Here is a 57671-nt window from a genome sequence, read left to right as displayed (position 1 = left end):
CTGTTAGCGATCGCTACTACCCTTGCCGGTGCGAGAAATTTACGGCGGTTAATTGATAACCAGGAAGATGTACCGATTTTAACTGAGTTAGTCGCCGAGTTGCGGACTTACCCAGAATTAGAGCAAGAAATTCACCGTTGTATTGATGAACGAGCGCAAGTGACAGATCGCGCTAGTCAGAAATTAGGGGAAATTAGGGAAGATTTACGCAGGTTACGCAGTCAAATTACCCAAAAACTGCAAAATATCATCCAAGTTAAATCAAATGCCCTGCAAGAGTTAATTATCACCCAAAGGGGCGATCGCTATGTTCTTCCTGTAAAAGCTCCGCAAAAAGACGCGATCCCAGGTATTGTTCACGACACATCCACCAGTGGCGCAACTTTGTATATTGAGCCTAACAGCATTGTGCAAATGGGCAACCAATTACGCCAAGCTGTGAAAAGAGAACAGGTAGAAGAAGAAGCCATACGCAGAAATTTAACTACACAAGTTGCAGAAGTTAAAACTGATTTAGAAAAGTTATTAGCCATTGTTACAACTCTGGATTTAGCTACAGCTAAGGCTAGATATAGTTTCTGGTTGGGTGCAAATCCCCCCAGGTTTATTAATCCCCAAGAGCAAGAAATAATCACCCTGCGGCAATTACGGCATCCTTTGTTAGTTTGGCAACAACAACATGAACAAGGACATCCTGTAATTCCCGTTGATTTGTTGATTAGTCCTCATATTAAAGTAGTCACAATTACTGGACCTAATACGGGTGGTAAAACAGTAACTTTAAAAACTTTGGGGTTAGCGGCTTTAATGTCCAAGGTGGGTTTATTTGTTCCCGCCCGTGAACCAGTGGAAATTCCTTGGTTTAGTCAGATTTTAGCCGATATTGGGGATGAACAATCATTACAACAAAGCTTATCGACATTTTCCGGGCATATTCGCCGCATTAGTCGAATTTTGAATGCTATTAGTGAGGGAACAGGGAACAGGGAACAGGGAACAGGGGAAGAAGCAGGGGAGCAGGAAGAGGCAGAGGAGCAGGGTGCAGGGTGCAGGGGAGAAGACTTTTTCCCAATCACCAATCACCAATCATCAGTCACCAGTCACCAATCCCTAGTTTTACTTGATGAAGTGGGAGCAGGTACAGATCCGGTGGAAGGAAGTGCATTAGCGATCGCTCTCCTTAAATATTTGGCGGATCATGCTCAGTTAACCATTGCTACTACTCACTTTGGAGAATTAAAAGCTTTAAAATATGACGATGTTCGGTTTGAAAACGCCTCAGTTGAATTTAACGAAGCCACCCTGTCACCTACATACCGCTTACTTTGGGGTATTCCTGGACGTTCCAACGCCTTAACCATTGCTTTGCGCTTAGGCTTAAAACCAGAAGTCATAGAAGCTGCAAAAAGTCAAGTGGGAGAAACAACGGACGAAGTTAACCAAGTAATAGCAGGGTTAGAAGCTCAAAGGCGCAGTCAAGAAACCAAAGCAGCAGAAGCACAAGAAATATTAAAGCAAGCTGAGAAATTATACAAAGAAGTTTCCCAAAAGGCCGCAGCTTTACAGGAGAGGGAAAAGGACTTGCGAGCCTCCCAAGAAATAGCCGTACAAAAAGCAATTCAAGAAGCAAAAGGAGAAATTGCCCAAGTCATTCGTCGGTTACAACAGGGTCAACCAACAGCTCAGGATGCACAAAGAGCAACAAAAGTATTAAGTGATATTTCGGAAAAATATCAACCAGCACCAGCGCCCAAACCCAAACCCGGTTTTATGCCTAAAGTGGGCGATCGCATTCGTATACCCAAACTAGGGCAAACCGCCGAAGTCATAACCGCCCCGGATGCAGATGGAGAGTTCAGTGTGCGCTTTGGCATCATGAAAATGACAGTGAAATTACAAGACGTAGAATCTTTAGATGGGCAGAAACCAGAACCCATAGTCAAACCCAAACCAGCACCAAGCGTTACCCCAGCACCAACACCAACTGTAGCCATTCGCACATCTAAAAATACCATTGATTTGCGCGGAAAAAGGGTGGCTGATGCCGAATATATATTAGATAAAGCAATTTCTGAAGCTGTTGGACAAATATGGATTATTCACGGACACGGAACTGGTAAACTAAAGCAAGGAGTTCACGCATTCTTGCAGCAACACCCCAGAGTTAGCCATTATGAACCAGCAGAACAAGCAGATGGTGGTACTGGTGTCACTATTGCTCATGTAAATTAGGGCATTGGGCATTGGGAAAAACTATTACCCAATTACCAATTACCAATTACCAATTACCAATTACCAATCACCAGTCTTAACCAAAGCATCATGAACTTCTCATATTTAAACAAGAAATTTTCATATAAAGTAAAACCAAAACAAGAGCTGTTTACTAAACTTATTTACAGCTACATGACGAGAAACCAATTTTCATACTTGATGGTCTGTTTCAAAAAGGGTAACAGCAACAGCCTTTATTCGCCTGATCAACTATGCTAAAAGTTATGCAATCGGCCGCCAATTCAGCAACACCGAATTCCCAGTGGGAGGAACTAAGCCAATTTCCAACCCCCAATACCGTTCAATGGGACAATATTAAAACCCAGTTAGATTTGGTGTTATTAGCACTAGAAACTTTAACTGGCATTGGTTCTGATGCTATGCTATCTGCGGCGATTAATCTCCAGTTAGAGTCAAAAGTACCAGATAGGGTGGCCTTGTGGCGACTGCGCCAATCTAACCCCATCCGCAAAGGTCAAGGAGGGCGGAAAAAACTAGATGTAGATGAAGCGCGATCGCTGGTTCTGATTACTTGCTATCTTGCCAAACAACACCAAGAATTAATTCGGCGTGCTGTTGGGTTATTAGAAACAATAGCTGCCAAAAATCAAGAACCTCATCAAAATGCTTTATTGGGAGATTATATAGATGCTTTCTGTAACACCTACCAAGAACGGATGGAAGAGGATGAACAAATCTCCACAGATTTGCTAACCAACTTAGCAATAAAACTCCTGGTAGATTTACTATTTTATAGCGCCCCTACTGGACACCGCCGCCTGTGGTTAACATTGTTGGATCGATCCACAAAACAAGTTTAGAGTTTAGAGTTTAGATTTTAGAGTTTAGATTTTAGAGTTTAGATTTTAGAGTTTAGAGTTTAGATTTTAGATTTGAAATCACTGATCCAAAATCGAAAATTCTCTTTTGTCCCCATTGCCATTTTTGCTATGCCTGGATCAAATTCTGTCATTCGTCGCTACACTCCCCCCACTTGTACACTGGAAATCTTGGCGCAAAGCTCACCTTTATCTCGTTTGATAGGGCAAACAGTCCTGAATCAACTTCGTTTTCAACTGCACTTTGATGATCCAACACTACCAGAAGAACTGAGAGTACCTATTCAGGGCGATCGTGATCAACTAGAAGCCTTGTTTAATGCTGTTACTAACTACGTTCAGGCACTTCTACAAAAATCAGCAGATAACTTTTGTTTAACTTCCTTAGAATCGCAACCATCAAGTAATACATCTGATCAACCAGAAGTACAAGATGTTACCCCATCCTCATCATCGTCGCCTAAAACCCCAAATCCCTCTAGTATGGGAATTTTAGAGGCGACAATTTATTTAGAATCTAGTGACAATTTAACTCATAAACTATATCTCGGTTCTCTTGCTAGTCAAACGTCAGGACCCGTAATTCAACTTACTCTATTACAACTATTTGACTTGTCCACGGCCTTAGAAGAATATTCCACTGATGTCATCACACTACCAAATCTCAACACTGAGAAATCAATAATTCCCAGTTTGCCTACTTGGACACCTATAGCGGCAGTCATAGCACTAGCTTTGGGTTTAGCTCCCTTAACCTGGCAATATGCCAGCAGCATCAGGCAAAATCAGCAGACAGCTAAAAATACTAATTCTGATACACAACCAGCAACTACTGAAACTGCACCTTCTCCTAACTTAACCACTCCTCAAAGAGAATTGACTCCCTTTGCTGGTTTACCATCTCCCCCTGGTATTGGTGATACTATAAAGCCGCCTGATTTAGAGACTCCCGTGATACCCCCGGATTCTACTCTAGATCCAAAACCTCTGACTTTCCCTAATGGTACTGTCCCACCCGCAGCTAGAACATCACCAAACAATGGACTGACAATACCGCCACAGACACAGCCAGTCCCTCCTAGCAGTCTACAAATTCCAGGAACAGCACCAATACCCAGTTCCCAACAAAACTCTACAGGAGTGATTAACCAAGGTGGTATTCCTCCTGTCACTGGTCAAAATTTGCCTTCTGGAAATACAAGTAGTATCTCTTCTATTCCAGGTTCTGTTGTTACCTTACCTAATGATGTGCAGAGTCAGATTTCTGGACAACAATCCTCTACACCAAATTCACAGCAATTAGATCAAGCTGCTTCTGCAACCAAAACTCCTACTGTGGCAAGAGATAATGATTTAATCACAAAATTGCGAGCAGCAAAAACAACTCAATTACCAACAACGGTTGCTGCTGAAGAAAACAAATTATTTGATGTACCTCAAGCAGCAGAAGCTAGAGCTTATTTACAAAAGAATTGGCGGCCACCTGCGGGATTTTCCCAGACACTAGAATATAGTTTGATGTTGGGTGTTGACGGTACTATTGAACGCATTTTACCCTTGAACCGAGCCGCTAGAGAATTTATTGATGACACGGGTATACCAGAAATTGGTAAACCCTTTGTTTCTACTAATCAAGCTGGACAAAACCTCAGGCTCAGAGTTGTTTTTAGTCCCGATGGTAAGGTGCAGACATTCCCAGAAGCCCCTTGATTATGTGTGATATCATGTCCGGCTAATCGCTTACGATAAAAGAGGTGAGTGCAAAGATGACCAATGCCGAAACGAATTAGTGTAGCCACACATCTGAGTATTGAAGAGTTAGAAAAACGTTACCGTCAAGCTAAAGACGGGATAGAAAGCCGTCAGTACCAGATTATTTGGTTAGTAGCGCAAGGCAAAAAAACGGAAGAAATCGAGGAAATCACAGGCTACAGCAGAACATGGATGTACGCATTGGTAAAAAGATACAACGAGTTAGGGATCGAAGGATTAGGCGATCGTAGACAGTTAAACCAAGGTACACAGCCGCTAGTAGATGATATCCAGCAGGCACATTTATGGAAATTCAGTTGTGGTGCGAAGATGAACATCGCTTGGGACTTAAACCAGTTTTACGACGAGTTTATGTACCAGAAGGAGAACAACCAATTGCTGATGTGAATTGGCGGTTTAAATGGCTATGGTTGTATGCTTTTGTACATCCTAAAACTGGAGAAACCTATTGGTGGATTCTTCCTTATGTGAACACAGAGCTATTCAATCAGGTTTTAGCCGATTTTGCTCAAGAATTTGGCTTAGGTGCTAATAAACGTATTCTTTTAGCCGTTGACCAAGCCGGATGGCATACCAGTAAGAGTTTACAGATTCCCGAAGGGCTGCATTTAACATTATTACCATCTCACTCACCTGAATTACAACCCGCAGAAAGGCTTTGGACTTTGGTGGACGAACCAATTGCTAATCAATCTTTTGAGACACTCGATGATTTAGAGGATGTCTTATTTCATCGGTGTCAATCTTTACTCCAACAGCCTGATTTAATTCGTGGTTTGACGGGTTTTCATTGGTGGTTGCAAACTGGCGCTTAATCGTAAGTCATTACCCGGACATGATATGACTGGGGACTGGGGATCTTTGACTGGGGACTGGGGAAAAAATTTTAGATTTTAGATTTTAGATTGGATATAACAAAAACAATCCAAAATCCAAAATCCAAAATCCAAAATCAATAACTCCTGACTCCTGCTATATTATTGATTGTTTTTTAATCTCTGCTTTTTACGACGTTTTTCTGTGGTAGCGACCGCATGATCTACCGGATAACCCACAACAGGAATAACTTGATATCTGCGATCTTCTTCTAGGTTTTTTAATTCTGTATAATCAACCCAGTGAATACAGTCTACAGGACAGGTATCTATCGCTTCTTGTATTACCTCTTCTGAGTCGCCATCTTGGCGAATTACACGCGATCGCCCATAATCAGGTTCAATATAAAAAGTATTACGGGCAACGTGGGCGCAGTGTTTACAGCCGATGCAGGTAATTTCATCCACATAAACGCCCTTCTGTCGCAGCAAACCGCCCAGTTCCGGTTCAAAACCAGAACGTTCTGGTTCATCTCGTAAAAAACCACCTAATTCTGGCTCTAAACCGGAAGGATTATTTTCCAGATTATGATCTAAATCTTCTGGGAACGGTTGCAATTGAGACATTACGCACTCCAGCGTTGTACTACTAAACGAATAGAACCATCTGCATTTTTCTGTTCTTCAGCAACTTGGAAACCAACTTTGGCAGTTTCTTTCATCACTGTTTGGTAAGCATAACGTTGGGTGACTTGGCGCAAAAATCCATCTACAGATAAATTTTGCTGCCAATATTGTAAGTCAGCTACCAATTCGTATTCCTGACCATTCCATCTGAAACCGATGTCATACCCATTTTCTTGCTCGATGGTAACTTCGGCTGGATGGGTTTGACCACGATAACCACGCACTTCACGGGGTCCTGGTTTCCAGTCTATTCCTAAGTCGGAAAGTGCATCTTGTAAGGATTCGAGGTTGCGGATTTGAGTTTTAATTTGGCTAAAGTGTGACATGGCGGTTTGTAATCAATGAAAGTAGACGAGTTGGAAAACTTACCATTCGCTAAAAGCAGTTTGGGTATTGACTACACTTGATTCCTGTGTAGCATTATTGGCGAAAAATTCTGAGGTGGGCTGCTGATTTACCACTTTTCCCAGTTGGGCTTCTATGGCTGCTGTTACCTCCGCACAAGAAGATCCCACTATACCAGTGACTTTCTCTTGTACTCGACCGTCTGGATAAATTATAAATTCTAGTGTTTCCATTCTCTGAATGCCAATCTCAATAGTACCCTTGGACTTAACTGCTTTAGCGGAGTTAGTTTTCTATTGCTGAAAGAACACAGAAACAAAAGTTGCCATTTGTTCATAATGTTCCATCTTTAAAAATATATATCTCAAAATCTTAACGAAAATTATTATTTGGGTTAGCAGTGACATCCATCAACCTATAGTTTCTCGTAACCTGATCAATTAGTCAAGCTGACTGCTTTTTGATCAGTTTCCAGTTAAAAAGCCTGAAAAATTCGGCTTTTATCAGAGAAATCGTCATGCTGTAATTATGAAAAAATACTAAAGCTTATTGAAAATTTTTATCATTATCATTGAATTTAGAAAATATGGGGGAAATGTGGTGCGATCGCTTGTGGACTGAGATAGTCAATAAAAACACCCGTATCAATATAAACCTTCACACCTTAGTTCCCAATTCAGCTATACGGTTACGAAGGTCTGCTGCATACTTGAGATATTCCTCAGCTTTCTGTAAATTTACAGGTATCACATTAACTTCTTCTTGAAGTTCATCCAAAATTTCTGGGTTTTTACTGGACTCTACTAAGAAAAAAAGCTCCTGTAATACTACTGGATTAATTGCTAACCGCACTTGTTTCAACACTGCTGGAGAGAATAGTTCAGAACTAGGTGACTCACCACGTAAATAAGCAGCGATAACATTTGTATCTAAAAAAACAAGAGGCAGATGTTTAGATGTTTCCACTTGAAAATCTCTTGTTAGAATTGTGTTTACTTAATTGTACTTCAAAAACATTAGATATGTAGATTAGTCGAAAAAATTGCATGAATTACAACCTACTTATTCTTAACTATTTATTGCATCTTGCCAATGAGAAAATGTAAGTTTAGTAATTTCACCTTTTGCTAGATGATATATTTCCTCTAAACATTTAAAAAATGCCTGAGCATATTCTTTTAAACCTAATAAACACAAACATTTAAAAATTCGGGTAATTCTTAAATGATGATGATTTCCCCAATTTACCCAAACTTTTTTCCTTTCGGCAAATGGATTGATCAATTTTAATTCTTATTTTCCCATCTTGGCTTTTTTGACATGATATAGCGTTTCCCAGTCTCATGAGGTACACCCTAATTTATTTACTGTTCCCAATTCCCAATTCCCAATTCCCTAAGATAAAAAACTCTGTACCTCACTAGCTTGGTAAATGCTATATTTTCATATAAAAATATTATCTGTCCCCAGTCACCAGTCACCAGTCACAACCTACACTATCCATTCGGATGCGCGATCGCCCAAATCGAGAGGAATACTCACAGCTTTACCCAATCGGGGACGCTCTTTAGTTTGTTCAATAAAAGTTTGTACTTGACTCGTTCCCCCCAAAGCATTGAGATAATTAGCGATGCTATCCAGATGTTCTTGATATTCTGGTTCGCTTAAAGGGAATGAAGCTTGTTCAAGATATTTCCACATGACTTGCAGAAATATCTTTCCTTGCGTCCTGCGGAACTGGACATCATAAGAATATCCCCATTTATCAATTAACAGTTGACGAAATTCTTTTCCAGTCATAATGTTTTAACATTCATTATTTTAGTTTTTATTTTGGGTTAATGCCATGCAAGCGAATCACTAATCAAGATATTGTCACACATCTAAAACAAATTCAACACCGACTTAACGAGATCATGGCTGCTCTCATTTAGATTTTACATTTAGAGCCGACTTACTTACTCAAAATATTAATATTTGTAGTACAAAAATATTATAATGTTTTGTCCGCATCTGTGATGCAAGATGTGAATGTGATATATTTAGTCTTGGGTTCAAGAAGCGTAGATCCTTGAGAAGTGGTGAAAGTCCGGCTCTGAGACTGGGGAGAGTCAGAATTGATCTGACCATAGCTCCTGTGTGACAGGAAATCCGATAAATCAGACAAAGTAAAACATTCTCAAGAGTAGCTAATCCAATCAGAACTGAAAAAAGAGAACCCGGAAAATATTTTCTTTAAAGTAGTCCCAACAGCTTTTAGACTAGGGATAGAGGGTGTGGTAGTAAGTCCTGTTGGGGTTATTCCCAGCAAACAGAAAGCATGAGATATTTGTCTATGCTTTTTGAAACTATGATAAGGATATAAAGAAATGTAATGCTAACAGAAGGTAATGCTAGATAGGTCTTCTTACCAAGAAGTATGGCATCACTGGGGGCGTTAGCATTTCGACTCAGGCAAAGTGTGAGGCTAGTTGCTACCACTCTTGTCAAAATTGCTGAACAAATTACACAAAGAGCGCGTAGACTATGGCTCAATTTTCTGAATCAATGGACGTACCCGATATGGGTCGTCGTCAGTTCATGAACCTGCTGACTTTTGGGACTGTCACCGGAGTAGCTGCTGGTGTATTGTATCCTGTTGTTAACTACTTTATCCCCCCCGCCAGCGGTGGTGCTGGTGGTGGTACAGTAGCAAAAGATGAACTGGGTAACGATGTTAGTGTTAGTAAGTTTCTCAGCAGTCATAACGTAGGCGATCGCACCCTTGTCCAAGGACTCAAGGGAGATCCTACCTATATTGTGGTAGAAAGCAAAGAAGCGATCGCAGATTATGGCATTAACGCTATTTGCACCCACTTAGGTTGTGTTGTTCCCTGGAACGTAGCAGAGAACAAATTTAAATGCCCTTGTCACGGTTCCCAGTACGATGCTACTGGTAAAGTGGTTCGCGGACCTGCACCCAGGTCTTTAGCTTTAGCTCATGCCAACGTCAACGATGACAAAATCGTTTTGACCCCTTGGACAGAAAGCGACTTCCGCACTGGTGAAGAACCTTGGTGGGCTTAAACAATGCAATGGTTCAGCTTTAATGCTGAACAATCACCACTGACAACTGACCACTGACAACTGACTTTATAGAGATGAGAAACGCCCGTACACCAGCGAGGTTAACTCGCGCTGCTAAAGTAATGTTCAATACATTGCTGATAGCGATCGCTACAGTGACATTTTTCTTCACCAGCGATATTGCTCACCCCCAAACCGCTGCTGCTTATCCCTTCTGGGCGCAGGAAACCGCTCCTGAAACACCCCGCGAAGCCACAGGACGGATTGTTTGCGCTAACTGTCATCTAGCAGCAAAAAACACAGAAGTAGAAGTACCCCAATCCGTATTACCTGACACCGTATTTAAAGCGATCGTCAAAATACCCTACGATACCAGCGTACAGCAAGTAGGTGCTGATGGTTCTAAAGTCGGTTTAAACGTCGGTGCTGTATTGATGTTACCCGAAGGCTTCAAGATTGCACCAGAAGACCGCATTCCTGAAGAAATGAAAGAAGAAGTAGGCGATGTTTACTTCCAAACCTACAGAGAAGACCAGGAAAACGTGGTGATAGTTGGACCCTTACCAGGGGAAGAACATCAAGAAATCGTCTTCCCAGTGCTTTCACCTAACCCTGCTACCGACAAAAATATCTACTTTGGCAAATATGCCGTTCATGTAGGCGGTAACAGAGGACGTGGTCAAGTTTACCCCACAGGTGAAAAGAGCAATAACAACGTTTACAACGCTTCCGCTGCTGGTACAATCAGCAAGATTGCCAAAACAGAAGATGAAGACGGTAACGTTAAGTATGTAGTTAGCATCAAAACCGACAATGGTGAAGTTGTTAACGATACAGTTCCCGCAGGTCCAGAACTGATTGTTTCAGAAGGACAAACAGTTGCATTTGGTGACGCTTTAACCAATAACCCCAACGTCGGTGGTTTTGGTCAGAAAGATACAGAAATCGTCTTACAAAACCCCAACAGAATCAAAGGTTTGATCGCCTTTATCTGTTTAGTGATGTTGGCACAAGTTATGTTAGTGCTGAAGAAGAAGCAGGTGGAAAAAGTCCAAGCTGCTGAGATGAATTTCTAAATTCTTTACTAAACAATGATTTGTGGGACAGGCATCTTGCCTGTCTTTTTTTTATCACAGGAGTCAGGAAGAAAGGATTTTACAGCAGATTTCATATAAGTGAAGTACACCAGTAGCGGACAAGATGCCCGCACCACAAGAGTTTTATGATTCATCTCTGTACCTCATAACACCGGGAAGTGCTGTATTTTCCCAATTCCCAATTAATTCCCCATAACTTAATACTTAGGGGTTGCTGAATAAACTGAAAACCACGATGAATAAAGAGTTTGAGGGTGATCACAAAGAAAATAGGTGCAAGGTTTTGGAAACTATGAGTAGGAAAACCTTGCACTTTGTTGGTTTTTACCTCGTTTCCAAATACAAAAAACTCCTTGATATCCTTGAACTCCTGACTCCTTGATCTCCTCCACCAGATGTCTAATGAGAAACTGCTAACTTTTGATCTTTCACCTGAGTCTGAATATTCTCTTCTACAATTTTACGGAAAACATCTCCATCAATGGTTTCTTCTTCGGCTAACATATCAACTAAACGCTCCATAATCAGGCGGTTTTCTTGCAGTAATTCTTTTACCTTCACATAACAATTGCTGACAATCTCTTTCACTTGAGCATCAATTTTAGCAGCAATTTCTTCAGAATATTCTGACCTATTCCCCCAGTCACGTCCCAAAAATATATCACTATTATTTTGACTTTCCAAGGATAATGGACCTAAATCAGACATCCCAAACTTTGTTACCATTTGTCTGGCCATGTTTGTCACTTGTTGCAAATCATTACCCGCACCTGTGGTAACTTCCGGTTTCCCAAACACTATTTCCTCAGCCGCACGACCGCCTAAAGCTGCCATAATTCGGGCTAAAATTTGGGAACGGGAAATTAAACCTTGTTCTTCATTGGGTGTAAACCAAGTTAAACCTAATGCTTGTCCTCTGGGAATGAGGGTAACTTTTTGAACTGGATCATGGTCTTTAACCAATGTACCTATTAAAGCGTGTCCCACTTCATGGTAAGCAATTAAACGTTTGTTTTTGCTGTCTACTAAAGCAGCGCCTTCCATTCCGGCAACTACCCGATCTACCGCATCATCTATTTCGAGGATGGTAATTGCTTCTTTGCGTCTTCTCGCTGTGAGAATAGCTGCTTCATTGAGGAGGTTAGCTAAGTCTGCACCAGTAAAACCAGGAGTCCGGCGGGCGATCGCATCTAAGGAAACACTCGGATCTAATTTTTTGTTCCGTGCATGAACTTGCAAGATTTCCAAACGTCCTTTTAAGTCCGGTGCATCTACAATAACTTGTCTATCAAAACGACCAGGACGCAATAAAGCTGAATCTAAGACATCAGGACGGTTGGTAGCGGCAATAATAATAATACCTGTGTTACCTTCAAAACCATCCATTTCTGTTAATAGCTGGTTTAAGGTTTGCTCTCTCTCATCATTACCACCACCGATACCTGCACCCCTCTGTCTACCAACTGCGTCAATTTCATCAATAAAAATGATACAAGGAGCGTTATCTTTGGCTTTTTTGAACAAGTCACGGACACGGGAAGCACCCACACCCACAAACATTTCTACAAATTCTGAACCGGAAATACTGAAAAATGGTACAGCAGCTTCACCGGCGATCGCTTTTGCTAGTAGAGTTTTACCAGTACCAGGGGGTCCCACCAACAGCACGCCTTTGGGAATTTTTGCCCCTACTGCGGTAAATTTCTCTGGTTGTTTCAAAAAAGTAACAACTTCCTGTAATTCTTCTTTGGCTTCTTCAATTCCTGCCACATCATCAAATTTTACCCCGGTTTTCGCTTCCATTTGAAACCGAGCGCGAGATTTACCAAAATTCAAAGCTTGGTTAGAAGCATTGGCAGAACGGCGCAGGAACAACAGCATTAAAGCCACCAGTGGTAAAATCCACATCAGGTTGATTAATAATCCTACGGCTGCTCTACTGTTAGCAGAGGAAACCTGACCAAACTCAACATTTTTTTCTTTGAGTTTGTTTATTAACTCAGAGTTTTGATCTAAAAGCTGTACCGGGATAGGTGGTGCATCTGGTTTTTGATCTGCCAAATAAACTTTAGCTATTTGTTCGGTTTCATCAAGTTCTACTCTTTTAACCAGCCCTTGCTCGGTTTTTTGTAGCAATTCTCCGTAAGATAAAGAGTTACGCTCTGCTTTTTGTGCCAAGACGGGACTACCCCCAAACATTCCCGGCAACATGATCATAGCGGCTGCTAATGCCCCAGTCCAAGCTACTCGCTTTGTTTGACGCTGTTTTCTCAATGCCTTTTTACCAACTTTTGTCATAATATTTACCCTTTTAATTTTGGCATAAGCGGATTTTTGGTTTTATGCCTATTCTTCTGACAGAAATAGCAATAACTGGAAATTACTGTTTTCTTATCTAGTTTAACTTCGAGCTATGAGAAATTGGTGATTGGTGATTGGTGATTGGTGATTGGGAAAAATCTTTTCCTCCCCATCTCCCCATCACTTTTATAACTAACAACTTGAGTTAAATAGATACAGCATATTTCATACCAGTGATGTACAAACTCAAATCATAAAACCCTTGTGGAACAGGCATCCTGCCTGTTAACCTTGTACCTCATTTACCTCGAAACTGCTGTATCTCCTGTTCTTTGTTACCTGTAGCTTTGTTTTTTGTTCCATATCAATAACCAGGGAGTAAATAAAAACACTTTTCACACTGTCACCTGTCACCTGTCACCTGTCACCAATGGTTGATGAGGAAAATTTACCAGATGAAATTCGTGTTTTTTAGCTTCTTGCTGACTGCTGTTAGCTGACGGCTGAATACCCCATTAATTCCTGGTGGGATAAACCATGCAGCAACAGAATATCCTGAATCAGATTCGGTAATAAGTACCTGTGTTCCACTCATAGGTTTTATACAGCGGTTCATTAACTAACTGTAATGTGATTATATTTTTAGCAGTTAATTGTTTACATAGGTGTGGAATAGTGCTACATTAGCAGCAACGGGCTAGTATTGCTACCAACAGCCCATTAGTGACAAGTTAAGGCTGTAAGTATTTTGTCAAGAGGCTTTCGGATAATTATTGAAAAAAAAATGGTCAGTCCCTCTTTGAAGCTCAGGAAAAGGAGCGACAATTAATTTTATGTTTGGTTTTCGCTTCTGTTTGATAATGCCTAAATCTCGATTTTGAGGATCAGCAAAATACTTAACTTTCTTCGGTTGCCTTACCTTTTTGATGAGCCATAGTAAAATGATAAAGACCACGATAAATCATTTCTAATGAAATATCATCAAAGGGGAGAGAAAGTTCGTCAGCTACAGCATCACCTAAATCGACTAAAACCGCATAAAATATCCAAGTTGCCCAAATCTGCAATTTAATTCCATTAATTGAACCCGTCCATAAATAACTTAACCCCAAGAGTCTTTTTACTATATTAAAAGCATCTTCAATCCGCCAACGTCGCCGATATAAATCCGCTACCACATAGGGGGGTAAAACGTTAGGATCTAACACGCTGGTTAAATAAGAATGCCATGTTTTTCCTGACCGCACTTCAATCAAACGTAAAATGATAAATGGAGTCTTTTTAGTACCAGAACCCAGACGTATCTTTCGGTCTCGCAATCCATAACTATCTGTAAATATTTGTTCTACCTTGATTGATGCTCCTTTTTTTATTCTCGTAATAAAGTCAACTTTTTTATCAATTAATTGTAACCAAAAATTAAAGTGATAAAACCCCCTGTCTAACAACAATAGGGTATTTTCTGTCACTAAATTCAAAATATTTTCTTCAAGTTTAGTATCAGAAGCTTTAGGATTCTCTGCAAACCAAATCTCTACAGGTAATCTGGTCATTAAATCAATGACTGTACTCATCTTGCCTGCTAATTGTCCATAATGAGCTTCTTCCAAACTTTGTAATTTCCTAAACAATGCCTCCAATGTTGACCCATCTACTATCCAAATATTCTCAAATCTTGATAAGATAAATTGAATACTTTCTGGCAAAGGACGTTTATTTCTACTGTGCCAAGCTGTTCTCAAGCTAGGCAATAAATCTTTAAATACTTTTTCAAATAATTCCGATGGAAATGTCAAAAATCTCTGTGATACAGCTTGTTGACTAACTTTCGTAGGATTACACCAAAGAAAACCGTCTCTAGCTAACATTCTTGTCACTTCTCTGACTCCTGCTACATCTCTCCACAGCAGGGTTAACACCGCCGCCATCATCAATGGCAAATTCAGTATCCTTTCTCTGAGTCCTAGTTTTCGGTAGTAATTTTCTTGATTTGTAATCGCTGGTGTCAGTAATCTTTCCAATTGCTTGGCTATTACTTCATCTTCCACCATTGGTCGCTGTTTCTTTTTTGCGTGGTCTCTGTTGGTTTTTTTACTGGTTGTCATGGCTGGACTCAATCGCTCAATTACTTGTCTAGACTGAGTTTCCCATGTTTTTGACCACTACAAATACCACTCTTGACAATTTCCCCTTTTCCTTAACTTGTCACCAATGCTCTGGGAGTGGGGATAACACCATCAAACTGTGGGATGTCGCCACGGGAAGGTCAATCGCCACCCTCACCGGACATTCAGATTGGGTTAATTCAGTAGCCTTCAGCCCCGATGGTAAAACCTTAGCTTCTGGGAGTGGGAGTATTTTCGGAATTGATAAAACCATCAAACTGTGGGATGTCGCCACGGGGAGGTCAATCGCCACCCTCACCGGACATTCAGATTGGGTTTGGTCAGTAGCCTTCAGCCCCGATGGTAAAACCTTAGCTTCTGGGAGTTTGGATAACACCATCAAACTGTGGGATGTCGCCACGGGGGTGTCAATCGCCACCCTCACCGGACATTCATCTGAGGTTAATTCAGTAGCCTTCAGCCCGGACGGTAAAACCTTAGCTTCTGGGAGTGGGGATAACACCATCAAGATTTGGCGGGGGCGTTAATGGTCATGGTGTTGACTGTTGACGGTTGACGGTGGAAATCCAAACCTAAGCTGTTACACAGCTAAATTGTATAATCCTAATATTCTGAACTCTTGTTTAACAGGCAAGATGCCTGTTCCACTTATACAAATTAAATGCACAACAGCTTACCCCCGAATGACTGTAATATTTCTCCCTTGGGGACTCTGGGCTATTTCCGTGGTAGTGCGATCGCTGATGGGGAGTAAATCGGGGCGACGGTCAAATATGATTAACCATCCTGTATCTAAATTTAATCCTGATAAATATTTATCTAATTGTATCAATCCTTGGTGTAAGGGGTCAGGTTTACCCTGTTTCCATACCTTTAATTCCATCCCTAAGACTACATCGCCATAACGCAGACATATATCCATCCTCCCTGAGCCGATGGCGTATTCCCGCTCTAAGCTCCCACCACCATTGACGACACGGTGTAAAAATGCCATTAATACTAAGTGAGGGGCTATTTCTGGGTAGGGAGTGCTTTTAAATAATGGTTCCCCGTGTTGTCGCCAAAAGTCTAAAAAAGTTTCTAATAGGATTTGGGGGTTTAATTCCCCTGTGGGTGTTAACCAACTAGGTTGAATCATCGGTAAACTATCTTGAGTACCCTGGGATAACACCTTGGGGATGACCTCTTGATAAATGGGGTTAGCTACTTTTAACCCACCTTCTTTACTGCGAATCACTAAACCTAAATCTAACAGATAACGGCGATCATCCTCCGGTGTGTTGGGTAATTCTTCCCCAGATAAAATAGGTTCAATAATCGCCTTAACTCTATCTTCTCGCAGTCGCTCTGCTAAACTATCTAAGTGCGTGTCTTGTCTTTGAATTAAAATATCTTTAGCTTGATTGATTAAATCTACTGTGATGGGGATATTCACATCTTCTGCTAAATACTCTGTAACTTGACGGGCGATCGCATTAACTAACCAAGGTTGACCCTGGGTTAAATAGTAGGCGTGGTTAATGGCTTCGGGGTTAAAGATTTGCCCCGTGGATTGGGTATGTTGTTCATATAAACTCTTTACATCTTCTAAAGTGAAATTACTTAAAGTTAAAGATTCCACCTTGATATTAAAGGGACTAGAGGTATTTAACCTGTCAGTACCACCAGAAGCTACCTTATAATCACGTACATCCCGCATCCCAATTAAGGCTACACATTGGGGGAAGCTCTGGGGACGACGGGGGAAACCATCCCTTAACTGTCTTAATACATTAATTAAAGTTTGATTTTGCAGGGAGTCAATTTCATCAATAAACACCACCAAGGGGCGCTTAGAAGTTTCCGCCCAGGATTTGAGGAAAGAGCCAATACGTTGGGGTGGATTACCATTAGTTAAGAAAGATGGTTGTAATTCTGTTGGTAGCCAACAGTCAATAGCATCTTGCCAAGCATCTAAAATCCTTCTTTCTGCTATTTCTGGCTGATCGGGAAAGGCAGAGCCTACTTCTGCGGATACCATGACGGCAGTATATTTACCACTAGCTGTTAATTCCTGTGCTAAGGTAAGCATGGCAGTGGTTTTACCAGTTTGTCTGGGTGCATGGATGACAAAGTAATTGCGCTGTTCAATCAGGTGTTTTAAGTCTGGTAACCGTTCACTGGTCGGTAGGGTATAATGTATATCCGGTTGACAAGGGCCTGCGGTGTTAAACCATTTAGTCATAAAAGTTCATGTATACTCTGATTTAATTATAACTTCTATGATTGTTGACGACAGTCAACAAATGCAAACCTACCCCCGAATGACTGTAATATTTCTCCCTTGGGGACTCTGGGCTATTTCCGTGGTAGTGCGATCGCTGATGGGGAGTAAATCGGGGCGACGGTCAAATATGATTAACCATCCTGTATCTAAATTTAATCCTGATAAATATTTATCTAATTGTATCAATCCTTGGTGTAAGGGGTCAGGTTTACCCTGTTTCCATACCTTTAATTCCATCCCTAAGACTACATCGCCATAACGCAGACATATATCCATCCTCCCTGAGCCGATGGCGTATTCCCGCTCTAAGCTCCCACCACCATTGACGACACGGTGTAAAAATGCCATTAATACTAAGTGAGGGGCTATTTCTGGGTAGGGAGTGCTTTTAAATAACGGTTCCCCATGTTGTCGCCAAAAGTCTAAGAATGACTCTAACAATGCTACTGCATCCAGTTTGCCAGTTGGTGTTAACCAGGTGGGTTGAACAGATGTTAAAGAAGCAATTGTCACATTTGCTAAAGTTTTCGGGAATACCTCTTTATAGATAGGATTAGCAATTTCCAGACCACCACCTCTATCCCGTTTACATAAACCTAAATCTAGTACATAGCGTAAATCATCATCAGGAACATTGCCTAAGTCTTCCCCAGCTAACATGGGTTGAATAATTGCTTTTACCCTATCTTCTCGCAGTCGCTCTGCTAAACTATCTAAATGGGTGTCTTGTCTTTGAATTAAGATATCTTTCGCTTGATTAATTAAATCTACCGTGATGGGGATATTCACATCTTCTGCTAAGTATTCTGTAACTTCCTTAGCTAAAGCATTGACTAACCAAGGTTGACCCTGGGTTAAATAGTAGGCTTGGTTAATAGCTTCGGGGGTGAAAATTTGCCCCGTGGCTTGAGTATGTTGTCCGTATAGATTACTTACATCTTGTAAGCTAAAATTACTTAAAGTCAGAGACCGTACCTTGATATTAAAGGGGCTAGAGGTATTTAATCTGTCAGTACCACCAGAGGCTACTTTATAATCACGTACATCCCGCATCCCAATTAACGCCACACATTGGGGGAAGCTCTGGGGGCGACGGGGAAAACCATCCCTTAACTGTCTTAAAACAGTAATTAAAGTTTGATTTTGCAGGGAGTCAATTTCATCAATAAACACCACCAAGGGGCGCACAGCAGTTTCCGCCCAGACAGTTAAAGCGGCATTTATCCGTTGTCCTGGTAGTGCATTTGGCCACACCGATGGTTCTAGCTCCTTAGGTAGCCAAAATCGGGATGCCTCTCGCCAAGCACCTAAAATTGCCTGTTCTGCTATTTCTGGCTGATCGGGAAAAGCAGAGCCTACTTCTGCGGATACCATAACGGCAGTATATTTACCACTAGCTGTTAACTCCTGTGCTAGGGTGAGCATGGCAGTGGTTTTACCTGTTTGTCTGGGTGCATGGATGACAAAGTAATTCTCCTGATCAATCAGGCGTTTTAAGTCTGGTAACCGTTCGGTGGTGGGTAGGGTATAGTGGATATTCGGTTTACAAGGTCCGGCGGTGTTAAACCATTTAGTCATAATAGTTCATGTATACTCTGATTAAATTATAACTTCTATGATTGTTGACACAAAACAAAACTTATCCTTACAATTGTCAGAACAATTGTCAGAGTCGTAATGATTCCGCCCAATAATTTCTAGTTCAAATCAGCAAGACAAAAGGTAACAGATAAGAAGTGATTCTTTATCTGTCACCTGTCACCTGTCACCTGTCACCAATCACCTAATGATGATGGTGATGATGATGTAAAGCTAACTGTACATTAACTTCTTTGCCTTCCGCTTGCATCAACTCTGCAATATGAACATTTGCCCATTCCGCAGCCATATCCAAAAAGCGAGGATCATCATTTACACAAGCCATTTGTAAATAGTCCACACCAGAATGCTGTTTTTCTAAATCATGAATAATGTGATGCACATCTAACAAGGTTTCATGGTTTTCTGTGGCAAAACCAATGGGCATAAACATGATCACTTTTGCACCTAATTGAATCAGATTTTGGGCTGCTTGAGTGGCATTAGGTTGAGTCCATTCAATTAATGGTGTATCATGGTTTAACCAACCGACAGAAATTAAAGGATAACGGTGAATTAATTTCTCTCTCACTAATTCGTAAAGTGCCTGACTTTCATCAATTCCTGATGTAAAACCTTTGGCTTTGTGTGGACAGCCATGATTCATCAACACAATACCAATTTGTGATGGTAAATAGGCATCGGCTACGTCAGAATTGATTTTTTCTTCTACTATTTGCGCCATTAAATTGATATATTCCGGCTCATTGTAGAAAGAAGGAATATAACGCATTCCTTTCACCCAATGTTCATCACCATCAGCTAATTCAGCCAAAGCATTATTAACTTGTTCAATAGCAATACCACTGGTAAAAATAGAATCTACCACTAACAAAGGATAGATCAAGATTTTTTCAAAGCCTTGATTTTTGATTTCTGCTAAAACTTGTTGCGGTAAAAAAGGAGCGCAAAAGTTAAAAGCTTTGAAAACTTGTACATTACCACCCCATCTATGTTGTAATTCGTGTTCAATTCCTGCCCGTTGCTGTTCAAAAATGGCATTATGGGGTGAGATAAAATCATGATGGGTATGTCCCCATTCATGACGATCAAATATAGCTAAAATCTTGGCTAAACTGGGATAAATCCAAGTTGGTACTGGTGCAAATTTGGCAGTGAGTAGATTTAAAGCTTGTTCATTATAATTGGCAAAATCTTCATAGCTCTCGACTTCACCATAACCCATGAGCAGTACAGCTATGCGATCATGGCCTGGTAGATGCTCGTGAGTATGTTGCATTTTTTCTGGAGTTGCAACCACAATGATTCCCTCAATATAACCGAAATGGCGATATCCTCACAGGGTATAACCCTAGAGTTCACCATATTACTTAATTATCATCCCATCCAGGGGGATAGGATAGATGTGAACATAAAAATATACATCTGATCATGAAAAATTTACAATTAACCAGTAAAAATTAACAATTAACTGACAATTAACCGAGCAAATGCCATAGGTTGTTCATCTTTAACCATAAAAGCTAATGAATATTATTATTTGTCCAGGTATTCATGAAATAGAATTAACGCAAAGCTTTGTCAGAAGCTTATTTAATCCCCATACTGAGAGAGGTGATCAGCAGTTATTAAATATACTGGTTTTTCCGGGAGAGGGGATTTTTACTTTATCAGCACTTCATATTTTACTGTTTTTGCGCGATCGCTTGAATAATAAACTAGAATCGCCTGTTATATTCATTGGTTTTAGTGCTGGTGTAGTGGGGGCGATCGCAGCGGCTACAACATGGCAACTTCAAGGTGGTAACGTGAAAGCATTAATTGCTATAGATGGCTGGGGCGTGCCATTGTCGGGTAATTTTCCCATACATCGCCTGAGTCATGATTATTTTACCCATTGGAGTTCTGCTATTTTAGGTATTGGGGAAGATAATTTTTATGCCGATCCACCAGTTGATCATTTATCAATGTGGCGATCGCCCCACAAGATACAAGGTAACTTGACAGATCCATCAATTCGGTTTTCCCACTCCCAAAAATCCCTGAATGCGGCTGAATTCTTGCATATATTGTTAAAAAGCTATGAATAACAGGGGACTGGGGACCTGTGACTGGTGACTGGTGACTGGTGACTGGGAAGATTTATTCTTTTCCATCAAAGTAAGCACAAATTTTAAAGGATTAATTTCCCTATCACCAATCACTCATCCCTAATCACCAATCCCTAATCACCAATCACCAATCACCAATTACCAATTACCAATTACCAATTACCAATTACCAATTACCCATTCCTAATGTTTCCCACTGAACCGACTGCTGCTCATAGCGGCTTTGGCGCACTGCTAAAAAACCGTAATTTTATGCTCCTATGGATCGGGCAACTGGTTTCCCAGTTAGCAGATAAGATATTACTGATCCTGATGATTGATTTATTAGAGAAAAAATACTTACCTGCCAATTTACCAGAAGGCACTGGGCGCTTTTATATGTATATGGCTTTTACCCTACCGGCGATTTTTTTCGGATCTGCTGGTGGTGTGATTGTGGATAGGATGCCCAAAAAGCTGATTATGGTTGGTTCTGATGTCGTGCGGGGCTTGTTGACATTGAGTATAGCTTTCTTGCCCAGGCAGTTAGGAATATTGTTAGCATTGAATTTTGGTATCTCCTCGGTAACTCAGTTTTTTGCTCCGGCCGAACAAGCTACTATTCCCCTAATGGTACAACGAGAGAATTTAATGGCCGCTAATGCTTTATTTAGCAGCACCATGATGGGAGCATTGATAGTTGGCTATGCTGTGGGAACACCGATTTTAGACTGGGCGGAATATTTAAACTCTGATTTTGGCAAAGAACTATTAGTAGGTGGTTTCTATCTGTTATCAGCTATCATCATGTTGCCAATTCGGTTTACAGAACATAGGCAAACATCCGTAGCTAATCCTATCACCGAATTTTTACAAGGTTGGCAATATCTAAAACAAAACCGCTTAGTCTGGAATGCCATGCTGCAAATTGTGGCTTTGTACTGCGTCTTTGCTGCTTTATTAGAATTATCTATTAGATTAGCTGCTAGATTGAACTTGGAACAAACTGATTTTAGTTTCTTTGTTGCTGCTGCCGGCGTGGGAATGGTTTTAGGTGCGGGAATTTTGGGGCATTTTGGCCATAAACTGCATCATCAACCCTTGCCGCTAATTGGTTTTATGTTTATGGCCTTGGCACTGGGAATGTTTATTGTTACTCATAATTTATTTTTAGTTTTGGGACTTTGTGTGTTCTTGGGTTTAGGTGCAGCATTAATTAACGTGCCGATGCAAACCCTAATTCAACAACACACACCCCCAGCAATGCACGGTAAGGTATTTGGCTTTCAAAATCATGCCATTAATATTGCGTTGTCCGCACCTTTATTAATTACCACGAAGTTGGTTAATGCTTTTGGCTTGGCCATAGTTCTCTTTGGGATGAGTATCACTGTAGTATTGATTGGTTTCTGGACTTGGCAAAATACCCGCAAAGTCTTGCAAGATATGATCTAAAAATTTAAAAATTCAATCAGTTCATATAATGAATTATGAACATACACATCTTGATGATTATTTATAGCTTGAGTTTGCCAAAAGTTCTCTTGGGAGTTGGATATAACTTTTACTATTAATTGTGTTTTTGCAGCATTTTGATTGTGAGAAAATTTTTCCGCTTGTTTCACCTGAAAACCTACTCTTTGTAAAGCGCGAATAGTCCATATAGTCGCTATACCCTCACCAATAACTTGAACTTCTCCTTTCAATGGTGTATGCAAATTAAACTCACCAGACAAAATATCAAACTCCACACCTGCACTTTTAAAAGTATTCGCAAATGCACCACTTAATACTAAATCTTCCGGTGCGCCTACTTGTAAAATTCCATGAGAATCTAATAACCAAATTTGGTCAGCTAACCGCAAAGCTAAATCTAAATCATGGGTAGAAAGGAGAATTGCTTGTTTAGTTTCCCTGGCTAAATTACGCAACAATTGCATAATTTCTACTCGCCGTGGTAAATCTAAAAATGCCGTTGGTTCATCTAGCAACATTACCATAGGAGACTGCGCTAAAGCACGGGCAATCATAATTTTTTGTCGTTCACCATCACTGAGTTCACTAACTTGACGGGAGACTAAATTTAATGCACCTACGGATTTAATTGCCCAGTGTACTATCGCTTCATCCTCAGCCGTCAAATTTCCCCACCAGTCAGTATAAGGATGTCGTCCTAAAGTTACCAAAGTATAAGCAGATAGCATTCCCACATCAACTTTTTCCGTGAGAACTAAACTCAACCGTTTCGCTAAATCTTGGGGTGCTAATTTGTAGATATTATCATCTAAAAGTCGGACTTCACCAGCTACAGGTGGTTGCATTCCGGCAAGCGATCGCAGTAATGTAGATTTACCTGCACCATTGGGACCCAATAAACACACCAATTCCCCAGCTTGCAAAGACACAGAAATATTTTCTGCTACACACCGAAAATTCTTTCGAGATGTTTGATAACCAATAGTCAAATTATGGGTTGTTAAAATTGCATTACTCATATTTGTTGAGTTAGGGAACAGGGAACAGGTAAGACATGAAATGAACGAACCACGTTCACCGGAGGTGTTCCCGAAGGGTAGGATCGAAAGACACGAAGGTAAGAAGAAAGAAGAGAGTTTTCAGATACTTATTCTACATTTTTGCTTTCATTGGGATGCTCCCAGTGATTAGGATGGAAAAGACTTGCGGGAATTACGCCTCCTTAGAATTACCCAAGTCACCACAGGAGTACCAATTAAAGCCGTAATTGCATTTAAAGGTAAAACCATTTGACTTACTGCTAATTGAGAAAATAAATCTGCTATTAAAGCTAAAATTGCCCCTAAAATTATCACACTGGGGATTAAAATTCGATGGTCAGAAGTATTGAACAAACTCCGACATAAATGAGGAATAGCCACCCCCAAAAATGCGATTGGTCCACAAAAAGCTGTAATTCCACCTGCTAAAATAGAAGCACTGGTAATAATAGAAAATCTAGTTTTTTCTACCGTTAAACCTACACTTCTGGCATAGGATTCACCTAGCAAAAGTGCATTCAGAGATTTTGATTGCAACAACGCCATCAATAAACTTAAAAGTATCAATGGAATTAACACAATTAACTGCTTCCAAGTCACACCAGCAAAACTACCAAAAGTCCACATAATATAACTTTGAATCCGTTCTCTAGTGCTAAATTGCAATAAAATACTCACAATTCCACCAGTAGCATAACCGAATAATAAACCTAAAATTAGCAGCGTCATTGTATCTTGCACCCGACGAGAAACAACCAACATCACACCCAAAACCGAACCCGCACCCACACTAGCAGCTATCACTAATCCAAAATTAGTAATGATTCCCAAATTATTTAATAAAGTTGGTGTAGTCAAACTTGCAGTTAAAACCACCAACGCCACACCTAAACTCGCACCCGAACTAATTCCTAATACAAAAGGTCCAGCTAAGGGATTTTTAAATAATGTTTGCATTTGTAACCCACTCACACCTAAAGCAGCACCCGCCAAAGTTGCAGTTACAGCTTTCGGTAATCTAAATTTGAGGATTATATTGGCATGAGTTATCTTTTCTGGTTCTTGTCCTAGTAAAATATTTACAACTTCCTGAAGAGGAATAGCAACAGAACCCAAAGTCAAATCTAAGATAAATATTAATAGTAAAGCTACAATTAATATCCCAAAAAATAAACTTCTTATGGAAATATTATCTGGAATAAATGAGTGAGATGTAAGATATTTTTTTGCGGTTTTCATAAACATTATTTTGGCAATTCGCGGTAATAAAACAGTTGATGTTCCGGCAACAATTCTGGATGCAAGATTTTAATTAAATCTGCTAGTACAATATCCGGGTTACTAATTCCTCCTTCCCAATAATCATTACCACCATCGGCATTAACACGGGCATTATTATTATAAATATTTCCAGTTTTTACAGCTTTAAAATCACCATAACGACTATCTTCTGCGACGACATCTTTTAAACTCTGCCAACTTTGGCGAGAATTTAACCAATAATCAGCTTTAGCTGCACGGTCTAAAACTACTTCAAAAGAAAGTGGTAAACTACCATTAGATTGATCATCATTCCACAAATAATTACCTCCTGCATCATTCAGATATTTAGCCACATAACTTTTACCGCCAGGCATAAACCAAGTACCTTTAAAATTAAAGCCAACAAATACGGTGGGACGATTTTTTACAGATTGAGCTTTTGTGGCAATTTGTGTATATTTATCTGCTATTTCTTGAAATATATTTTCAGCTTTTTCTTCTTGATTAAAAAATAAAGCCGTAAATTTTAACCATTCACTTCTTCCCAACGGCGTATCTTCCATATATTCAGCATTTATCCCCACTTTCAAACCAGCTTCCGTAAGTTTTCCGTAACTATCTGTTTGGGAATTTCCTGTACCAAAAGTTGTGACTAAATCAGGATTTAATGCTAATAACTTTTCTATATCCACATTGGAATTATTACCTACTTGGGTACTTTTTCCCTCTTTAATTCTCTCAATTACAGCCGGAGTATTAACTTGTTGAGTATTACTAATTCCTATTAACTTATCCACCAATCCTAATTTTGCTAAGTGGGGTAAATGAGTTGTAGATAAAGCTACGACAGAATTAACAGGAACTGTAATAATTTGTGCTTGGTTAAATCCTGAAGGTGTGGGAGTTCCACACTGAACCAAAACATATTGAAACTGCGTTTTCGCATTTTGCCAGGGATTTTTAATCGTCACAACTTTGTAATGATTATGATATTCAACTGCGAAGCCTGTAGCATAGTTAATTTTAGCTTTGTTGGGGAAATAATCTTGATTAGGGTTATAGTTTTGAATACAGGTGTTATTGGTTGTGTTGTTAGTTATAGGTTTTTTAGTTATAGGATTTTTTGTACTATGACAGGCAATAATAAACGTGGCTATAAGGCAAAATTGACATAAAAAAATGATTAGTTTTGAGTAAGGAAGTTGTGAAAATTTCATTCTTGCTAAATATTTTTTCAATAGTGAGATTTTGTAGGTTGGGTTGTTCGCGTTGCGAAGCAATGGAACGAAACCCAACGCGAATCTTTAGTATTTTTTGCTAATGTTGGGTTTCACTGAAGCAGGGCTAAAGACCTTACTACGAGCATATTTTTACAGAAAAAGTAATGGGGAGTAGCTTATACTTTTTCCGGTGGATATAAGTTTTCAGCCACCTTATTACCCTTAACTAAATGTTCATTGACAATATTTTCTGCCACATTAGGATTAACGCGAGTGTACCAAGTTCTATCATTAGAATAGAAAACCACAGGTCCTAATTGACAAACTTCTAAACAACCAGATGTTCTTACTTCTATATCTAAACCTGCATTTTCCACTGCTGATTTTAACGCCTCAAATGTAGGTTGCCATTTGCGAGAAGGAAGACAGCGAGTAGAAGTACAAACTGAAATATAGGAATGTTTGAGAGGATTTTTATTAAAGGGAATTGGTTTAATTCCTAACACATAAATATCTCTCAAATCTTGATACAAAGCTAACTTTTCTAAATTTGGTTTTCCTTCTGGTAATAAATTTTCTCCATCTACCAAAGGATTAGGTAATAAAATCGTCATCAATTGTTCATTAGCACCATTCCAAAATTGAATCCCCCAACTTCTAGGATTTCCTTCTGGATTAAACCGCCGATAAAAAGCTGCACGAGAAACTAAACGCTGCTTCCTCACTTCCACAGGAGTTTTACATAAAGGTCCACCGAAATTAGTATCAATACACAAATGTAAATGCCACCCTTCAGCCGCCACCGTCAAATATCCATCATAGAGAATACATAGTTTTGGTGGTGCATTAAATTCCAACTCTAAAACACTACCTTGAACAATATGAGCAATCCCCACCTGCTGCCAATTTTGCTCAAATAAAGTATACATTAACGATGCTAAAACATCACTCCCACAATCAAAATATTCATACTCAATGTATCCACCTGTAGATAGATTTTCTGTTTCTATTTTATTCATTGGTTGTACCCAACAATTAAACTCATTCATTCTTACTTCTCCTTTGCGCCTTTGCGTGAGATAATTATTAAAAACTAGAACTCAACCCCAATTGAAAAACCCTACCCCCATCAGGAAAACCAGGGAACAACTGATAACGATGATTAAACAAATTATCCAAGCTACCAGTCAATACTAGCTTATCATTAATTGGTACACGCATTTTAACATCCAAAGTGGTGTAACCTGGCAAAAATTCTGTATTTGTATTATTGGTTGGATATCCGTTTAAAGAATTCATCAATAACCCCAAATACCAACCTTGGGGATTTTCATAAGACACACCAAAATTTAACTTATCCGCACCTGCAAAACGTAATTCTTTGTCAACTTCTGCGGAATTACTACTTTTTAAAATTCGCGGATCATTGGCTGTATAATTCACAAAAGCATAGATATTTTTTGCTAGTTGTAAATTCAGAGATGCTTCAATTCCTTGAGTTTGAACTAAACCAATATTTTCCCAAGTTCCTGTATTCCCATTTACGGGTGGAGTGAGTCTTTTAAAAGCAAGGGTGTCAGAAACACGATTACTAAAAAACGTCAACCGCAATAAGCCAATATTGCTGATTTTCTGATCAATTCCCACATCAAAACTATCGCTTTTTTCTGGTTTTAAATCAGGATTACCAATATTAGTAGGATTATTATTAAATAAATTAGCAATGGTGGGGGCGCGGAAGTTTCTGATATAGTTAGCTCTCAGGGTAGTGGAATCAGAAACTGCGAATTTTGCACCTACAGATGGAGATGTAAATGAACCATTAACTAAACTACTAAAATCTTGACGCACTCCTAAATTGACATTCAAATTAGGAGAAAACTGAATATCATATCTACTAAAAATTGCCCCTTGACTGATACCGTCATCATAGTTTAATCGTAAAATATTTGTACCGTAATTAAAGGAAGTGTTGTGTACATTAGTGTTACGGTAATCAAAGCCATAGACTAAGGTTTGATTTTGAGACAGATTCCAATTATGGGTAACTTGAATACCATAGGAATCTTGTTTGGTATCAAAGCGATTTTGAGATGTAATTGCACCAGTACGATTATCAAAGCGAGTGTTAAGAAAGTCGGCGTAAACTCTCGCGGTTAGCAGTGAATCATCTCCCTTTCCTAATTTAGAGTTCCAGGTTAAATCGGTGAGAACTTGGTCGGTGTATTTTCGGTTATTCTCGGTGAGAGAGTTAAAAAATCCCTGTCCAAATTGAGGTGTGGGAATGGGTACACCTCCGGGTGTTCCCTGTTCTTTTCCTAAATATAAAGTTGATAAAGCTAAGGTATTACGTTTGTCTAAATTAGCTTCTAATTTGAGATTAAAGTTGTTGAACAGTGCATCATTATTTTCTCTTGTTCCTTCAAAGTTAGCTTCAGGAATGCTAAAGGGATAATTATTTTGTGCTTGGGTACGGTTGTAACCAACTACCCAAGAAATATCACCAGATTTGCCACTATTTTGAATGCTTTGTTGGTTGAGTCCATAGGACCCAAAATTAACTTTGGTTTCTGTGGTAATCTGCTCTGTAGGACGACGAGTAACAATATTAATTACTCCACCTATTGCATCTGAACCATAGAGGGTTGAACCACCTCCAGGTAAGACTTCAACTCTTTCAATATTATTACTGGTAAATTCTGAAAGGTCGAAACCTCCACCACCTAAATTATTAATTGGTCTTCCATCCAATAATATTAAAACTTGTCCGGTGTTAGAACCGCGAATAAATTGACCACTTAAAGCGTTGACTTCTGTTCCTACAGTACCATCACCCAAAATACCTGGTAAAAATCGCAGTGCTTCTTTGACTGTTCTTGCACCTTGCGCTTCCATTTCTTCCCCAGTGATGACGTAAACCGGACGGGTAGAATCTTTGACTGTTCCTTCTCGACGAAAGGGTGAAAATACGGGTTCGTTGAGAATACTATCAATCACTGTGATTTCTATATCCGGTTCTTTTTCTTCTGTTTGTGCAATTGGTTGTAAGTCTTGGGCGGAATTTTCAGATTTTGGTGTAACTTCTGTGGCTATGGTGGGGTGATTTTTCCCTAATATCCCGGATGTAATGGTCAAACTGAAAATCAGTATTTGAGTTTCCCATCTGGTAATAAGCTGAGTACGCATTGGTAGTTAAGTCCCTCTATAAGTAAACACTATTGGTCAACAAAGAAAATTTTTCAGCCAGCAGAAAGATAATAATGATTATTATTATCATTCTTTGGGCGCATTTTACAAGCTAGTTTCCAGCTAGTTTCTGGGTTTTTAGTCAGGAGGGGCGGCCGTTCGCCGCCTCAACTTGAGGACTAAAGTCCTAACTACGAACTTTAATTAACAGCAATTTTTGGTGAGTTTTGCCCATTTACTGAGGGGTGGTATTTTGGCTAAGATGCCTGTTTTTAAGGGTTCTGGGCGTTCTGACCAAGGTAGTAAACCCGTGGGGTTAGTGTAGTATTGGGTGGCACATTGCAGGATGGCAGATGCACTATCATCAACTGCTAAGTTACCGAAAAGATAGGTAAATTTCTCTTCTCCTTGGAAAGCGATAACGCAAGCATGGTTGCAAGCACTCATACATTGGACTCCTTGAATGGAGAATTTAGAGTGCAGTTCCCAAGTTTGTGCAAGTTGTTGAAGTTTGTGTAATAGCTGCTGTCCGCCACTTTCACCTATCTTTTTACCTTCTTTCCACACACTGGCGCAGGTTGTACAGACAAATAAAGTATGTTGTTGTTTTTGCATTAATTTTCAGTTGTTGCAGATTGAAATGACGAATTAGCCTCGCGTCCATCTAGGACAGGAAATCATGTAAATATGCAAAGTGAAGGTTTGTATCTATAACCTTCTCAGTAGCTATTGATATGTGTAGGGAAAATTCTACAATCTCATAGAAATTTCTATGGTATCGCCTATATATGAGTCTATGAGACAGTGATACTGTTTGATGAAGAAAGTGTTAATTGTGTTATTCATCTGTACCTCGCAGATGGGAGTATGTTGTCATTGCGGCGGGCATTCTGACTTTGAAGTGTTAACTTCATTACAGCTGCGGGACAGTGCTGGATTCACACCAGGCTTTCCCCGTTACCTCTGATGGCTGTTTCCCACCAGAACCGCTAGGTGGACTGTACCATAGTAGTGATGCAGATTTTCAGATGTTTACAAATTGTAAAGTAATCTGGCATCACAAATACCAATAACCAGATACTCTGACTTCCCCGCTTTTCTAAAGCAAATCCAAATTAGGTGTTTGATAAATTAGTAATAATGTATTGATAATTTAAAAAAGCCACTCAATTAAAAGTGGTTTTTATTTTGGGTGTAGAATTGGATTACCCTGAAATTCTAAATACAAAATCTAAGGCTTAACTTTTAGTTATATTTTGAGGTTAACCGTGCCATCGCCTTCTCAAATCAGTCTCCCACAATCAGAAAATCAGAAGCAGTCCGCTATTTCTAAATCTACCCCTGTAACTCCAAAACGGGAAACAGGCGGTTTCGCTCTGTTAGATAGTCTGCTGCGTCATGGTGTTGAGTATATCTTTGGTTATCCTGGTGGGGCAATTCTACCGATTTATGATGACCTTTACAAAGTAGAGGAAACTGGTACAATTAAACACATTCTTGTCAGACATGAACAAGGCGCGTCCCATGCTGCGGATGGTTATGCCCGTGCAACTGGCAAGGTAGGAGTATGTTTTGGTACTTCTGGTCCCGGAGCAACTAACCTGGTAACAGGTATTGCAACCGCTTACATGGATTCTATTCCCATGATCATTGTTACTGGACAAGTACCACGGGCTGCAATTGGTACTGATGCTTTCCAAGAGACAGATATTTACGGTATTACTCTACCCATTGTTAAGCATTCTTATGTAGTGCGTGATCCCAAAGACATGGCGCGAATTGTAGCGGAAGCGTTCCACATTGCCAGTACGGGTAGACCTGGACCTGTGTTGATAGATGTTCCTAAAGATGTGGCTTTAGAAGTATTTGATTATGTACCTGTAGAACCAGGTTCAGTTAAGTTACCAGGATATCGTCCCACTGTTAAAGGCAACCCTAGACAAATTAACGCAGCTATCCAGTTAATTCGTGAAAGTCGTCGTCCTTTATTGTATGTGGGTGGAGGTGCGATCGCGGCTAATGCTCACGAAGAAGTTCAACAATTAGCAGAATTATTTAATATCCCTGTCACCACAACTTTAATGGGTATCGGTGCATTTGATGAACATCATCCCCTATCTGTGGGAATGTTGGGAATGCACGGAACTGCGTACGCTAATTTTGCGGTGACAGATTGTGATTTACTGATTTGTGTTGGTGCAAGATTTGATGACCGGGTAACAGGTAAATTAGATGAATTTGCCTCCCATGCTAAAGTTATTCACATTGATATTGACCCAGCAGAAGTAGGTAAAAACCGTGTTCCTGATGTGCCTATTGTTGGCGATGTCAAAACCGTTTTGCAAGATTTATTGCGGCGATGTCAAAACACAAATGGCAAAGCAACACCTAACCAAAATCAAGAATGGTTGAATTTAATTAACCGTTGGAAACAAGATTATCCTTTGGTTGTGCCTCATCATGCTGATAGCATTTCTCCCCAAGAGGTAATTGTGGAAGTTGGTCGCCAAGCACCCAACGCATTTTATACAACTGATGTGGGACAGCATCAAATGTGGGCTGCCCAATTTTTGAAGAATGGACCAAGACGCTGGATCTCTAGCGCAGGTTTAGGAACAATGGGTTTTGGTGTACCTGCGGCGATGGGTGCAAAGGTAGCTTTCCCAGATGAAGAGGTAATTTGTATTAGCGGTGATGCCAGTTTCCAAATGTGTTTACAGGAATTGGGAACATTAGCACAATATGGTATAAATGTCAAGACTGTTATTTTAAATAACGGTTGGCAGGGAATGGTGCGCCAGTGGCAACAAGCCTTTTACGGTGAGCGTTATTCCTGCTCCAACATGGAAGTAGGGATGCCGGATATTGAACTTTTGGCACAGGCTTATGGTATTAAAGGCATGGTGATTAATACCAGAGAAGAGTTAGCGGATAAAATCGCCGAAATGCTGGCACACAATGGACCAGTAATTGTAGATGTCCGTGTTACTAAGGATGAAAACTGCTATCCAATGGTAGCGCCTGGTAAGAGTAACGCCCAGATGTTTGGTTTACCCAAACCAGCACCTACAGCAGCAGTTGAGCCAGTTTACTGCAACCATTGTGGAACGAAAAACCCACCCAGTCATAATTTCTGTGCTGAGTGCGGGAATAAGTTGTAAGTAAAAACACCAGAATCAGATCCCTGATTTCTGTAAGAAGTCGGGGATATTGTGTGAAAATCTCCTTCTAGATTGGGTATTGAGCTTTTGAGTTTAGCTAAAATCTTTTTTATGTTAAAAACATAACTTCTGTGTGCAAAATGTATGAAAAAAGTAAAAGTCTCTGTGATTTTATGCAATGATTTGGGAATCTAAATAATAGTCTGTCAAAAGGATCATCATGTCTAAAAGTGAGTTGGTTAAAAGCAAAATCAAAACTCCAGTTAAACTAGAACCAGAAGTGGCGATCGCCATTATCGGACTTTTTTCCGCTTCTGGTGAGGATGAAGGTATTATTACCCCCGAAGAATACCCCTTACCAGAAATGTTAGAAGGTATTGAACTGTTTGCAAGTTACTCTGAGGAAGACTTTGATAAGTTAACAGCAAAAGTCAACACCTTGATAGAGGAAGAAAAAGTAGAGAATTTAATTCCTAGTGCGATCGCATCCTTAACAAAAAAGAGTTATCGTGAAACTGCCTATATCACAGCTATTTTGATCCTGGGAATGGAAGAAGACATACCCGAATCAGAAGAAGATTATCTCTTTGAACTTCAGGAAGCATTAAAAATTTCCGATGAGCGAGCAGAAGAATTGATAGACGAAATTTTTGAAGAATATGAAGAAGAAGAGGAGGAAGAAGAATAATTATTGGTTTGTTTTTTGAATATTCCCCACTTTTCCAAGAATTAGGGCATTTAGCTCTTTAGTTTGCAGTTTTCACATAAATAAGTTAATTTAGCTCATGAGTAGCAAATTTTAGGCGATCATGGGCTTTTTAAGTAGTAATTCAGCTACGCAAAGTACAGCATAATTCAGGAGTCAGGAGTAAAACAGGCTTTGTGTATAGGGTTCAATTTAGATTCTGTGCCTCATTGATCTGCAATCTACTGTAGGTTACAACATTAGGATTACATTTAGTCAAAATCAAATGATTCACCAAAAAATATCTATTAGCTTAATGTTGCTATTTATCAGTGTTCAAATTAATGTTAACCAACAAATAGCCCAAGCACAAACACCAAACCCACCAGAAACTACCACCAAATATACTTGTTCTGCTCAAATAGAATCATCTATAGATGCTGTAATCAATCGTCCTATATTTAAGAGAATGCGTTGGGGAATTTTAATCAAACCCCTATCATCTCCACAAACTCTTTACAGTCGAGATGCAGAAAAATATTTTATTCCTGCTTCTAATACTAAACTGTTCACAACAGCAGCCGCATTGCAGAAACTAGGGGCAAATTTTCGCATTCGTACTTCTGTTTATCAAGACGGAGAAGGTATTTTGCGTGTTGTTGGTAGAGGAGATCCAAGTTTAAAAAATGAGCAATTAACAATATTAGCCAAACAGTTATATCAAAAAGGTATTCGGGAAATTAATCAATTAATTGCTGATGATAGTTATTTTCAAGGTGAGGTTGTTCATCCTAGTTGGCAATGGGAAGATGTACAATTTTATTATGGCGCACCTGTCAATAGTTTAATTGTCAATGAAAATGCTTCTGTTATAAATTTTTTGCCTCAAAAAATCGGAGAACCTTTAAAAATTCAATGGTCCAATCCTCTGGATGCTTATAATTGGCAGATTGAAAATGATTCCATAACAACCCCAGAAAATCAACCGGGTTTTGTGGAAGTTTACCGAGATTTAAAAGGTCAGATTTTAAGAATCAAAGGACAATTACCTGTAAACTCACAACCCAATATTACAGCTATAGCTGTATTTGATCCTGCTCAAAATTTCTTGCAAAATTTCCGTTTAATTTTAACAAAAGCAGGAATAAAAGTTAAACGGACATCCGTTAATAATGGTGGTAAGAATGAACAAGAAATAGCCGCTATTGAATCTCCGCCTTTATCTGAATTATTAGTAGAAACAAATGTCAATAGTAATAATTTGTATACTGAAGTCTTACTCAGAAGTTTAGCTGATCAACAGCAATTAGCCAGAAATAAAACTACTGCTGATTTAGGATTGGAAGCTTTAAAAAATACCTTAACTGAATTAGGAATTGAACCGAATAGCTATATGATTGTAGATGGTTCTGGGTTATCTCGCAAAAATATAATTAGTCCAGAAGCTTTGGTACAACTTTTGCAAGTGATGGCCAAATCTTCCCAAGCAGAAGTTTTTCGTGCTTCTTTACCTGTTGCTGGTATTAGTGGTACTTTAAAAAATCGTTTTCTTAATACATCTGCTCAGGGACTTGTCCAAGCAAAAACAGGTACTATGATGGGTGTGGTTTCTTTATCTGGATATGTTAATGTTCCTAATTATGAAACTTTAGTTTTTAGTATTATGGTAAATCAGTCTGAACAACCTGCAAGTGTGGTGAGGAAAGCAATGGATGAAATTGTTGTGTTATTAACGCAGTTGAAGAGATGTTAATTTGTTAGAATCAGGATATCCAGGATTTTATAATTGACAATTGATAATTGATAATTGATAATTGATAATTGATAATTGAACTATTGATGGGGCGAGTCTCAAATTCTTTGGCGAAAATGTCGAGAAACTTTTACAAAAACGTATTCAAGAAGAATATTTAGGAGATAGGAGATCAACCTATTGGTACATCTTTAATCGTGGAAACAAATCATCCTTTACATCCGTTTATTGTTCATAGTCCTACTTTGAGAATGCAGATATCTGTGGCTGGTAAATATCATATTTATCAAGGTTTGTGGTCAACTTTGTTAGCCATCCGCCAACATAATAAATTATACGGCAATTGTTTACATAAGCAAATTAATATAGTTGCTGTTCCTGGTTTGGGGACAAGTCCTGGTTGTGTTCTTATTGATGAAGTAGCTAGACAAATGTCTATGGCATATCAAAATTTTCTTTTCAGTCTTCCACCCTACCAGAATTATTGTCAACAACAAAGTCAGGATTTACTAACAGTTTTTTAAAAGTAGCAAAAATAAAATTTTCCTAAATTCCGCAATTGCCACAAAGACATTCGGAAAATACTGGTTTATTCTTGAATAATAAAGGTATTAGTAGTGGAAATTTATTTATCAAATTGATCCAATAATTTTTTTAAATAAAATGCCAACTACTCCTGAAGCAATTTTATAATATTTTGTTCCACCTATGGCTCCCGAACACACAAAAATTAAATTTCCTCTTTGGGATTATTTGAACCAGCCCTTATTTAGTCGTGATACTAAATTTATCTGGAATCCTCGTCAGTTTGCACTAATATGGCGAATTCAACTTTTAGAACGGTGTTGGTCTAAACATTCCGATGCTAAAGGACCTCAACAGTCTTAGTGGACAGGTGACAGATGACAGGTTACACTGAAAGCGATAACTGATAACTGTTTGTGCCTCGTTTTCTAACGAGGCTTTTCCATTTATCCGCCAAGGATTGAGAACCGGATTCCTGTGCTAAACTCAGATATTACTCAGATGTCGCTTTTTTGCTGTTATTCAGGTACAAATTTTGACCAAAAAGCCTTGCACCAAAAGGGTTTTACTGCTGAAAGCTGAAAGCTGAAAGCTGCTGTATTTGATTTTAACATCAAGCTAAATTGCTATTACAGCAGATTGCAGATCAATGAGGTACAGAATCAAAATTGAACCCTAGACACAAAGCCTGTTTTACTCCTGACTCCTGACTCCTGTACGGGGGAAGCATTCGGGCGACCAATTATCAATTTTATGAACAGACTATTTTCTGAATGCTTCGCCCCTACGACTCCTAAATTCTGCTATAAATAGCTGCATTGTAAATTCTTAATTATTAATGATTAATTGCTTATGTCTTTTGTACCTTTACATATTCACAGTGACTACAGTTTGCTAGATGGTGCTAGTCAACTACTAGAGTTAGTAGATCAAGCGATCGCACTAGGAATGAAAGCGATCGCCCTCACAGATCATGGTGTCATGTATGGAGCAGTTGAACTAATAAAAATCTGCCGCAATAAACCTGGTTTTAAGCCAATTATTGGCAACGAAATGTATATCATTAATGGTGATATTGAAAAACAAGAACGTCGTCCCAAATATCATCAAGTTGTTTTAGCAAAAAATACCAAAGGTTATAAAAACCTAGTTAAACTCACCACAATTTCTAATCTGAAAGGTGTACAAGGTAAAGGTATTTTTTCCCGTCCTTGTATTAATAAAGATTTACTCAAACAATATAAAGAAGGTTTAATTATCACCAGTGCTTGTTTAGGGGGAGAAATTCCCCAAGCAATTCTTAGTGGTAGACCAGATGCAGCCCGAAAAGTTGCCAAATGGTATAAAGAAGAATTTGGTGGAGATTTTTATTTAGAAATTCAAGATCATGGTTCACAAGAAGACAGAATCGTTAATGTCGAAATTGTGAAAATTGCCCGTGAATTAGGCATTAAATTTGTCGCTACTAACGATTCTCATTACATTTCTTGCTTTGACGTAGAAGCACACGATGCTTTACTTTGTATTCAAACCGGTAAACTAATTGTTGATGATAACCGGATGCGATATAGCGGCACAGAATATCTCAAATCTGCCGCAGAAATGAAATTATTATTTCGTGATCATTTACCCGATGATGTTATAGAAGAAGCCATAGCGACAACAGTAGAAGTAGCGGATAAAGTTGAGCCTTACCATATCATGGATGAGCCAAAAATCCCCACTCCTCCCATTCCTTCTGGTCATACTCCTGATACTTACGCTGAAGAAGTAGCTTGGCAAGGACTACTAGAAAGATTAAATCGTAAATCTCGTAACGAAGTCGATCCAGTCTACAAAGAAAGATTAGAATATGAACTAAAAATGATTCAGCAAATGGGTTTTTCTAGTTACTTTTTAGTAGTGTGGGACTACATCAAATTTGCTAGAGATAATAATATTCCCGTTGGTCTAGGTCGGGGTTCGGCTGCGGGTTCTTTAGTTGCTTACGCCATGCGAATTACTAATATAGATCCCGTGCATCATGGCCTACTATTTGAGCGATTTTTGAACCCAGAACGGAAATCAATGCCTGATATTGATACAGATTTCTGTATTGAAAAACGGGATGAAGTAATTGATTATGTGACTAGAAAATATGGTGCTGATAGAGTTGCCCAAATTATCACTTTTAACCGTTTAACATCCAAAGCAGTATTAAAAGATGTCGCCAGAGTGTTAGATATTCCCTATGGGGACGCTGACAAAATGGCGAAAATGATCCCAGTGGTACGGGGTAAACCAACAAAACTCAAAGTGATGATTTCTGATGAAACCCCAGAACCAGAATTTAAAGCTAAATATGATAATGATCCCAATGTTCGCCGCTGGATAGATATGGCCATGCGAATTGAAGGAACTAACAAAACCTTTGGTGTTCATGCAGCCGGTGTAGTTATTTCTGCTGAACCTTTAGATGAAATTGTCCCTTTACAACGTAATAACGACGGCTCAGTAATTACCCAGTATTTTATGGAAGATTTAGAATCACTGGGGTTGTTAAAAATGGACTTTTTGGGTTTAAGAAACCTGACTTTGATTCAAAAAACTATTGATTTAATTGAACACAGTAAAGGATATCGTATTGATCCTGATGACATTACCCGTGATGAAAGGAAAGCCCAGAAAATATTAGCTAAAGGTGAACATAGCACTTTACCTAAAGATGTATCTCAAGCATATTCATTATTAGAATCTGGAGATTTAGAAGGTATTTTCCAATTAGAATCTTCAGGAATGAAACAAATAGTAAGAGATTTGAAACCTTCCAATATTGAAGATATTTCTTCTATTTTGGCATTATATAGACCTGGTCCATTAGATGCGGGATTAATTCCTAAGTTTATCAACCGTAAACATGGACGAGAAGCAATTGATTATGAATCGCAACTTTTACAACCTATCTTAAATGAAACCTATGGAATTATGGTTTATCAAGAGCAAATCATGAAAATTGCTCAAGATATGGCAGGTTATTCTTTAGGACAAGCTGACTTACTGCGTCGCGCTATGGGTAAAAAGAAAGTAGCGGAGATGGAAAAACAAAAGCAAAATTTCATAGATGGTTCAGCAAAAAACGGTGTAAAACCCCAAGTTGCTGAAAAACTATTTGCGGATATGTTGAAGTTTGCTGAATATTGTTTGAGTTATGAAACAGAAGTTTTAACTGTGGAATATGGCTTTTTACCTATTGGGGAAATAGTCGAAAAACAGATTGAGTGTAGTGTATTTAGTGTTGATAACAATGGTAACGTTTACACTCAACCTATTGCCCAATGGCATAACAGAGGAGTACAAGAATTATATGAATATTGTTTAGATGATGGTTCAGTAATTAGGGCAACAAAAGACCATAAATTTATGACTACTACTGGGGAAATGTTGCCCATTGATGAGATATTTGAAAAGGGTTTAGATTTGTTAAAAGTCCCAAATTTACCAGCTTAAATTTAGGTTTGGGATTTCAACCATTCATCTAAATCGTTGATATCCCGAAAATCTAATAATGCTTCTCCCAAATCTTCTAATTGTGCTATTTTCAGGGTACTAATTTTCTGGATATAACTATCTGTCAATTTTCCAAACCTCTTAGATAACAGACGCAGTAGTAAGTTTGTTGCTTCCACTTCTCTACCTTCTTCTCTACCTTCCTGCTTTGCTTCTTGATATACCCTTGTTTGTTTGATATCATTGACTAAAAACATCGCTTCTATCTCCTGACGGGTTAATTGCGAAAACTTCGACAACAACACAGTTTCCAATAACTCTATAATACCTTCTCTTTCTGAGTCGTTGCTAATTTCGGTTTTCGTTCTTTGCATCAAATTCTTAACTAATTCTGGAGCTTGGTTTTCTTTACTGACAATTAATTCAATTAACCCCATCCCAATCGAACCTGATGGTATTTCATCCAAATAAATCCGTTTGATACGACCACTATTTACTAATTCCTGCTGATAATTAGTTAATACTTCCACATCTAAACTACGTTTAGCAAACAAAGCCACCGCTTGCCAATCTTGCTGAGGTTTATATTGATTGAGGTAAATGTTGATTTCTGTAATAAATTCCCAGTAAAATTCTGGTTTTGGTTGAAATTGTACCTCCACAAAATAAATCGGTTTTTCTCCACTATCTGGCATAAATATACCATCAAATCTAAAGGCTTTTTCCTTCACTTCTACAGATGTGAATTTGTAACCTTCAGCATTTTCGGGTGGTTCTCCCAGTAGTTCAAATAAAAGAGTATGAAAAGTGAGAAAGATTTGGTAAAATATTGTATCTGTGTGCATTGCTGATAATTATGTATAAGATTTGAACCATTCATCTAAATCATGGATATCCCGAAAATCTAATAACGCTTCTCCCAAATCTTCTAATTGTGCTATTTTCAGGTTACTGATTTTCTGGATATAACTATCTGTCAATTTTCCAAACCTCTTAGATAACTGACGCAGCAGTAAGTTTGTTGCTTCTTCCTGCTTTGCTTCTTGATATACCCTTGTTTGTTTGATATCATTGACTAAAAACATCGCTTCTATCTCCTGACGGGTTAATTGCGAAAACTTCGACAACAACACAGTTTCCAATAACTCTATAATACCTTCTCTTTCTGAGTCGTTGCTAATTTCGGTTTTCGTTCTTTGCATCAAATTCTTAACTAATTCTGGAGCTTGGTTTTCTTTACTGACAATTAATTCAATTAACCCCATCCCAATTGAACCTGATGGTATTTCATCCAAATAAATCCGTTTGATGCGACCACTATTTACTAATTCCTGCTGATAATTAGTTAATAATTCCACATCTAAACTACGTTTAGCAAACAAAGCTACCGCTTGCCAATCTTGCTGAGGTTTATATTGATTGATGTAAATGTTGATTTCTGTAATAAATTCCCAGTAAAATTCTGGTTTTGGTTGAAATTGCACCTCCACAAAGTAAATCGGTTTTTCTCCACTATCTGGCATAAATATACCATCAAATCTAAAGGCTTTTTCCTTCACTTCTACAGATGTGAATTTGTAACCTTCAGCATTTTCGGGTGGTTCTCCCAGTAGTTCAAATAAAAGAGTATGAAAAGTGAGAAAGATTTGGTAAAATATTGTATCTGTGTGCATTGCTGATAATTATGTATAAGATTTGAACCATTCATCTAAATCATGGATATCCCGAAAATCTAATAACGCTTCTCCCAAATCTTCTAATTGTGCTATTTTCAGGTTACTGATTTTCTGGATATAACTATCTGTCAATTTTCCAAACCTCTTAGATAACTGACGCAGCAGTAAGTTTGTTGCTTCCACTTCTCTACCTTCCTGCTTTGCTTCTTGATATACCCTTGTTTGTTTGATATCATTGACTAAAAACATCGCTTCTATCTCCTGACGGGTTAATTGCGAAAACTTCGACAACAACACAGTTTCCAATAACTCTATAATACCTTCTCTTTCTGAGTTGTTGGTAATTTCGGTTTTCGTTCTTTGCATCAAATTCTTAACTAATTCTGGAGCTTGGTTTTCTTTACTGACAATTAATTCAATTAACCCCATCCCAATTGAACCTGATGGTATTTCATCCAAATAAATCCGTTTGATGCGACCACTATTTACTAATTCCTGCTGATAATTAGTTAATAATTCCACATCTAAACTACGTTTAGCAAACAAAGCTACCGCTTGCCAATCTTGCTGAGGTTTATATTGATTGATGTAAATGTTGATTTCTGTAATAAATTCCCAGTAAAATTCTGGTTTTGGTTGAAATTGCACCTCCACAAAGTAAATCGGTTTTTCTCCACTATCTGGCATAAATATACCATCAAATCTAAAGGCTTTTTCCTTCACTTCTACAGATGTGAATTTGTAACCTTCAGCATTTTCGGGTGGTTCTCCCAGCAGTTCAAATAAAAGAGTATGAAAAGTGAGAAAGATTTGGTAAAATATTGTATCTGTGTGCATTGCTGATGATAAAACTTTACTATATTCTACCGTGAAAAATAACCATCGAAATTACCAAAAATAATTTTTTTGTGTCATGCTATCATTGTCGCCAATATCTAGTAATCTAAGAAAGTGTTTATCTATCTGCATAAAATCTTACCATGATTAAAATTTTTCACAAACTCCGCATTTTGGCAATTACCAGCTTATTATTTTTGACTATTAGCTGGTCACTTCCAGCCCAAGCTGACACGAAAATTGACCCCAAACTAGAACAGCAAGTATTAGAAATTATCCGTCGAAATCCCAAAGCAATTATCGAAAGTGTGCAAGCATATCAGGAAGAACAGCAACAAAAAGTTCAACAAGCAAGACAGGGATTTTTACAAGATTTAAGAACAAATACTAAAGCTATCATAGGCGATTCTCCCACCACAGGTTCGACTCAATTAAAAACGGTGTTAATTGAATTTTCTGATTTTGAATGTCCCTATTGTGCCGAAGCAAATAAAACTCTTAAAGATTTATTAGCAAAGTATCCTGAAAAATTCACCTTAGTTTATAAACATTTCCCTTTGGTGCAAATTCATGACCAAGCATTACCAGCAGCAAAAGCAGCTTGGGCAGCATATCAACAAGGTAAATTTTGGCAATATCATGATGCTTTGTTTACAAATCAAAAACAACTGGGAGAAAGTTTATATTTAGATATTGCGAAAAATCTCAATTTAGATTTAGCAAAATTTAAACGCGATCGCAATTTAGCAGATAAAGCAATTCAACAAGACCTACAAATGGCTTATAAATTGGGTCTTTCTGGTACACCTTCTTTTATTATTAATAGCCAGAATCTTTCTGGTCCAGTGCAGTTGTCAGAAATTGAAAGTATTTTGGAGAGAGGAGACTAGTAACTGGGGACTGGGGACTGGTGACTGGGGAAGAAAATTTTAGATTTTAGATTTTAGATTGGAATTGACAAAAACAATCCAAAATCCAAAATCCAAAATCCAAAATTGAATTACCAATTACCAATTATCAATTATCAATTATGAATTATAAATTACCTCTTAACGTTTACATCCAAGGCCAGGGATTTCCCATACTCGCTTTACACGGTCATCCTGGTTCTGGCCGTAGTCTTTCTGTTTTTACTCATCATTTATCAAAACGTTTTCAAACCATTGCCCCAGATTTGCGCGGTTACGGTAAAAGCCGCTGCAATAGCAATTTTGCCATGAAAGACCATTTGGACGATTTAGAAGCTCTCCTAGACCGTTTTCAGATAGAAAAATGCCTGGTATTGGGATGGTCACTGGGTGGTATTTTAGCTATGGAATTAGCATTGCGTTTACCACAGCGAGTCACAGGACTGATTTTAATCGCCACCTCAGCTAGACCTTGGGGCAATCATCCGCCTATTTCTTGGGAGGATAATCTTTATACTGGTGTAGCGGGAATATTAAACTATATTAAACCTGGTTGGTCTTGGAATATTGAAACTTTTGGCAAGCGATCGCTCTTTCGCTATTTAATCCAACAGCATACACCCACCGCTTACGGTTACATTGCCAAGGAAGCTGTACAAGCTTATTTAAAAACCTCTAGTTATGCTACTCGCGCTCTCTATAGCGCCATTAAAGCTGGATATAATCGACTTCCAGACTTGGAAAAAATACAATGTTCGAGTTTGGTACTCGCTGGCTCTGAAGACCGACACATTACCGCTGATTCTAGTTTAGAAACAGCAACACACCTTAAAAACTCTCATTGGCAATGTTACCCCAATACCGCCCACCTTTTCCCCTGGGAAATTCCCCAACAATTGCTATGGGATGTTGATACTTGGTTAGAAGCACATCCACAGGTAATTGATAATTGGTAATTGGTGATTGGTAATTGGTAATTCAATTTTGGATTTTGGATTTTGGATTTTGGATTGTTTTTGTCAATTCCAATCTAAAATCTAAAATCTAAAATCTAAAATTTTCTTCCCCAGTCACCAGTCACCAGTCACCTATTGTTGCCCATCGTTCCCAGAATTAACTCAAAATTAACTCAGGAACGATGACAGCCTATAGATTTGTATTACACTTGACCGCTAAAGGCAGGCTTTACTTTACGGTCAATCCTTTCCCCCAGGTCTTCAGCAATGGTTAAAACATAAGGTTTACAACGCTTGACATTGACTATAATTCCTTGCGCTCCTTCGTTTTCTAAATCTTCTAGATAGCCCTTACTGGCAGATGTCGCTTCCACCGAGCTTAAAAATGGACCAAAGTAGTAGGTGCAACGTGGATTCTGGGTGACAATTTCAACCCACCAAGCCAAGCCTAGACCGTTAGATAAGCTAATCAGCCCTTCCTTAAGGTTATGCCAAATAGTTTTCATGGTTTTCACCAATTTATAAACGTGATACTGGGTATTAAAGAATATGTTAGATAGATTCAGTTTTACATTTCTTTATACTCTTTTAGGTTTATTTTTTCAAAGAAAATGTATGTAATTTATCAAGATAGTGGGTATTTAACGACCGTTGGCGATAAATTTCATAAAGCGCCATCCCTGCTGCCACTGAGGCATTTAGGCTAGGAGTCTTACCCTGTAAGGGAATTGAGACTAAAACATCACAAGATCGTTGTGTCAACATACTCAGACCTTCACCTTCAGCACCAATTACTAAAACGATAGGTCCACTGAATTTTACTGTATGTACAGCTTCGCTACCAGAGGCTGCTGTTCCGTAAATCCAAAAACCAGCTTCTTTAAGTTGTTCCAAAGCGCGGCTGAGGTTAATGACTCTGGCGACAGAAAAGTTTTCTAAAGCACCTGCGGACACCTTAACCACAGTTGAGGTGATTCCCGAAGCCCTTCTTTGAGGAATTACTAAACCTTGAGCGCCAATGGCTTCTGCTGTGCGAATAATTGCCCCCAAATTGTGAGGATCAGTGATACCATCAGCAACAACAATCACTGGATCGGTGACTGATTTTGCTTGAGTAATCAGATCATCTAATTCCATGTAGGCATAAGGCGCAATTTGGGCTGCTATACCTTGGTGATTAGCTCCGTGAGTGATTTGGTCTAAACGCTTAGGTTCAACTTCATCAATTACTGTACCATTATCCTTAGCTTGGAGAATTAAATTATGAAATCGTGGATCATAACGCAGACGAGCAGTAATCCAAATCCGGTTGAGATTGCGTTGATTTTCTAATGCGCTTAATACCGGATGACGACCGTAGATGAGATCACTGTCTTCTGTGGATTTACTCTCTGGTAAGGGTTGAGAAGATTGACGAGATGGACGCGGTTTGCGAGATATGGGTTTAACTTCTGCGTTGCTTTGAGTACGAATAGGATTAGCAATAACGCGTTTACCCTTGATTTTTATAGGTTGTCCGCGTTTTGGTTCACCAGAGTGATTAATTTTTCTAGGTTGGTTAGACATGGGATTATTGAGTTTAGTAAATAGGTGAGCATTGAGATTCCCTCAATTTTATGAACCGTTACAACTGATTTTCCTATCAAGAGATTGAGCTACTCACTATTTCTCTAGATGGAGTTTTTGTAACAATTCTGTTAAACGGGGGTAATCGGTGAGGTATAGATAGCCAACTAAAGTTTCTAGACTAGTTGCCTGTTGATAAATTTCGGGATTTAGTCGTTTGGGACGGCCAGCGGCTGCATTACGACCTCGGCGGACAATTTCTAACTCTTTACTCGTTAAATGAGGAGTCAGCGATCGCAAATGTAGGGCTTGTGTTTCTGCTCTGACCTGCGCTACTACCAAACTATGGTAAATTTCTGGCCTTTGCTGTGGCCACAGAAAAAACATTCTAACATATAGTTCGTAAATTGCATCCCCCAAGTAAGCTAAGGCAGAAGGAGAAATTTGTTGTACTTGTGCCTGGGATAATGGTTGGGGTAATTGCGTCGTGTTTACCAACAATGCTGGAATGTCAGATGAATACTGCATTACAGTTTCATCTCCTCCATTTTTTGCTTCTTCCTCCTGGGGATTCACCTGTTCATCATTCCTTGACCTACTAATATTGGGAAGATTATCTTTACGAACATTTATTTTTTGTGCAGTATGCCATCATAGCACACCGAGCATATTCAACACTAACAAATATTACTTAAAACTATATAAATTCCTAATTGGGGAGATTGGTGATTGTGAAAAGATAGGTCTTTTGGGTATTTTGGGGAGTTGGGAAAGATGAGGAAGATGGAGAATTAATATATTCTTCATATTTTCTTCAACTTCCTCACCTTCCTACTGCTCATCGGGATAGCTAAATTGATTTTTTGTGGTCAAGCAATCAAGACGACTTGATGTTTTCTAGAGCCGCATCAACTGTAGTTTGTAGGGCGAGAAACTTTTCTAAGCGAACAAGCTTGACCGTTTGAGTAACGCGGGCATTGGTGACAATTTGGAAAGTGCCTTCGGCGGTTTGAGCTTGCTTGGCTAGTTGTACCAGCGCACCCAAACCAGAGCTATCAACAAAGTCGATTTGTGAGAGATCCAGAATTATGTGCTTTGGACCTTCATCAATCTTTCCAGACAGTACCTTGCGAAATGTAGGTTCAGAAAAAGCATCTAACAGACCTGTGAGGCGGAATAGCTGGCAGCTATCCCGGACTTCGCGAGTACCTCTCAGGCTTACGGTTAGATTCAGTGGTTCAGCAATAACTCCCTCCTCGTCCTCTTGACTGAAAGTAAACGCTCAAGTATAGATGGTTTTGACTTATCTTGTCTAGGTTGGTGACTGGTGATTGGTGACTGGTGACTGGGGACTGGGGAAGAAAATTTTAGATTTTAGATTTTAGATTTTAGATTGGAATTGACAAAAACAATCCAAAATCCAAAATCCAAAATCCAAAATTGAATTACCCATTACCAATTACCCATTACCAATTACCCATTACCAATTACCCATTACCAATTACCCATTTTTATTGTTGATTAACTTAAGCGATCGCTGTTTGACGTGCTGTTTGCATTTCTAGCACAAATTGCTCAAATAAGTAATCAGCATCGTGGGGTCCTGGACTAGCCTCTGGGTGATACTGTACAGAAAATACAGGTAGAGACTTGTGACGTACCCCTGCAACAGTGCGATCATTTAAGTTCAGATGACTAACCTCTACCAATGCTGATGGTAATGAATCCGGATCAATAGCAAAACTGTGGTTTTGGCTGGTGATTTCTACCCGTTGTTGTAAACCCGCAGGTTGATTTAAACCACGATGCCCAAATTTTAGTTTAAAGGTTTCTGCACCCAAAGCATGACCCAAAATTTGGTGTCCCATACAAATACCAAACATGGGCTTTTGACTTTCTAGCAGTGCTTTAACGGTGCTAATGCCTTCTGTCACTGCTGCTGGATCACCGGGTCCGTTGGAGAGGAAAATCCCATCTGGATTATATTTGAGGATTTCCGCTGCGGGTGTATTGGCTGGAACAACAATCACGCGACAGCCATAACTAGCCAACCGCCGCAAGATATTGCGTTTTACGCCAAAGTCTAAAGCAACGACTGTGAACGTTTCCTCAATCTTAGCTACGGATTCTGGGTTAAATTCCCAAACTTCTGTAGTAGTTTCGGACCATTCATAAACTTCTGGGGTGGTGACTTCCCGCACCAGATTTAATCCTGCCATGTTGGGAGCAGCTTGCACCAGTTCTAATAATTCAGTTTCATCCAGAATTGATGTAGAGATACCACCATTCATCGCGCCATACATCCGAATTTTGCGGGTGAGGGCGCGGGTGTCGATACCGAAAATACCGGGGATTTGGTATTGTTTCAGGTAGTCTGGTAAAGATTGGGTAGAGCGCCAGTTACTTGGCTTTTGACAGATATTGCGAGCGATCGCACCTTTGACATGAGGTTTTGTTGATTCCTCATCTTCGGCATTAACCCCTGTATTTCCTAATTCGGGATATGTAAAAATAACAATTTGACCTGTATAACTAGGATCGGTTAATACTTCTTGATATCCAGTCATGCCAGTGTTAAACACCACTTCGCCGACAGTGGTTCCCATAGCGCCGAAGGACCAACCACGATAAGCTGTTCCATCTGCTAAGACAAGTAAAGCGGGTATTGCATCAGATAAAGACATAAGTAACTGGTAATTGCTAATGGGAGCCAGAAGAGGTTTTCTCTCTTCTATATTTAAATTTAGTTCTTTATAAGACTACAAAAGTATATTTTCTCATGGTTTATGAAGGTGGAGACTCTACATCCACAATATTCATTTCTATAATTGCCAGTTGCTCTTTCAAGTCCTGATCGCTAGGTCTTTTAGGGTATTCTTCGTGTGTATAAACCCAGATGGGATAAACAGAGCAAGAAGCTTGATGAACAACATACATAAATCGGCCTCTACGGGAAGCACCTTGAAGTTCAGGCATTGAAAACCGAATTTTTCTAAATTCAAAATCTGGTTTGTAAGCACCTTTAGGAAAATTCTCGCTATCTGAGTCATCAAAAAGCGGATCTTTTGCAAGAGTCTCTCTATACTTTTGTATCAAAGTCTCAAATGAATCTCTAGCTCTTTTGTTTTTTTTGTAGTGAGTTTTCACAAGCTTAACAAGACTAAGCTCAAACTTCGGCAATGGCCTTATCGAATATGTTTCGCAACCAGGCACTACTATCCTCCGGCTTTACTTCGGGAATATGTTCGTAATTTAAACGCAATTCCTCTAAAGTATCAGATAAAACAGCCTGATAGCTGGGATTATCTTGCTCAATACAATCAAGAATTGTATCAACTAAGAAATCAATAGCATCAATACAAGCATCATAAGATTCTCTTTGGGAGGTAAGATTCAAAAAAAGCAAATAAATTTTGGCTTTGAGAATATCCAAAAACCCTGTAAATTCTTCCGTTGGCTCAATTAAAGAGTATGCGAAATCTCCTAAAGCATCACGTTGTTCAGAAGAAAAATTGCTCCACTGAGCCTTTATCTCCCTAGACGCTTTTTTAAAATATGAAGCAAGATCATCAAATTTGGCAGCAGAACTAACCTTGTTACCTCGAACTTGATAAATTTGCTCAAAATCAATTAAAACTGCGCTAGACACAGGTAATACCTCTACTTGTAGAATAATGACACTTTAAATATGAGGATATGAATCCTCGCAAAGTCTGGCGATGCCAGAAATAATATTTAAATATTCATCGGAAAGCAAGAAAGTTCCTGTAATTATTATACAATCCTTTACAAAAAATTAAATATATGTATACAAAAATACAAAAACTACTATGAAAAACTTTGATTTTTAAATGATTAAATCTGAAGCATCTTTAATTCTGTGGGGGCGCTACACTTGGAGAGAGCCAGGGCGGTTAACCTGAAAGGAACTATGCTTGAGTCTTTTTTATCCCGCGCAGCCCTAATTTTTTTTTCCGGTAGTCTGGCGGTTTTGAATGTTGCCTGTAGTGACAACAAACAGACAACGGGGGTTGGTGATAGTCAGCCATCTATACCTGTTGGTAATTTGGCAGCGATACAGCCGCCAATGAAGCAACCAGCTTCATTATCAGCCAAACCAAAACCAAAAGTAGAACAAAGTACACAAACCAGTCCTTTAGAATTGGCACTGGATAAAGCTACTGGTGCTGTGAATATCAGTAAATCTGCTCAGTCTCCAGATGATTGGCATTTGGTGGCGAGTAGGTTTGAGGATGCGATCGCTCTCTTGAAACAGGTGCGGCGAGACAGTCCTAATTTTCCTTTTGCTCAAAGAAAAATTGCTGAATACCAGGGTCAAATTAAATTAGCTAAACAAAAAGCTAACCCCAGTAGGTTAACATCTCCCGTAGCATCTGATCAACAGGTAGTTGTGGCTGTTCCTCAACCAAAACCCAAAATACAACGTTATTCAACTCCTACTCCTGTTGCCAAGGTACAACCTCTACCCCCTCCAGATCCGATTTTCCCGGCTGCGGAAACTACAGTCCACACTAATCTGGTGTTCATAGCACCAATTAAACGACGAGTTGGTGGCACTCCCATTGTGGAAGTTACCTTTAATGGTAGGCAGCGTTTTGAGATGATTGTGGATACTGGCGCTAGTGGTTCTGTAATTACTCAAGATGTCGCTCAGGCTTTAGGTGTTGTGCCTGTGGCTATTGCTAAAGCTAATACTGTGAGTGCTAAGGGTGTGGAGTTTCCAGTTGGCTATCTCGATTCTATGGAAGTGGGTGGGGTAAAGGTTAGTCAAGTTGCTGTGGCGATCGCTGGTGAAGAACTGGAAACGGGATTGTTAGGACATGACTTTTTTGGTAATTATGACGTTACCATCAAACGTAATGTTGTAGAATTTCGTCCCCAACACCACTCAGAAGAATCTAATTCTTCAGAAATTCAACTAACTGTTCCAACTTTTTCCAGGGACTACCGCTTTGTAGAATTTCCTTAGCTACTGTCACACCTTGAGCATGATTTAATAAGGGAACTGCACCGGCTACTTGCAACGCTAAAGAAGCATTTAGCGCCACTGCATCCTGTTGGGCTGAAGTTCCCTTTCCTTTAAGGACGTTGGTTAAAATTTCGGCGTTTTCTTGGACATTCCCACCTTTTAAGGCTGTAATGGGTGCTGGTGTTACTCCTGCTGCTTCCGGGTTGACTGTGGTTAACTGTACTTTACCATCAGATAAAACTGCCAAATCGGTTACATCCCCTAACCCGGCTTCATCTAATTTTTCTCTACCATGCAATACGATCGCTTTATCTGTTCCCAAATGGTTTAATGCTTGGGCGATGGTTTCGATCAGTTTGGGATCAAATACGCCTATTACTTGCCCTGTGGGGCGCATGGGGTTTACTAATGGTCCGAGTAAGTTAAATACTGTCCGCACTTTTAAGTTTCTCCGCAGTGGTGCAACGGCTTTTAGTGCGGGATGCCATCCAGGGGCAAATAAAAAGGTTATTCCCACTTCTTTGACTGCTGCTTGTACTTTTTCGCTGGGCGCGTTGAGATTGACTCCTAAAGCTTCTAAAACGTCGGCGCTACCGGTTAAGCTAGAGGCGGAACGGCTGCCATGTTTAGCGACTGGTATACCCGCAGCAGCAGTGACAAAGGCGACGGCGGTGGAGATGTTAAAGGTTGATGCACCGTCTCCACCAGTGCCACAGGTGTCAACTAGGGGGATGGGGTTTTGGCTGTTGTCGTGTGTAGTTTGAACAGATAAAGATTTTAATATTTCTGCCATTCCTGTGAGTTCTTCGGCAGAAACTCCTTTAAAGTGCAGTGCTGTTAATATTGCTCCTGATAGTTCTGGGGGGATGGTTTCGTTGATCCATCCTTGCATCAGTTCTGCTGCTTGGGTGCGGGTTAATGATTGGTGTTCTAATAATTGTTTGAGTAGGTTTGACCAAATATTAGGATCTGGTAAGTTTGTCATTTTGGCGGTTTTGTAGTTAGGCTGTGTGTGATTTTACCGAAAAATGGGGGTTTTTTGAAAACGAACCGCAGAGGCGCAGAGAAGCCAGTGCGTTGGGGAGACAGCGCCGTGGGCGGGTTTCCCGACTTGAGGCGACTGGCGCGACGCAGAGAAATATGGATTTATCTATGTATTGTATAAGTTTAGATGAATGAACCACGAAGGCACGAAGGACACGAAGGAAGAGAGGAAGAGAAGGAGAGATGTGGGTATTCGGCCGTCAGCTATCAGCTATCAGCTTTCAAGGCTAAAATACAAACAATGCTCACAAATGCTCACAAATGCTCAAAGTGTAAAATTCCTCAATTAATGCTGCTAAATCTTTGTTTTTGCCGTTATAAGCTGATTACTGATTACTGATAGCTGAATGCTTACCAAATATCTATAGTTTAATGCTTTGAGAAATAAAATCAATATAAGGAGACTTTTGTGCCATACCAATTCCTATGTGCATTCCATGTACTCCTTGATTCATAATTGAATTTATCTGCCAGTTAATATTTTGGGCAATTATTGTATTACAGCCAAAGCCTATTTCTGTACAACTCAGGTTGCGTTCTAGGCTGTAATTCATGTCTAGTAAGATGGAAGTTTCATCTCTACCATCCAAAACTAGGCGGATGATACTGTTATCTTCTATGTCAATATATTTTTCTTGGCTAGATGCTACTTTTTTTAGTAGATAATTCAACAAGTCTTGGTTACTTTCTTTCACTTGCTGATTTGCACAAGCATAGATGATACCATCAAAAAAGAAAGTACCATCTACTGAAAAGCTTGATTTATCACTTTGAATATTGACTATTCCGCTTTCTAATATTTCCGAAATTGAGTAAAACCATCCTGGTTCTAGTTCATCTTCTGTGTTGATAACTTCTAAATTTTCCGATAAGAAACAATTTAGTTTACTGCCTCTATCATCAGATAAATATAATTTATCTTCTACTTCAGCAATCTGATCATAAGCTTTAGCTGTCAATTCTAATGCTTGTGTGATATTACAAGCAAGAATTTGTGCAAATGAATATGCAATTGATTCTAGATGAGAATCGTATCTCACTGCTAGTAGATGGACAAGGGTACTTTCAGATTCATTAGATATTTGTATAAGACGATCATGATAAGAGAAATCTGAAATTACAGCAAATACTATTTGTTGAGTCGCAAAATCATAATCATCAAAAAAAAATGTTTGATATCCCTGTTCTCTAAAGTAAGAAGCAATTTGTTCGCTATCAACCAGGACAGGAATGTAGGTAAATCTGTTGATATTACTCAATTAGGAAAAATTCCAGCTAACTTTATTATCAGCAATTATGTACCCCAAATGCAAATCCTACAACACGCTCAGGTATTTATCACGCATGGAGGTACAAATAGTGTTTGGGAAGGATTAATTAATAAAGTTCCGATGATTGTATTTCCCCAAGGAGGAGATCAATATTTAGTTGCTTATCAACTAGAACAATTAGGTGCAGGAATATGGGTAAAACAGAAAAATATTGCACCCAATAAATTGCGATCGCTTGTGAAAGATGTCATGCAAAATGAACAAATTCGCAGTAACGTTGAGATATTAGGTAATTCTTTAATCAACGCTGGTGGTACTCAGAAGGCAGTGGATAAAATCTTAGAATTTAAAGATAGAATTTAAAAATAGGAGTTGCAGTTCTTATGTTTGAGACTACTAAAGATTTCGTGAAAGATTTGTGGGGATTTGTTCAGCAGCGTCAAAATTATCTCCTAGTTCCTGTAATTGTCACTCTTCTACTGGTGAGTGCGTTAATTGCGTTTGCACAATCATCAGCGATCGCACCGTTTATTTACACTCTATTTTGATAAATAAGACTGGATATCTTGATAAAGCTGTTTGGCAATTATCTGATTGCCATTAGCAAAGACATGAACAAAATCCATATAGACAGGTTCATCAATGGAAAATATGTCTGTATAGTCAATAATCCATTGATAACCGCGTTCTTTGATGATTTTTTGAATTAGGGGATATACAGTTTTATATTGAAGATCGATCCCGTAATTTTCATAGACATCAACTTCTTTTAAATGGTTGAGTTTTGGTGTCCCAATAAAAGCTACAGGTTGAAGTATAGCAAAAAAATTAATCCCCCTTGCAGTAGCAATATCATGAGCTATTTTCCAATTGTTAACCATAGTTTCAGCCACTTTGATAGCTCTATCTTGTTGTTCATCACAAACTAGCAATTTTTCCTGATAATTTTGAGGCTTGAGAACCAAAACACTCACAAGATTTCTGGTTCCCTGAATAAAGGCTACATCTAAATAGTTGATAAATTGCTGATAGCTGTTTTTACTATTGGCTACTAATAATTTTCTAATTTTCTGAGTCATCAGATGTTCGTTAACATTAAGTTCACTTCTACAATGAACAGCAATATCATTAGCTCCATCATAGAAAACTGCTGTTTGAATTTTCTCATTTTGGGCAATTAGATTGATAAACCTAGCTAATTCCTGACGAGATGTAAAAGCTCTTTCCCCTTTATTAAAAGTAGGAAATCCTGAAACTGCATTGAATAAAGCGGGGATTGTTTCTTGATCCTTTACTCCCGAACCCCACATTGTAGAACCACCAAAAAAATAGACAGATTTGTCTAGATTACCGTTAGAAACTTGATTAGTGTGAATGCGATCGCCATTTGCGTCAATATTAGTTGTTACTCCTTGGAATGGCTTTCTTGACCAACCAATAAAGGGTTTATATTGACTAGGAATTTGAGCAAATTCTTGATAAATTACCTTAGTTGATTCCTGATTCTGCAAAAATTCAGGCAAGCCAACCTTGGAATCTGATACTAGATAATTATTAAATTCTTGAAAAAGAAATAGTCCTAAATTGCTACAAAAATTGAGAATAAAAATAAACAGCAGTGTTAGAGCAAGATTTATGGCAATTATTCGTGCATTAATTTTCATTGATTTTTCACCTAAAAAGGATTCCTCATATTGTCAATTGGTTTGTTTTGATTTGGAATAGCATAACTCTCCTGCTCACTTACAAGTTTTCGCATCATTGGATCACGTTTGAATAAACGCATCATTAAACCAATTGGCGTTAATAAAAAATAAAAGACAAAACCCAGAATTAAGCGTGTGTTGAGCCAACCAAATGTTGAACCAATTGTTTTTACAAGTTGCTGAATGGGCTGGAGTAGTTTTGGTTTCAGGACTGCCAAAAACCATAATATACTAGCAACTATCCAAGGTAATAACGGCAGACTCTCATGTTTAATCAGAGGCCAAATTAAACCTAGTGGTAGGGCAATTCCTACACCAGTAAGTAAGCCAAATTTACGTATTTCTTGGGTTGCGTGTTCATCTACTTCTACTTCTACTTCTACTTCTTTTTCTTTTTGTTGTAAATTATCTTTTATTTCTGGTGGTTGTTCTGATTTAGCTAGTAGGAAATTTTCCAAGACTAAATAATCCATCTCTGTTCGCATAAAGCACCTATAAGCATCTGCTGGAGTACAAACAATCGGTTCTCCGCGCACATTAAAAGATGTATTGACCAAAAGACCACAACCAGTTTTTTGTTCAAAATTACTAATTAATTGAAAGTAGCGGTGATTAGTTTCTTCATGCACTGTTTGCACCCGCGCTGAGTAATCGACATGAGTAATGGCGGGAATCGTTGAACGACGGATTTTGAGCTTTTCTATCCCAAATAGTTGCTGTTGTTCAGGTGTCAGAGGTAAGCGTAGATGTTCTTTGACATCTGCGACTAATAACATATAAGGACTGGAATGGGTTAAATCAAAATAATCAGAAACTCGTTCTTTTAAGACAGAAGGAGCAAAAGGACGGAAAGATTCACGATATTTAATTTTCAAGTTCATTACCGATTGCATAGACGAGCTACGGGGGTCGCCAATAATCGAACGATTACCTAAAGCACGAGGACCGAATTCCATGCGACCTTGAAACCATCCTACAACATTTTCTTGGGCGAGAATTTCTGCAACGCTAGTCATTAATTCCTGGTCTTGTAAGTGCTGATATTTAGCTCCAATTTGGTCAAGATAATTACGAATTTCTGTTTCTGTAAACTGGGGACCAAGATAACAACCACGCATTTTGTCCTGACCATGATTATTGCGCGGCTGGTTTTGGTATTGATGCCAAACGGCTAAAGCTGCTCCCACTGCACCACCAGCATCTCCGGCGGCTGGTTGAATCCAAATATCTTGAAACAGACCTTCTCGTAACAATCTACCATTGGCCACACAGTTGAGTGCTACACCACCAGCGAGGCACAAGTAATCCGTTTTTAATTCTTGATGTACTTTTTTCGCCAACCGTAATACTACTTCTTCCGTGACTTTCTGAATGGAAGCCGCAATATCCATTTCTCGTTGCGTTAACAGGCTTTCTGGTTGACGTGGTGGACTACCAAATAGCTGATGGAATTTTTCGTTAGTCATGGTTAATCCCACAGCGTAGTTGAAATAATCCATATTGAGGCGGAATGTGCCATCTGGTTTGAGATCCAACAGATGTTCCAGAATCAAATCAGCATATTTGGGACAGCCGTAGGAGGCTAATCCCATGAGTTTGTACTCTCCAGAGTTAACTTTAAAGCCTGTGTAGTATGTAAAGGCTGAATACAACATCCCTAGAGAGTGAGGAAAGTTAATTTCCCATTGGGGAATCAGTTGATGATCCTTACCTAACCAAACTGAGGTACTAGCCCATTCACCCACAGCATCTAGACAAATTACGGCTGCTTGTTGAAAGGGACTAGGAAAAAAGGCTGAAGCGGCGTGAGCTTGATGGTGTTCGGTGAAGAGTAGGGTAGGAAGTAGAGAGCGATCGCTTTTACCTAGTTTAGCTAACTCGGTTTTTAGCACTGATTTGAGATAAAGTTTTTCTTTGAGCCATACAGGAATAGCAGCAAAAAAAGACTTTATACCTTGAGGAGCATAGGCTAAGTAGGTTTCTAATAAACGTTCAAAGGTAATAAAAGGCTTTTCGTAAAAAACTACATAGTCCAAGTCTTCAACTGTGATCACAGCTTCTTGCAGACAGTAGGCGATCGCCTCTCTGGGAAATCTCGCATCATGCTTTTTCCTTGAGAAACGTTCTTCTTGAGCGGCTGCAATTATTTCCCCATCTATGATTAACGCTGCTGCACTGTCATGATAGTAAGCAGAAATTCCGAGTATTTTCATAACAATTTTCTTAAATCAACAGTTCAGTAGCTTGCTATAAAAGTCAATTGAATTTTTGAGGATGTTAATTTTTTAGCCAGCAAATAAAGAATCAACTGCCTCTGTACTGAGAACAGTCAATGGAGTGCGATCAGGATCTGATAAAAATGCTGGTCTTTCTTTGTGAGGAAGGGCGGTTTCTTCGACACTGCTGTAAGTAAGAACCAAGTTCCGCCGGTCAAAAGGAGAAATATTACCCACAGAACCATGCCAGGTATCGTAGTGTACAAATAAAACTGAACCTGCTGGACCTTTTGGTGCTACAATTCCTCCCTGATCTACCAAGGAAGAAATCCGTTCTTTAGCTTTGTTCAATAAGTAGTCTTTTGTCAAAGAGGGAGTTGTTGATACTTCCTGTTCAAGAGCTATCAAACCTTGTTGATGAGAACCGTTTATATAGTAAACAGGACCGTTGAACTCGTTAACTTCATCCAAAAAAATGATGACATTTCCTCCCTTTGGAGAAGGAATTTCTTCATAATATTGAGCAAATGCAGAGTCTTGATGCCACTCCCACATTCCACCAGTGAAAGCTGGTTTCATCACAATTTTACTGCGAAAAACATATAATTCCGAAGCAAAGAGTTGTTGTGCAGGTTCTAATAAAAGTGGGTGTCGGACTAAAGCATTAAATACTTTATTTGTCAGATGCACTCCGTAGAGAGTTCGTAAAGTTTTATTATCTGCTTCCCAAACTCTCCCCACTGCTTCATCAGCAATCAACTCTGGAATGTTAGCACGGAGTGCCGAAACTACTGCTTGAGAAAAATATTGTGGAATGAACAAAAATCCTTGATTTTCGTATTCCTGTACTTGCTCACGAGTTAATTTCATTACTGGCTTTTAAAAAAAATTTGTATAGAATATTTTTAGCAGAAAGCTCGCATTTTCATGCAATAGACAGAAAATTTTAACAATTTATCAAATCATCAGGACTTCACAAAGCTTAAAATTAAATTTTTTTAAAATTCATTGAAATTTGATTACATCTAAACTAATTGTTACAGAAACGAATTTATCTATAGGTGACGCTAATTACTGACAGATGGTTACTGATGGCTGATAGCTATTGTAAATTTAATCGCATATCATCTTTTATAGCTATAAGTAAAGATGTTATATAGCTATAAAAAAGATGATTATCTTAATTTTGAACGCTTGTAGAAGAGGAATAATTATTCAACCATTCTTCTATTAATCGTACTCCAAATACTATGACGCTGGCTATTTGAGATAAAACTAAAGCCAACCACAACAAATGGTTGTTATGAAAATACCCAGCAGCGATCGCTATAGGTAAAAAAGCAATTATCAAGGAAACTATGGCAGAGTTACGTAAAATTCCCCCTTCAGTTAACCCGATAAAATACCCTTCTAAGATAATATTAACTG

The 57671-nt window shown here is 39.0% G+C and carries 51 protein-coding genes, 3 pseudogenes and 1 riboswitch (2 of these 55 running past the window's edge); of the genes and pseudogenes, 20 read left to right on the top strand and 34 right to left on the bottom strand.

The annotated features are described in order from the left end of the window. The 4 genes and pseudogenes from K2F26_RS17165 to K2F26_RS17150 all read left to right on the top strand — a co-directional run. Positions 1–2232: the 3' portion of an endonuclease MutS2 gene (locus K2F26_RS17165; protein ID WP_220608765.1), read on the top strand. It extends 270 nt beyond the left edge of the window; the window shows 2232 of its 2502 coding nt (coding positions 271–2502); its start codon lies beyond the left edge, outside the window; its stop codon occupies positions 2230–2232. Positions 2233–2486: 254 nt separating this feature from the next. Beyond that, positions 2487–3095 carry a DUF3038 domain-containing protein gene (locus K2F26_RS17160; RefSeq protein ID WP_220608764.1) on the top strand — a complete coding sequence of 203 codons (609 nt, stop codon included), beginning with the start codon at positions 2487–2489 and terminating at the stop codon, positions 3093–3095. 129 nt (positions 3096–3224) lie between these two features. Next, complete coding sequence (locus K2F26_RS17155) at positions 3225–4823, top strand: DUF4335 domain-containing protein (protein ID WP_220608763.1); 1599 nt, start codon at positions 3225–3227, stop codon at positions 4821–4823. 63 nt (positions 4824–4886) lie between these two features. Next, positions 4887–5701, top strand: a pseudogene (locus K2F26_RS17150) (IS630 family transposase). Between the two features lie 162 nt (positions 5702–5863). Here K2F26_RS17150 and K2F26_RS17145 read toward each other — a convergent pair. From K2F26_RS17145 to K2F26_RS17120, 6 genes are all read right to left on the bottom strand, one after another. Then, a complete protein-coding gene (locus K2F26_RS17145) occupies positions 5864–6328 on the bottom strand; it encodes a ferredoxin (RefSeq protein WP_220608762.1) in 465 nt (154 codons plus the stop codon). Then, on the bottom strand, positions 6328–6714 hold the full coding sequence (locus K2F26_RS17140; protein WP_220608761.1) for a DUF1257 domain-containing protein: 387 nt from the start codon (positions 6712–6714) through the stop codon (positions 6328–6330). The genes K2F26_RS17145 and K2F26_RS17140 overlap by 1 nt, the downstream gene beginning before the upstream one ends. 39 nt (positions 6715–6753) lie before the next feature. Continuing rightward, entirely contained in the window at positions 6754–6966 is a 213-nt protein-coding gene (locus K2F26_RS17135; RefSeq protein WP_220608760.1) for a DUF2997 domain-containing protein, read from the bottom strand. A 424-nt stretch (positions 6967–7390) separates the two neighbouring features. Further along, positions 7391–7699: a type II toxin-antitoxin system VapC family toxin gene (locus K2F26_RS17130; protein ID WP_246605402.1), complete on the bottom strand. Its 309-nt coding sequence runs from the start codon at positions 7697–7699 to the stop codon at positions 7391–7393. 102 nt (positions 7700–7801) lie between these two features. Beyond that, on the bottom strand, positions 7802–8017 hold the full coding sequence (locus K2F26_RS17125) for an opioid growth factor receptor-related protein (RefSeq protein ID WP_220608759.1): 216 nt from the start codon (positions 8015–8017) through the stop codon (positions 7802–7804). Positions 8018–8224: 207 nt separating this feature from the next. Then, a complete protein-coding gene (locus K2F26_RS17120; RefSeq protein ID WP_194058246.1) occupies positions 8225–8533 on the bottom strand; it encodes a DUF3067 family protein in 309 nt (102 codons plus the stop codon). Positions 8534–9259: 726 nt separating this feature from the next. Between K2F26_RS17120 and petC the strand changes: the two genes are divergently transcribed. Beyond that, positions 9260–9799 carry a cytochrome b6-f complex iron-sulfur subunit gene (petC, locus tag K2F26_RS17115; protein ID WP_194058248.1) on the top strand — a complete coding sequence of 180 codons (540 nt, stop codon included), beginning with the start codon at positions 9260–9262 and terminating at the stop codon, positions 9797–9799. 74 nt (positions 9800–9873) lie between these two features. Further along, a complete protein-coding gene (gene petA / locus K2F26_RS17110) occupies positions 9874–10875 on the top strand; it encodes a cytochrome f (RefSeq protein WP_220608758.1) in 1002 nt (333 codons plus the stop codon). A gap of 420 nt (positions 10876–11295) precedes the next feature. Here petA and ftsH read toward each other — a convergent pair whose 3' ends face one another. From ftsH to K2F26_RS17095, 3 genes and pseudogenes are all read right to left on the bottom strand, one after another. After that, positions 11296–13194, bottom strand: coding sequence for an ATP-dependent zinc metalloprotease FtsH (gene ftsH / locus K2F26_RS17105; protein WP_220608757.1), 1899 nt, complete (start codon positions 13192–13194; stop codon positions 11296–11298). Positions 13195–13645: 451 nt separating this feature from the next. Next, complete coding sequence (locus K2F26_RS17100; RefSeq protein ID WP_194058254.1) at positions 13646–13792, bottom strand: hypothetical protein; 147 nt, start codon at positions 13790–13792, stop codon at positions 13646–13648. A gap of 156 nt (positions 13793–13948) precedes the next feature. After that, positions 13949–15248: pseudogene (locus K2F26_RS17095) on the bottom strand (IS4 family transposase). Positions 15249–15412: 164 nt separating this feature from the next. Between K2F26_RS17095 and K2F26_RS17090 the strand changes: the two are divergent. Further along, positions 15413–15850 (top strand): annotated as a pseudogene (locus K2F26_RS17090) (WD40 repeat domain-containing protein); the annotation flags it as partial. A gap of 146 nt (positions 15851–15996) precedes the next feature. Here the strand turns inward: K2F26_RS17090 and K2F26_RS17085 are convergent. From K2F26_RS17085 to K2F26_RS17075, 3 genes are all read right to left on the bottom strand, one after another. After that, a complete protein-coding gene (locus tag K2F26_RS17085) occupies positions 15997–17547 on the bottom strand; it encodes an ATP-binding protein (protein WP_220608755.1) in 1551 nt (516 codons plus the stop codon). 69 nt (positions 17548–17616) lie between these two features. Further along, positions 17617–19167 (bottom strand): P-loop NTPase family protein, encoded by a 1551-nt coding sequence (locus K2F26_RS17080; RefSeq protein WP_220608754.1) that lies wholly within the window; start codon positions 19165–19167, stop codon positions 17617–17619. Positions 19168–19372: 205 nt separating this feature from the next. Then, a complete protein-coding gene (locus K2F26_RS17075; protein WP_220608753.1) occupies positions 19373–20488 on the bottom strand; it encodes a ferrochelatase in 1116 nt (371 codons plus the stop codon). Between the two features lie 226 nt (positions 20489–20714). On the opposite strand from K2F26_RS17075, the gene K2F26_RS17070 reads away from it, so the two are divergent. After that, entirely contained in the window at positions 20715–21278 is a 564-nt protein-coding gene (locus K2F26_RS17070) for a hypothetical protein (RefSeq protein ID WP_220608752.1), read from the top strand. A 207-nt stretch (positions 21279–21485) separates the two neighbouring features. Next, entirely contained in the window at positions 21486–22733 is a 1248-nt protein-coding gene (locus tag K2F26_RS17065) for an MFS transporter (protein WP_220608751.1), read from the top strand. On the opposite strand, the gene K2F26_RS17060 is transcribed toward K2F26_RS17065, so the two are convergent. From K2F26_RS17060 to K2F26_RS17035, 6 genes are all read right to left on the bottom strand, one after another. Then, entirely contained in the window at positions 22730–23773 is a 1044-nt protein-coding gene (locus K2F26_RS17060) for an ABC transporter ATP-binding protein (RefSeq protein ID WP_220608750.1), read from the bottom strand. The genes K2F26_RS17065 and K2F26_RS17060 overlap by 4 nt on opposite strands. 168 nt (positions 23774–23941) lie before the next feature. After that, the gene (locus K2F26_RS17055; protein ID WP_220608749.1) at positions 23942–25033 is read right to left on the bottom strand and encodes an iron chelate uptake ABC transporter family permease subunit; all 1092 of its coding nucleotides are present in this window, start codon (positions 25031–25033) and stop codon (positions 23942–23944) included. A 5-nt stretch (positions 25034–25038) separates the two neighbouring features. Continuing rightward, entirely contained in the window at positions 25039–26274 is a 1236-nt protein-coding gene (locus K2F26_RS17050) for an ABC transporter substrate-binding protein (protein ID WP_220608748.1), read from the bottom strand. A gap of 179 nt (positions 26275–26453) precedes the next feature. Beyond that, positions 26454–27326 (bottom strand): (2Fe-2S) ferredoxin domain-containing protein, encoded by an 873-nt coding sequence (locus K2F26_RS17045; RefSeq protein ID WP_194058272.1) that lies wholly within the window; start codon positions 27324–27326, stop codon positions 26454–26456. A 37-nt stretch (positions 27327–27363) separates the two neighbouring features. Then, positions 27364–29463 carry a TonB-dependent receptor plug domain-containing protein gene (locus K2F26_RS17040; protein WP_220608747.1) on the bottom strand — a complete coding sequence of 700 codons (2100 nt, stop codon included), beginning with the start codon at positions 29461–29463 and terminating at the stop codon, positions 27364–27366. 204 nt (positions 29464–29667) lie between these two features. Beyond that, entirely contained in the window at positions 29668–30078 is a 411-nt protein-coding gene (locus K2F26_RS17035) for a DUF1636 family protein (RefSeq protein ID WP_220608746.1), read from the bottom strand. A gap of 248 nt (positions 30079–30326) precedes the next feature. After that, a riboswitch (cobalamin riboswitch) is annotated at positions 30327–30469 on the bottom strand. 262 nt (positions 30470–30731) lie between these two features. Between K2F26_RS17035 and ilvB the strand changes: the two genes are divergently transcribed. The 6 genes from ilvB (at position 30732) to K2F26_RS17005 (ending at position 39073) form a co-directional block, all read left to right on the top strand. Further along, positions 30732–32624: a biosynthetic-type acetolactate synthase large subunit gene (gene ilvB, locus K2F26_RS17030; protein WP_220608745.1), complete on the top strand. Its 1893-nt coding sequence runs from the start codon at positions 30732–30734 to the stop codon at positions 32622–32624. Positions 32625–32844: 220 nt separating this feature from the next. After that, entirely contained in the window at positions 32845–33312 is a 468-nt protein-coding gene (locus tag K2F26_RS17025) for a tellurite resistance TerB family protein (RefSeq protein WP_096566238.1), read from the top strand. Positions 33313–33598: 286 nt separating this feature from the next. After that, positions 33599–35062 carry a D-alanyl-D-alanine carboxypeptidase/D-alanyl-D-alanine endopeptidase gene (dacB, locus tag K2F26_RS17020; RefSeq protein ID WP_437441058.1) on the top strand — a complete coding sequence of 488 codons (1464 nt, stop codon included), beginning with the start codon at positions 33599–33601 and terminating at the stop codon, positions 35060–35062. 197 nt (positions 35063–35259) lie between these two features. Continuing rightward, positions 35260–35586, top strand: a complete 327-nt coding sequence (locus K2F26_RS17015; RefSeq protein WP_246605401.1) for a macro domain-containing protein — start codon at positions 35260–35262, stop codon at positions 35584–35586. A 184-nt stretch (positions 35587–35770) separates the two neighbouring features. Then, positions 35771–35950, top strand: coding sequence for a hypothetical protein (locus tag K2F26_RS17010; protein WP_220608743.1), 180 nt, complete (start codon positions 35771–35773; stop codon positions 35948–35950). A gap of 489 nt (positions 35951–36439) precedes the next feature. Further along, positions 36440–39073, top strand: coding sequence for a DNA polymerase III subunit alpha (locus K2F26_RS17005; RefSeq protein WP_220608742.1), 2634 nt, complete (start codon positions 36440–36442; stop codon positions 39071–39073). A 2-nt stretch (positions 39074–39075) separates the two neighbouring features. Here the strand turns inward: K2F26_RS17005 and K2F26_RS17000 are convergent, their stop codons facing one another. From K2F26_RS17000 to K2F26_RS16990, 3 genes are read right to left on the bottom strand one after another with little or no spacing between them, the layout of a single operon-like run. Beyond that, positions 39076–39918, bottom strand: coding sequence for an Rpn family recombination-promoting nuclease/putative transposase (locus K2F26_RS17000; RefSeq protein WP_220608741.1), 843 nt, complete (start codon positions 39916–39918; stop codon positions 39076–39078). A 9-nt stretch (positions 39919–39927) separates the two neighbouring features. Continuing rightward, positions 39928–40746 carry a DUF2887 domain-containing protein gene (locus K2F26_RS16995; RefSeq protein WP_220608740.1) on the bottom strand — a complete coding sequence of 273 codons (819 nt, stop codon included), beginning with the start codon at positions 40744–40746 and terminating at the stop codon, positions 39928–39930. A gap of 9 nt (positions 40747–40755) precedes the next feature. Next, the gene (locus K2F26_RS16990) at positions 40756–41586 is read right to left on the bottom strand and encodes a DUF2887 domain-containing protein (RefSeq protein WP_220608739.1); all 831 of its coding nucleotides are present in this window, start codon (positions 41584–41586) and stop codon (positions 40756–40758) included. A 143-nt stretch (positions 41587–41729) separates the two neighbouring features. Here K2F26_RS16990 and K2F26_RS16985 point away from each other — a divergent pair, with 143 nt between their 5' ends. Together K2F26_RS16985 and K2F26_RS16980 are read left to right on the top strand one after the other, a co-directional pair. Beyond that, entirely contained in the window at positions 41730–42476 is a 747-nt protein-coding gene (locus K2F26_RS16985) for a DsbA family protein (RefSeq protein WP_220608738.1), read from the top strand. A 140-nt stretch (positions 42477–42616) separates the two neighbouring features. Beyond that, positions 42617–43450, top strand: a complete 834-nt coding sequence (locus K2F26_RS16980) for an alpha/beta fold hydrolase (protein WP_220608737.1) — start codon at positions 42617–42619, stop codon at positions 43448–43450. A 203-nt stretch (positions 43451–43653) separates the two neighbouring features. Here the strand turns inward: K2F26_RS16980 and K2F26_RS16975 are convergent, their stop codons facing one another. The 7 genes from K2F26_RS16975 to K2F26_RS16945 form a co-directional block, all read right to left on the bottom strand. After that, positions 43654–43956 carry a DUF1816 domain-containing protein gene (locus K2F26_RS16975; protein WP_096566225.1) on the bottom strand — a complete coding sequence of 101 codons (303 nt, stop codon included), beginning with the start codon at positions 43954–43956 and terminating at the stop codon, positions 43654–43656. Positions 43957–44044: 88 nt separating this feature from the next. Beyond that, positions 44045–45016 carry a 23S rRNA (guanosine(2251)-2'-O)-methyltransferase RlmB gene (gene rlmB / locus K2F26_RS16970; protein ID WP_220608736.1) on the bottom strand — a complete coding sequence of 324 codons (972 nt, stop codon included), beginning with the start codon at positions 45014–45016 and terminating at the stop codon, positions 44045–44047. A 96-nt stretch (positions 45017–45112) separates the two neighbouring features. Beyond that, complete coding sequence (locus K2F26_RS16965) at positions 45113–45592, bottom strand: Mini-ribonuclease 3 (protein WP_194055596.1); 480 nt, start codon at positions 45590–45592, stop codon at positions 45113–45115. 301 nt (positions 45593–45893) lie between these two features. Beyond that, complete coding sequence (locus K2F26_RS16960) at positions 45894–46250, bottom strand: STAS domain-containing protein (protein WP_190347592.1); 357 nt, start codon at positions 46248–46250, stop codon at positions 45894–45896. Between the two features lie 292 nt (positions 46251–46542). Beyond that, positions 46543–47700 (bottom strand): glutamine-hydrolyzing carbamoyl-phosphate synthase small subunit, encoded by a 1158-nt coding sequence (gene carA / locus K2F26_RS16955; protein ID WP_220608735.1) that lies wholly within the window; start codon positions 47698–47700, stop codon positions 46543–46545. 100 nt (positions 47701–47800) lie between these two features. Next, positions 47801–48163, bottom strand: coding sequence for a hypothetical protein (locus K2F26_RS16950; protein WP_246605400.1), 363 nt, complete (start codon positions 48161–48163; stop codon positions 47801–47803). 19 nt (positions 48164–48182) lie between these two features. Next, positions 48183–48665 (bottom strand): hypothetical protein, encoded by a 483-nt coding sequence (locus K2F26_RS16945; protein WP_220608734.1) that lies wholly within the window; start codon positions 48663–48665, stop codon positions 48183–48185. A 282-nt stretch (positions 48666–48947) separates the two neighbouring features. Between K2F26_RS16945 and K2F26_RS16940 the strand changes: the two genes are divergently transcribed. Beyond that, a complete protein-coding gene (locus tag K2F26_RS16940) occupies positions 48948–50006 on the top strand; it encodes a retropepsin-like aspartic protease family protein (RefSeq protein ID WP_220608733.1) in 1059 nt (352 codons plus the stop codon). Here the strand turns inward: K2F26_RS16940 and trpD are convergent. Both trpD and K2F26_RS16930 read right to left on the bottom strand, forming a co-directional pair. After that, positions 49936–50991, bottom strand: coding sequence for an anthranilate phosphoribosyltransferase (gene trpD / locus K2F26_RS16935; protein WP_220608732.1), 1056 nt, complete (start codon positions 50989–50991; stop codon positions 49936–49938). The two genes, K2F26_RS16940 and trpD, sit on opposite strands and share 71 nt — an antisense overlap. A 421-nt stretch (positions 50992–51412) precedes the next feature. Beyond that, positions 51413–52309, bottom strand: a complete 897-nt coding sequence (locus K2F26_RS16930; protein WP_246605631.1) for a CgnE/CgnB domain-containing protein — start codon at positions 52307–52309, stop codon at positions 51413–51415. On the opposite strand from K2F26_RS16930, the gene K2F26_RS16925 reads away from it, so the two are divergent. Continuing rightward, the gene (locus K2F26_RS16925) at positions 52223–52684 is read left to right on the top strand and encodes a nucleotide disphospho-sugar-binding domain-containing protein (protein ID WP_367890308.1); all 462 of its coding nucleotides are present in this window, start codon (positions 52223–52225) and stop codon (positions 52682–52684) included. The two genes, K2F26_RS16930 and K2F26_RS16925, sit on opposite strands and share 87 nt — an antisense overlap. A gap of 20 nt (positions 52685–52704) precedes the next feature. Then, positions 52705–52869, top strand: coding sequence for a DUF5989 family protein (locus tag K2F26_RS16920; RefSeq protein ID WP_194055578.1), 165 nt, complete (start codon positions 52705–52707; stop codon positions 52867–52869). On the opposite strand, the gene K2F26_RS16915 is transcribed toward K2F26_RS16920, so the two are convergent. The 4 genes from K2F26_RS16915 to gntT all read right to left on the bottom strand — a co-directional run. Beyond that, positions 52861–53985: an SGNH/GDSL hydrolase family protein gene (locus tag K2F26_RS16915; protein WP_220608729.1), complete on the bottom strand. Its 1125-nt coding sequence runs from the start codon at positions 53983–53985 to the stop codon at positions 52861–52863. The two genes, K2F26_RS16920 and K2F26_RS16915, sit on opposite strands and share 9 nt — an antisense overlap. Positions 53986–53996: 11 nt before the next feature. After that, the gene (locus K2F26_RS16910; protein WP_220608728.1) at positions 53997–56240 is read right to left on the bottom strand and encodes an SxtJ family membrane protein; all 2244 of its coding nucleotides are present in this window, start codon (positions 56238–56240) and stop codon (positions 53997–53999) included. A gap of 72 nt (positions 56241–56312) precedes the next feature. Beyond that, positions 56313–57113: a phytanoyl-CoA dioxygenase family protein gene (locus tag K2F26_RS16905; protein WP_220608727.1), complete on the bottom strand. Its 801-nt coding sequence runs from the start codon at positions 57111–57113 to the stop codon at positions 56313–56315. 310 nt (positions 57114–57423) lie between these two features. After that, positions 57424–57671 carry the 3' end of a guanitoxin biosynthesis MATE family efflux transporter GntT gene (gene gntT, locus K2F26_RS16900; protein ID WP_220608726.1) on the bottom strand. The gene runs 1105 nt beyond the window's last position, so the window shows 248 of its 1353 coding nt (coding positions 1106–1353); the start codon falls outside the window, past its right edge; it ends in the stop codon at positions 57424–57426.

Origin of the sequence: Sphaerospermopsis torques-reginae ITEP-024 (assembly GCF_019598945.1) — a bacterium.
GTDB lineage: Bacteria > Cyanobacteriota > Cyanobacteriia > Cyanobacteriales > Nostocaceae > Sphaerospermopsis.
This window is presented reverse-complemented; position numbering and strand designations above follow the sequence as displayed.

Coding starts and splice junctions, on each gene's coding strand:
- K2F26_RS17160 (WP_220608764.1), top strand. CDS start 2,487: ATGCTAAAAGTTATGCAATCGGCCGCCAATTCAGCAACACCGAATTCC.
- K2F26_RS17155 (WP_220608763.1), top strand. CDS start 3,225: ATGCCTGGATCAAATTCTGTCATTCGTCGCTACACTCCCCCCACTTGT.
- K2F26_RS17145 (WP_220608762.1), bottom strand. CDS start 6,328: ATGTCTCAATTGCAACCGTTCCCAGAAGATTTAGATCATAATCTGGAA.
- K2F26_RS17140 (WP_220608761.1), bottom strand. CDS start 6,714: ATGTCACACTTTAGCCAAATTAAAACTCAAATCCGCAACCTCGAATCC.
- K2F26_RS17135 (WP_220608760.1), bottom strand. CDS start 6,966: ATGGAAACACTAGAATTTATAATTTATCCAGACGGTCGAGTACAAGAG.
- K2F26_RS17120 (WP_194058246.1), bottom strand. CDS start 8,533: ATGACTGGAAAAGAATTTCGTCAACTGTTAATTGATAAATGGGGATAT.
- petC (WP_194058248.1), top strand. CDS start 9,260: ATGGCTCAATTTTCTGAATCAATGGACGTACCCGATATGGGTCGTCGT.
- petA (WP_220608758.1), top strand. CDS start 9,874: ATGAGAAACGCCCGTACACCAGCGAGGTTAACTCGCGCTGCTAAAGTA.
- ftsH (WP_220608757.1), bottom strand. CDS start 13,194: ATGACAAAAGTTGGTAAAAAGGCATTGAGAAAACAGCGTCAAACAAAG.
- K2F26_RS17100 (WP_194058254.1), bottom strand. CDS start 13,792: ATGAGTGGAACACAGGTACTTATTACCGAATCTGATTCAGGATATTCT.
- K2F26_RS17085 (WP_220608755.1), bottom strand. CDS start 17,547: ATGACTAAATGGTTTAACACCGCAGGCCCTTGTCAACCGGATATACAT.
- K2F26_RS17080 (WP_220608754.1), bottom strand. CDS start 19,167: ATGACTAAATGGTTTAACACCGCCGGACCTTGTAAACCGAATATCCAC.
- K2F26_RS17070 (WP_220608752.1), top strand. CDS start 20,715: ATGAATATTATTATTTGTCCAGGTATTCATGAAATAGAATTAACGCAA.
- K2F26_RS17065 (WP_220608751.1), top strand. CDS start 21,486: ATGTTTCCCACTGAACCGACTGCTGCTCATAGCGGCTTTGGCGCACTG.
- K2F26_RS17060 (WP_220608750.1), bottom strand. CDS start 23,773: ATGAGTAATGCAATTTTAACAACCCATAATTTGACTATTGGTTATCAA.
- K2F26_RS17055 (WP_220608749.1), bottom strand. CDS start 25,033: ATGAAAACCGCAAAAAAATATCTTACATCTCACTCATTTATTCCAGAT.
- K2F26_RS17050 (WP_220608748.1), bottom strand. CDS start 26,274: ATGAAATTTTCACAACTTCCTTACTCAAAACTAATCATTTTTTTATGT.
- K2F26_RS17045 (WP_194058272.1), bottom strand. CDS start 27,326: ATGAATGAGTTTAATTGTTGGGTACAACCAATGAATAAAATAGAAACA.
- K2F26_RS17040 (WP_220608747.1), bottom strand. CDS start 29,463: ATGCGTACTCAGCTTATTACCAGATGGGAAACTCAAATACTGATTTTC.
- K2F26_RS17035 (WP_220608746.1), bottom strand. CDS start 30,078: ATGCAAAAACAACAACATACTTTATTTGTCTGTACAACCTGCGCCAGT.
- K2F26_RS17025 (WP_096566238.1), top strand. CDS start 32,845: ATGTCTAAAAGTGAGTTGGTTAAAAGCAAAATCAAAACTCCAGTTAAA.
- K2F26_RS17010 (WP_220608743.1), top strand. CDS start 35,771: ATGGCTCCCGAACACACAAAAATTAAATTTCCTCTTTGGGATTATTTG.
- K2F26_RS17005 (WP_220608742.1), top strand. CDS start 36,440: ATGTCTTTTGTACCTTTACATATTCACAGTGACTACAGTTTGCTAGAT.
- K2F26_RS17000 (WP_220608741.1), bottom strand. CDS start 39,918: ATGCACACAGATACAATATTTTACCAAATCTTTCTCACTTTTCATACT.
- K2F26_RS16995 (WP_220608740.1), bottom strand. CDS start 40,746: ATGCACACAGATACAATATTTTACCAAATCTTTCTCACTTTTCATACT.
- K2F26_RS16990 (WP_220608739.1), bottom strand. CDS start 41,586: ATGCACACAGATACAATATTTTACCAAATCTTTCTCACTTTTCATACT.
- K2F26_RS16985 (WP_220608738.1), top strand. CDS start 41,730: ATGATTAAAATTTTTCACAAACTCCGCATTTTGGCAATTACCAGCTTA.
- K2F26_RS16980 (WP_220608737.1), top strand. CDS start 42,617: ATGAATTATAAATTACCTCTTAACGTTTACATCCAAGGCCAGGGATTT.
- K2F26_RS16975 (WP_096566225.1), bottom strand. CDS start 43,956: ATGAAAACTATTTGGCATAACCTTAAGGAAGGGCTGATTAGCTTATCT.
- rlmB (WP_220608736.1), bottom strand. CDS start 45,016: ATGTCTAACCAACCTAGAAAAATTAATCACTCTGGTGAACCAAAACGC.
- carA (WP_220608735.1), bottom strand. CDS start 47,700: ATGTCTTTATCTGATGCAATACCCGCTTTACTTGTCTTAGCAGATGGA.
- K2F26_RS16940 (WP_220608733.1), top strand. CDS start 48,948: ATGCTTGAGTCTTTTTTATCCCGCGCAGCCCTAATTTTTTTTTCCGGT.
- trpD (WP_220608732.1), bottom strand. CDS start 50,991: ATGACAAACTTACCAGATCCTAATATTTGGTCAAACCTACTCAAACAA.
- K2F26_RS16920 (WP_194055578.1), top strand. CDS start 52,705: ATGTTTGAGACTACTAAAGATTTCGTGAAAGATTTGTGGGGATTTGTT.
- K2F26_RS16915 (WP_220608729.1), bottom strand. CDS start 53,985: ATGAAAATTAATGCACGAATAATTGCCATAAATCTTGCTCTAACACTG.
- K2F26_RS16910 (WP_220608728.1), bottom strand. CDS start 56,240: ATGAAAATACTCGGAATTTCTGCTTACTATCATGACAGTGCAGCAGCG.
- K2F26_RS16905 (WP_220608727.1), bottom strand. CDS start 57,113: ATGAAATTAACTCGTGAGCAAGTACAGGAATACGAAAATCAAGGATTT.